The organism is Acidobacteriota bacterium (assembly GCA_020853395.1).
Taxonomy (GTDB): Bacteria; Acidobacteriota; Vicinamibacteria; order Vicinamibacterales; family SCN-69-37; genus JADYYY01.
Genome location: JADYYY010000013.1, coordinates 113577 through 170893 on the forward strand (window position 1 = coordinate 113577; position 57317 = coordinate 170893).

The 57317-nt window shown below is 68.6% G+C and carries 53 protein-coding genes (2 of these 53 cut by a window edge); 25 read left to right on the forward strand and 28 right to left on the reverse strand.

Annotated features, from left to right (window positions below):
• The 3 genes from xylB to IT184_13715 form a co-directional block, all read right to left on the reverse strand.
• Positions 1-370 carry the 5' end (the start) of a xylulokinase gene (gene xylB, locus IT184_13705; protein ID MCC7009857.1) on the reverse strand. 1127 nt of this gene lie to the left of the window's left edge, so the window shows 370 of its 1497 coding nt (coding positions 1-370); the start codon lies at positions 368-370; its stop codon lies off the left edge, out of view.
• A gap of 596 nt (positions 371-966) precedes the next feature.
• Positions 967-2622 (reverse strand): ABC transporter permease, encoded by a 1656-nt coding sequence (locus tag IT184_13710; GenBank protein MCC7009858.1) that lies wholly within the window; start codon positions 2620-2622, stop codon positions 967-969.
• Positions 2619-3560 carry an ABC transporter ATP-binding protein gene (locus IT184_13715; protein MCC7009859.1) on the reverse strand — a complete coding sequence of 314 codons (942 nt, stop codon included), beginning with the start codon at positions 3558-3560 and terminating at the stop codon, positions 2619-2621. The genes IT184_13710 and IT184_13715 overlap by 4 nt, the downstream gene beginning before the upstream one ends.
• 290 nt (positions 3561-3850) lie before the next feature.
• On the opposite strand from IT184_13715, the gene IT184_13720 reads away from it, so the two are divergent.
• Both IT184_13720 and IT184_13725 read left to right on the forward strand, forming a co-directional pair.
• The gene (locus IT184_13720) at positions 3851-4201 is read left to right on the forward strand and encodes a PadR family transcriptional regulator (GenBank protein MCC7009860.1); all 351 of its coding nucleotides are present in this window, start codon (positions 3851-3853) and stop codon (positions 4199-4201) included.
• Positions 4201-6879 (forward strand): ABC transporter permease, encoded by a 2679-nt coding sequence (locus tag IT184_13725; protein ID MCC7009861.1) that lies wholly within the window; start codon positions 4201-4203, stop codon positions 6877-6879. Before IT184_13720 ends, IT184_13725 begins: the two co-directional genes overlap by 1 nt.
• Positions 6880-6881: 2 nt before the next feature.
• On the opposite strand, the gene argG is transcribed toward IT184_13725, so the two are convergent.
• From argG to IT184_13740, 3 genes are all read right to left on the reverse strand, one after another.
• Positions 6882-8231, reverse strand: a complete 1350-nt coding sequence (argG, locus tag IT184_13730; GenBank protein ID MCC7009862.1) for an argininosuccinate synthase — start codon at positions 8229-8231, stop codon at positions 6882-6884.
• 77 nt (positions 8232-8308) lie between these two features.
• Positions 8309-8536 carry a hypothetical protein gene (locus IT184_13735; protein ID MCC7009863.1) on the reverse strand — a complete coding sequence of 76 codons (228 nt, stop codon included), beginning with the start codon at positions 8534-8536 and terminating at the stop codon, positions 8309-8311.
• A gap of 98 nt (positions 8537-8634) precedes the next feature.
• Entirely contained in the window at positions 8635-8958 is a 324-nt protein-coding gene (locus tag IT184_13740; GenBank protein MCC7009864.1) for an RNA-binding protein, read from the reverse strand.
• Positions 8959-9224: 266 nt separating this feature from the next.
• Here IT184_13740 and IT184_13745 point away from each other — a divergent pair, with 266 nt between their 5' ends.
• From IT184_13745 to IT184_13755, 3 genes are all read left to right on the forward strand, one after another.
• The gene (locus tag IT184_13745) at positions 9225-9467 is read left to right on the forward strand and encodes a hypothetical protein (GenBank protein MCC7009865.1); all 243 of its coding nucleotides are present in this window, start codon (positions 9225-9227) and stop codon (positions 9465-9467) included.
• Positions 9468-9543: 76 nt separating this feature from the next.
• Positions 9544-11049 (forward strand): radical SAM protein, encoded by a 1506-nt coding sequence (locus IT184_13750; GenBank protein ID MCC7009866.1) that lies wholly within the window; start codon positions 9544-9546, stop codon positions 11047-11049.
• A gap of 83 nt (positions 11050-11132) precedes the next feature.
• A complete protein-coding gene (locus IT184_13755) occupies positions 11133-12134 on the forward strand; it encodes a GDP-L-fucose synthase (protein MCC7009867.1) in 1002 nt (333 codons plus the stop codon).
• 74 nt (positions 12135-12208) lie between these two features.
• On the opposite strand, the gene IT184_13760 is transcribed toward IT184_13755, so the two are convergent.
• The 3 genes from IT184_13760 to IT184_13770 all read right to left on the reverse strand — a co-directional run bounded on the left by IT184_13760 (position 12209) and on the right by IT184_13770 (position 15402).
• A complete protein-coding gene (locus IT184_13760) occupies positions 12209-13351 on the reverse strand; it encodes a glycosyltransferase (protein MCC7009868.1) in 1143 nt (380 codons plus the stop codon).
• 63 nt (positions 13352-13414) lie between these two features.
• Positions 13415-14311 carry a glycosyltransferase gene (locus IT184_13765; GenBank protein MCC7009869.1) on the reverse strand — a complete coding sequence of 299 codons (897 nt, stop codon included), beginning with the start codon at positions 14309-14311 and terminating at the stop codon, positions 13415-13417.
• Positions 14312-14337: 26 nt separating this feature from the next.
• Positions 14338-15402 (reverse strand): hypothetical protein, encoded by a 1065-nt coding sequence (locus IT184_13770; GenBank protein MCC7009870.1) that lies wholly within the window; start codon positions 15400-15402, stop codon positions 14338-14340.
• 84 nt (positions 15403-15486) lie between these two features.
• Here IT184_13770 and IT184_13775 point away from each other — a divergent pair, with 84 nt between their 5' ends.
• Both IT184_13775 and IT184_13780 read left to right on the forward strand, forming a co-directional pair.
• Positions 15487-15885: a hypothetical protein gene (locus IT184_13775; GenBank protein ID MCC7009871.1), complete on the forward strand. Its 399-nt coding sequence runs from the start codon at positions 15487-15489 to the stop codon at positions 15883-15885.
• A gap of 55 nt (positions 15886-15940) precedes the next feature.
• Positions 15941-17830 (forward strand): malate synthase, encoded by a 1890-nt coding sequence (locus tag IT184_13780; protein ID MCC7009872.1) that lies wholly within the window; start codon positions 15941-15943, stop codon positions 17828-17830.
• A 54-nt stretch (positions 17831-17884) separates the two neighbouring features.
• On the opposite strand, the gene IT184_13785 is transcribed toward IT184_13780, so the two are convergent.
• Positions 17885-18259, reverse strand: coding sequence for an RNA-binding protein (locus tag IT184_13785; GenBank protein ID MCC7009873.1), 375 nt, complete (start codon positions 18257-18259; stop codon positions 17885-17887).
• Between the two features lie 324 nt (positions 18260-18583).
• On the opposite strand from IT184_13785, the gene IT184_13790 reads away from it, so the two are divergent.
• Genes IT184_13790 through panB form a run of 3 tightly spaced genes read left to right on the forward strand, consistent with a single transcriptional unit; the run spans position 18584 to position 20997 of the window.
• A complete protein-coding gene (locus IT184_13790) occupies positions 18584-19285 on the forward strand; it encodes a DUF2520 domain-containing protein (GenBank protein MCC7009874.1) in 702 nt (233 codons plus the stop codon).
• Entirely contained in the window at positions 19282-20091 is an 810-nt protein-coding gene (panC, locus tag IT184_13795; GenBank protein ID MCC7009875.1) for a pantoate--beta-alanine ligase, read from the forward strand. Before IT184_13790 ends, panC begins: the two co-directional genes overlap by 4 nt.
• 21 nt (positions 20092-20112) lie before the next feature.
• Complete coding sequence (gene panB / locus IT184_13800; protein ID MCC7009876.1) at positions 20113-20997, forward strand: 3-methyl-2-oxobutanoate hydroxymethyltransferase; 885 nt, start codon at positions 20113-20115, stop codon at positions 20995-20997.
• A 54-nt stretch (positions 20998-21051) separates the two neighbouring features.
• Here the strand turns inward: panB and IT184_13805 are convergent, their stop codons facing one another.
• Positions 21052-21999, reverse strand: coding sequence for a hypothetical protein (locus IT184_13805; protein ID MCC7009877.1), 948 nt, complete (start codon positions 21997-21999; stop codon positions 21052-21054).
• Positions 22000-22197: 198 nt separating this feature from the next.
• On the opposite strand from IT184_13805, the gene IT184_13810 reads away from it, so the two are divergent.
• The 3 genes from IT184_13810 (at position 22198) to IT184_13820 (ending at position 25146) form a co-directional block, all read left to right on the forward strand.
• Positions 22198-22938: a hypothetical protein gene (locus IT184_13810; GenBank protein ID MCC7009878.1), complete on the forward strand. Its 741-nt coding sequence runs from the start codon at positions 22198-22200 to the stop codon at positions 22936-22938.
• 63 nt (positions 22939-23001) lie between these two features.
• On the forward strand, positions 23002-24594 hold the full coding sequence (locus IT184_13815) for a hypothetical protein (protein ID MCC7009879.1): 1593 nt from the start codon (positions 23002-23004) through the stop codon (positions 24592-24594).
• Between the two features lie 36 nt (positions 24595-24630).
• Positions 24631-25146, forward strand: coding sequence for a peptidylprolyl isomerase (locus IT184_13820; protein ID MCC7009880.1), 516 nt, complete (start codon positions 24631-24633; stop codon positions 25144-25146).
• Here IT184_13820 and IT184_13825 read toward each other — a convergent pair.
• Positions 25143-26102 carry a hypothetical protein gene (locus IT184_13825; GenBank protein ID MCC7009881.1) on the reverse strand — a complete coding sequence of 320 codons (960 nt, stop codon included), beginning with the start codon at positions 26100-26102 and terminating at the stop codon, positions 25143-25145. The two genes, IT184_13820 and IT184_13825, sit on opposite strands and share 4 nt — an antisense overlap.
• Positions 26103-26208: 106 nt before the next feature.
• Between IT184_13825 and IT184_13830 the strand changes: the two genes are divergently transcribed.
• Positions 26209-27534, forward strand: a complete 1326-nt coding sequence (locus IT184_13830) for an MATE family efflux transporter (GenBank protein MCC7009882.1) — start codon at positions 26209-26211, stop codon at positions 27532-27534.
• Between the two features lie 17 nt (positions 27535-27551).
• On the opposite strand, the gene ispG is transcribed toward IT184_13830, so the two are convergent.
• From ispG to IT184_13855, 5 genes are all read right to left on the reverse strand, one after another.
• Entirely contained in the window at positions 27552-28796 is a 1245-nt protein-coding gene (gene ispG / locus IT184_13835) for a flavodoxin-dependent (E)-4-hydroxy-3-methylbut-2-enyl-diphosphate synthase (GenBank protein ID MCC7009883.1), read from the reverse strand.
• A gap of 75 nt (positions 28797-28871) precedes the next feature.
• Entirely contained in the window at positions 28872-31382 is a 2511-nt protein-coding gene (locus tag IT184_13840; protein ID MCC7009884.1) for a sigma-54-dependent Fis family transcriptional regulator, read from the reverse strand.
• A 248-nt stretch (positions 31383-31630) separates the two neighbouring features.
• On the reverse strand, positions 31631-31819 hold the full coding sequence (locus IT184_13845; GenBank protein ID MCC7009885.1) for a hypothetical protein: 189 nt from the start codon (positions 31817-31819) through the stop codon (positions 31631-31633).
• A 258-nt stretch (positions 31820-32077) separates the two neighbouring features.
• Complete coding sequence (locus IT184_13850) at positions 32078-33952, reverse strand: HD domain-containing protein (GenBank protein ID MCC7009886.1); 1875 nt, start codon at positions 33950-33952, stop codon at positions 32078-32080.
• A gap of 247 nt (positions 33953-34199) precedes the next feature.
• On the reverse strand, positions 34200-36287 hold the full coding sequence (locus tag IT184_13855) for a S8 family serine peptidase (GenBank protein MCC7009887.1): 2088 nt from the start codon (positions 36285-36287) through the stop codon (positions 34200-34202).
• A 384-nt stretch (positions 36288-36671) separates the two neighbouring features.
• Here IT184_13855 and IT184_13860 point away from each other — a divergent pair, with 384 nt between their 5' ends.
• The 7 genes from IT184_13860 to IT184_13890 all read left to right on the forward strand — a co-directional run bounded on the left by IT184_13860 (position 36672) and on the right by IT184_13890 (position 45995).
• Complete coding sequence (locus tag IT184_13860) at positions 36672-38102, forward strand: M48 family metalloprotease (protein MCC7009888.1); 1431 nt, start codon at positions 36672-36674, stop codon at positions 38100-38102.
• Positions 38099-38836, forward strand: coding sequence for a monofunctional biosynthetic peptidoglycan transglycosylase (mtgA, locus tag IT184_13865; protein ID MCC7009889.1), 738 nt, complete (start codon positions 38099-38101; stop codon positions 38834-38836). The genes IT184_13860 and mtgA overlap by 4 nt, the downstream gene beginning before the upstream one ends.
• A 94-nt stretch (positions 38837-38930) precedes the next feature.
• Complete coding sequence (locus IT184_13870) at positions 38931-39467, forward strand: HNH endonuclease (GenBank protein ID MCC7009890.1); 537 nt, start codon at positions 38931-38933, stop codon at positions 39465-39467.
• A 22-nt stretch (positions 39468-39489) separates the two neighbouring features.
• Positions 39490-40494, forward strand: coding sequence for a gluconolaconase (locus IT184_13875; protein MCC7009891.1), 1005 nt, complete (start codon positions 39490-39492; stop codon positions 40492-40494).
• A gap of 6 nt (positions 40495-40500) precedes the next feature.
• Positions 40501-41979 carry an amino acid permease gene (locus IT184_13880; protein ID MCC7009892.1) on the forward strand — a complete coding sequence of 493 codons (1479 nt, stop codon included), beginning with the start codon at positions 40501-40503 and terminating at the stop codon, positions 41977-41979.
• A gap of 59 nt (positions 41980-42038) precedes the next feature.
• A complete protein-coding gene (gene uvrA, locus IT184_13885; protein MCC7009893.1) occupies positions 42039-44879 on the forward strand; it encodes an excinuclease ABC subunit UvrA in 2841 nt (946 codons plus the stop codon).
• Positions 44880-45080: 201 nt separating this feature from the next.
• A complete protein-coding gene (locus tag IT184_13890; protein MCC7009894.1) occupies positions 45081-45995 on the forward strand; it encodes a UDP-3-O-acyl-N-acetylglucosamine deacetylase in 915 nt (304 codons plus the stop codon).
• 6 nt (positions 45996-46001) lie between these two features.
• Here IT184_13890 and IT184_13895 read toward each other — a convergent pair whose 3' ends face one another.
• Genes IT184_13895 through IT184_13905 form a run of 3 tightly spaced genes read right to left on the reverse strand, consistent with a single transcriptional unit; the run spans position 46002 to position 47261 of the window.
• On the reverse strand, positions 46002-46298 hold the full coding sequence (locus IT184_13895; GenBank protein ID MCC7009895.1) for a hypothetical protein: 297 nt from the start codon (positions 46296-46298) through the stop codon (positions 46002-46004).
• Position 46299: 1 nt separating this feature from the next.
• Positions 46300-46635: an STAS domain-containing protein gene (locus IT184_13900; GenBank protein ID MCC7009896.1), complete on the reverse strand. Its 336-nt coding sequence runs from the start codon at positions 46633-46635 to the stop codon at positions 46300-46302.
• A gap of 2 nt (positions 46636-46637) precedes the next feature.
• Positions 46638-47261, reverse strand: coding sequence for a sigma-70 family RNA polymerase sigma factor (locus IT184_13905; GenBank protein ID MCC7009897.1), 624 nt, complete (start codon positions 47259-47261; stop codon positions 46638-46640).
• A gap of 108 nt (positions 47262-47369) precedes the next feature.
• Between IT184_13905 and lysA the strand changes: the two genes are divergently transcribed.
• The gene (lysA, locus tag IT184_13910) at positions 47370-48614 is read left to right on the forward strand and encodes a diaminopimelate decarboxylase (protein ID MCC7009898.1); all 1245 of its coding nucleotides are present in this window, start codon (positions 47370-47372) and stop codon (positions 48612-48614) included.
• Complete coding sequence (gene tmk / locus IT184_13915) at positions 48614-49216, forward strand: dTMP kinase (GenBank protein MCC7009899.1); 603 nt, start codon at positions 48614-48616, stop codon at positions 49214-49216. Before lysA ends, tmk begins: the two co-directional genes overlap by 1 nt.
• Here the strand turns inward: tmk and IT184_13920 are convergent.
• The 8 genes from IT184_13920 to IT184_13955 form a co-directional block, all read right to left on the reverse strand.
• Entirely contained in the window at positions 49119-49670 is a 552-nt protein-coding gene (locus tag IT184_13920; GenBank protein ID MCC7009900.1) for a ComF family protein, read from the reverse strand. The genes tmk and IT184_13920 overlap by 98 nt on opposite strands.
• A 329-nt stretch (positions 49671-49999) precedes the next feature.
• Complete coding sequence (rsfS, locus tag IT184_13925) at positions 50000-50386, reverse strand: ribosome silencing factor (GenBank protein MCC7009901.1); 387 nt, start codon at positions 50384-50386, stop codon at positions 50000-50002.
• The gene (nadD, locus tag IT184_13930; protein ID MCC7009902.1) at positions 50383-51048 is read right to left on the reverse strand and encodes a nicotinate (nicotinamide) nucleotide adenylyltransferase; all 666 of its coding nucleotides are present in this window, start codon (positions 51046-51048) and stop codon (positions 50383-50385) included. Before nadD ends, rsfS begins: the two co-directional genes overlap by 4 nt.
• 3 nt (positions 51049-51051) lie before the next feature.
• Entirely contained in the window at positions 51052-52086 is a 1035-nt protein-coding gene (obgE, locus tag IT184_13935) for a GTPase ObgE (protein ID MCC7009903.1), read from the reverse strand.
• Between the two features lie 49 nt (positions 52087-52135).
• Positions 52136-52399 carry a 50S ribosomal protein L27 gene (gene rpmA / locus IT184_13940; protein MCC7009904.1) on the reverse strand — a complete coding sequence of 88 codons (264 nt, stop codon included), beginning with the start codon at positions 52397-52399 and terminating at the stop codon, positions 52136-52138.
• 30 nt (positions 52400-52429) lie between these two features.
• On the reverse strand, positions 52430-52744 hold the full coding sequence (gene rplU, locus IT184_13945) for a 50S ribosomal protein L21 (GenBank protein ID MCC7009905.1): 315 nt from the start codon (positions 52742-52744) through the stop codon (positions 52430-52432).
• 297 nt (positions 52745-53041) lie between these two features.
• The gene (locus IT184_13950) at positions 53042-53800 is read right to left on the reverse strand and encodes a hypothetical protein (protein ID MCC7009906.1); all 759 of its coding nucleotides are present in this window, start codon (positions 53798-53800) and stop codon (positions 53042-53044) included.
• On the reverse strand, positions 53769-54116 hold the full coding sequence (locus tag IT184_13955; protein MCC7009907.1) for a tetratricopeptide repeat protein: 348 nt from the start codon (positions 54114-54116) through the stop codon (positions 53769-53771). Before IT184_13955 ends, IT184_13950 begins: the two co-directional genes overlap by 32 nt.
• Before the next feature lie 310 nt (positions 54117-54426).
• Between IT184_13955 and dprA the strand changes: the two genes are divergently transcribed.
• Both dprA and topA read left to right on the forward strand, forming a co-directional pair.
• The gene (dprA, locus tag IT184_13960; protein MCC7009908.1) at positions 54427-55425 is read left to right on the forward strand and encodes a DNA-protecting protein DprA; all 999 of its coding nucleotides are present in this window, start codon (positions 54427-54429) and stop codon (positions 55423-55425) included.
• Positions 55426-55451: 26 nt separating this feature from the next.
• Positions 55452-57317, forward strand: partial view of a type I DNA topoisomerase gene (gene topA / locus IT184_13965; GenBank protein ID MCC7009909.1) — the 5' portion only. It continues 579 nt past the right edge of the window; only the first 1866 of its 2445 coding nucleotides appear in the window; its start codon is at positions 55452-55454; its stop codon lies off the right edge, out of view.

Consider the following 57317-nt stretch of genomic DNA (forward strand, 5'->3'; position numbering starts at 1 on the left):
TCAGCTCGAGGAGCCGCGCCGGCCCGATCTCGTCGTGGAGCCAGCGGCATTCGCCGGCCGTTCGCTGATCGCACCAGATGATGGCCGGGCGGATGACCTCACCGCGACCGTCGAGGAGCACGGCGCCGTGCATCTGTCCTGACAGGCCGATGCCGGCGATGTCCGATGCGCGCACGTTCGCCGCCGCCAGCACGTCCCTGAGAGCGCCGGCAGCCGCGTGCCACCAGTCTTCCGGATCCTGTTCGGCCCACGCGGGACCAGGCGACGTGAAGGGCGCGTGCGGCCTCGTGGCCGACGCGAGGATCGCGCCCTGCTGATCGACGAGCACGGCCCTCGAGCCGCCCGTGCCGACGTCCAGACCGAGGATCATGGCGACAATGTACAAAGGGCAAAGGGCAAAGGGCAAAGGGCAAAGGGCAAAGGGCAAAGGGCAAAGGGCAAAGGGCACAGGTCTGGAAGGAACTGACGCTGGCCAACTGTTCGCTCAGTTCGAGCAGCCTGCCGCGATGCAGACGCCTCGCCTCGAGTGTCCATGACAGACCAGCCATTCCGGTACGTCGCAGCTCCCGCTCGCAACAGAGGCGCTGCAGTGGGACGTCCTGCCGTCGTGCGCGGTAACAGAACATCGGTCGGGGAATCTCCATCCGACTCGTGCACGGCGACGCAGACGTTGCACGCGACGCGTGCGTTTCGAGACTCCCGAGGCGGGGATGGGCGCTGGACGGGCCGCGTCGCGTCGCGCGCAGGCGACGCCCGCGATGACGCGCTTCGTGCGAGGACCACACCGGGCTGTCCCGCGACAGGACCCGACTTCGCGGAGCCTTGGCGCGCACTCGACGTGCCCGCGACGCGCCAGCCAGTCGCGCACGCCGCACTGCCGCGAGATGAAGAAAACGAGATGAAGAAAACGATTGGCCAGCGTCAGTTCCTTCCTGACCTGTGCCCTTTGCCCTCTGCCCTTTGCCCTTATTTGATGTGTCCCGTGAGGCGGCCGAGGAGCTTCACGGCGTAGATTGCCGTGCGATTGCGGATCTCCTCGTCGTCGGGCGGCATCGCCTTGAGCTGCAGCGGCGCGACGTCCTCCGCCGTCAGCGTCGTCCCACCCTCGGGATGGAGCGCGATCCAGTAGAGCACCTTGATCAACTCGTCGCGTGGTGACGCGTCCAACAGTTGGCGAAACACGATCCGCGGCAGGTACGCCTCGAGCGCCGTCTGTGCGACGTCGTGCACGCCGAGCACGCCAAGCAGATTGCGAGCGCGTTGGACCGGATCGGGGACGAGACCGGGCGACCACGACAGCAGCGCGTCGTCGACGAGCGCGACCTGGTCCGCAACATCGGGATCGGGCTGCATGTCGCTCGTCGCGATGGGCGTGACGACGCTGCGATCGGAGGGCAGCCGATCGAAGGTGAGATCGCGATCGATGTCGGCGAGGGTGACCGCCTGCCAGGACGCCGGCACCGGTGGCGTTGGCGGCGCGGCAGCCGGCGTCGCGGGCAGCGGTTCAGCGGGAGTCGCGGGCGGAACACCAGCCCGCGCCGCGCCGCTTCGCGTCGCGGTTGCGGCCGGCGGGCTCGCGACGGCGGGTCGAGGAGGCGCCGTGGGAGCGTGCGTCGCGGACGGCTCGCGCCGCGCCGTGGTGGTCTGCGGCGCCGTGGCCTTGGGTGTCTCGGCCGGCGCGGCTGTCGTTGTCGTCGATGCGGTGGGCGTTTCTGGTTCGGCCGCCGGCTCGTTGCTCGCCGGCACCGAAGGAGAAGCCGGCGGGGCCGACGGGACCGTGGCAACCGCCGAGGCCACGCTCCGCGCTCGGCCGCGCGCCTCGGCGGCCAGGCCGACGCCGATCCAGGCGACGAGCGCGACGGCGAGCCAGCCCTTGCCCTGCAACGCTGCGAACCGCTGATCTCGATCCCAGCGGAAGAGCTTGCCGCCGGCGAGACACCCCGCGACTCCGATTGCGAGGAGCGCCGCGAGGTTGAACAGGCTTCCGGTAAGGCCGCTGCCGCTCACCGCCGCCTGGATCACCTCGACGGCGTAACGGCCCGGCAGGAACGCCGACACGTGTTCCGCCCAAGGAGGCAGGCTCGTGAGCGGCACCGCCACGCCGCCGATGATCAGCATCGGCAGGAACAGGCTCTGACCGAGCGCCTGCACGGCCGGGACGTTGTCGGCCATCGTCGCGATCACCAGCCCGAGCCCGAGAAACGCGAACGACACGAAGGTGAACGCCAGCCACAGATCGAGCGGGTGGCGCGGCCACGGCATGCCGAGGCCCATGGCGAGCACGAGCTGCAGCGCACCGGCCGTCAAGAGCAGGACGTAGCGGGCCAGCACTGTGCTCGCGACGACGGCGGCCGTCGGCACCGGCGTGAGACGATAGCGGCGCCACACGCCGCGCTCGCGCTCGCCGACGATCGTCGTCGGAAGGCCGAAGCACGCGCCGCCCAGCACCGTGATGGTCAGCAGTTCGCCCATGTGCCGGACGAGCGGCACCTGGTCGTACCGATAGAGCGTCCAGAACGCGATCAGGAAGATCGTCGGGAAGAGATAGCCGTAGACCATGGCCATCGTGTTCCGGAAGTAGAGCCGAAGGTGCAGGGCGAACTGGCGAGCCAGGGCGCTCATCGCTCGGCCGTCTCCGCCTGCGTGGCCGCGTGCGCCGAGGCGGTCACCTGCAGCAGGACGTCCTCGAGCGTGGCCTTCTCGGCGTGGAGCTCGACGATCTCGATTCCGGCGGCCGACAGGCGCGGCACGAGGTCGGCGAGCGCGCGCGTGACGTTCGCGGCCGCGAACGTCAGTCGGCCGTCACGCTGGTTCACGTCGTGCGCGCCGCCAATCGAGGTCAGCACGCCCCCTGGCACCGGCGACGTCGTCACGACCGTGACCGCCGTGGTGCCGGTGGAGCGGGCGATGAGATCGCCGGGCGTGCCGGTCGCGACGACGCGGCCGTGGTCGATGATGGCGATGCGATCGCAGAGGGCCTCGGCCTCCTCGATGTCGTGGGTCGTGAGCAGCACCGTGTGGCCGTCCGCTCTCATGCGGAGGATCTCGCCGCGCAGCTCCCGTCGAACCTCGACGTCCAGCCCGGCGGTCGGCTCGTCGAGGAACACGAGATCCGGGGCGTTGACGAAGGCGAGCGCGAGGGCCAGGCGCTGCCGCTGGCCGCCGGACAGGGTCGAGAAATAGGCGTCGGCTTTCGCGGTGAGGCCGAACCGTTCGAGCAATGCCGCCGGGTCGAGCCGGCGGCGGTAGAACGCACCGAACACGGCGAGCGCCTCGCGCGGCGTGATCTGATCCTGCAGCGCGACGGACTGGAGCGCCGCGCCGATCCGCTGCTTGATCTCCTGCGGCTGCCGGCGGGCGTCGATGCCGCACACCTCGATGAGGCCGCTGTCGGGCTGCCGCAGCCCGATGACGCACTCGATCGTCGTGGTCTTGCCCGCGCCGTTCGGGCCGAGGAGGCCGAAGATCTCGCCGTCGACGATCTCGAAGCTCACGCCGTCGGCCGCCCGCGTGGTGCCGTAGGCCTTCCGGAGATCGCGGACGAGCACGGTGGTCGCCATGGGTCGTGAGGCCTCCCTAAGATAGTCCGCCATCGTCGACGCCGCCAACCGCGGCGCGGGGCCGACCGGACGCGCTCACGCGGCCCCACTGGTCGTCCTCTTGACAATCTAGATGAGAGGGCCGTATCGTGGATTCTCCACTAGCCAATCTAGATGAGCGTGATGAGTTGGATGAGCTCGATGAGTCAGATGAGTCAGATGAGCTCGATGAGCTCGATGAGCTCGATGAGTCAGTTGAGTCAGTTGAGTCAGTTGAGTCAGTTGAGTCAGTCGAGAAGGAGCGCCTCGCCATGAGCCCGACCGAGAAGCCGAGCGCCCTGCTGCAGGGCACGCTCGACATGCTGATCCTGAAGACGCTCGCCCTCGAGCCGATGCACGGCTACGGCATCGGCGTCCGCATCACCCAGATCAGCCAACAGGCGTTCCAGGTGAATCCCGGGTCGCTGTTCCCGGCGTTCCGGCGGCTGGAGCGCGACGGGTTGATCAAGGGCGAGTGGCGGGCGACCGAGAACAACCGCCGCGCCAAGTGGTACGCGCTCACGCCGCGCGGCCGTGCGCGGCTGAAGGCGCAGACGCGCGACTGGCAGACGCAGGCCGCCGCCATCGCGATGATCCTCGGCGCCACGCCGGGAGACCTGTGATGACCACGCTCGTGCGCCGGTGGCTCGACGGCCTCGGGCGGCTCTTCAGGCCGCGGCGCGTGGACGACGATCTGGACCGCGAGCTCTCGGCGTACCTCGACGCCGCGATCGAGCAGAACGTGGCGAGCGGGATGACGGCCTCGGACGCCGTGCGGACCGCGCGCATCGAGATGGGCAGCCTAGCGGCGGTCAAGGACCACGTGCGCGACGTGAGCTGGGACGCCAGCCTCCGCGCGCTCGGGCGCGACATCCGCACCGCGGGCCGCTCGCTGCGCCGAACGCCCGGACTGACCGTGGTCGCGGTCCTGACGCTGATGCTGGGCATCGGCGCCAACACCGCGCTGTTCTCCATCTTCAACAGCCTTCTCATGAAGCCGTTGCCGGTGAAAGACCCGGAGCGCCTCGTCTACCTCTCCGAGGGCTCGTGGACCTATCCCATCTGGGAGCAGATCCGGCTGCGCGCGCCCGAGCTGTTCGAGGACGCCTTCGCCTGGTCGAACCAGACGTTCGATCTGGCGGACGGCGGTGAAGTCGAGCCCGTCGATGGCGCGTACGTGAGCGGGCGCACGTTCGCGGTCCTGGGCATCCACGCGGTCCGCGGGCGGTCGCTCGGCGAGGGCGACGACCAGCGGCGCGGCGCGCACAGCACCGTCGCGGTCATCAGCCACCGGCTGTGGCAGCAGCGCTACGGCGGCGCCGGCGACGTCATCGGCCGGACGATCACGCTGCAGCGGGTCCCGTTCACGATCGTCGGCGTGATGCCGGCAGGCTTCTTCGGACCCGAGGTGGGACGAGCGTGGAACATCGTGATTCCGTTCGGCGCCGAACCATTGATCACGGGCAATGAGTCCTCGCTCGACCGCCGTTCGACGTGGTGGCTCGACATCATGGTGCGCACCAAGCCAGGGCAGACGGTCGACACGGCCAACGCGCTCCTGCGAGGTGTCCAGCCCCAGATCCGTGAGTCGACGGCTCCTCCCCGGCAAGACGACTTCAGGGAGCTGTTCCTGCGTGAGCCCTTCACGCTTCTCCCCGCGGCCACCGGCCTATCGCCGCTGCGCGACCGCTTTCGCGTGCCGCTCATCGCGTTGGTCGGCGCCGTGGGGCTCGTCCTGCTCATCGGGTGCGCGAACCTTGCGCACCTGACGCTCGCGCGCGGCCTGTCGCGGCAGCGCGAGCTGAGCATTCGCTTGGCGCTCGGCGCCACCCGCGGGCGCCTCGTGCGCCTGCTCCTCGTGGAAAGCGCGCTGCTCGCGGCGGCCGGCACCGCGCTCGGCCTCGTGTTCGCTCAGTGGGCCGGCGGCCTGCTGATCGGGCAGTTCTCGACGTGGCGCGAGACCGTGTCGCTCGACTTGGCGGCGGACTGGCGTGTCCTGGTCTTCGCGACGGGACTGACGGTCTTGACCACCGTGCTCGCCGGTCTGGCGCCGGCGCTCGCCTCGACCCGCATCGGGATCAGCGACGTGTTGAAGGATGCCGCGCGGTCGGTGGCGGGCGATCCGCGGCACCGGCTGCGCAACTGGCTCGTCGTGCTCCAGATTGCCTTGTCGCTCGTCGTCATCGTCGGCGCGGGGCTCTTTCTGCGCACGTTCGTTGCGCTGGCCCGCGTGCCGCTCGGTTTCAGTCCGGACCCGCTGACGGTCATCGAGCTGAATCTGCAGCCCAGCCGCATCCCCGCCGATCAACGCGTATCGCTCATGGAGCGTTTTCGTGAGGCGGCCGTGCGTGTGCCGGGCGTGACGGTGGCGGCCGTCTCCTTGATGACGCCGCTCAGCGGCTCGGTCTGGACCAGCGGCGTCGGCGAGATGCAGGTTCCCGATCGCAGCAAGATGACCTGGAGGAACGGGATCTCGCCCGGATGGTTCGACGCTTACGGCATCCGTCTGCTTGCGGGCCGCGACTTCACCGGGTTCGATCGCCTCGGTCAGGAGCCGGTCGCCATCGTGAACCAGGCATTCGTGACCCGGTTCCTATCGGGCCAGCCCGCTGTCGGCCAGGTCGTCCGGTTGGGCGGACCTGGCGGCCGTACGTCGGCCTATACGGTCGTCGGGCTCGTGAGCGACGCGGTGTACCGCAATCCCCGGGATGGATTCGCGCCCACGATGTACGTGCCGGTCTCGCAGCAGGCGCGGATCGGGCCGACCGTGGCGCTGACGATTGCGGTCGCGTCGGGCGATCGTGCCGCCGTCGAGCGCGCCGTGAGCTCGGCGTTGCACGCCGTGGACCCGACGACGGCCTTCGCCGTGCGGCGATTCGATCAGCTTCGCCGGGCCACGGTCGTGCAGGAGCGGCTCGTCGCGCTGCTCTCCACCTTCTTCGGCGCGCTCGCGCTGCTCCTGGCCGGCATCGGCCTCTACGGCGTCGTGTCGCACGCGGTGGGCTCGCAGCGCACCGAGATCGGCGTGCGGATCGCGCTCGGAGCGAATCGTGCCGACATCGTCGTGATGGTGCTGAAGCGCGTGGCCAGCATCCTGACGGTGGGCGTCGTTGCCGGCGCCGCCATCAGCGTCTGGCTGTCGCGGTTCGTCGCCACCATGCTGTTCGAGATCCAGGCCCGCGATCTCTCGACGTTCGTGGGCGGCGCCGGCGTGCTCGTGGCGACCGCGCTCTTGGCCGCCTGGCTGCCCGCGCGCCGCGCGTCGCTCACCGACCCGGCGGTCGCGCTGCGCGAGGGCTGAGATCAGTCCGCCTTCTCTGGTTTGGCGGCGGCTGGAAGCAGCGGGATCGCCGACTCGCCCGGCTGGGCGAGCAGGCCGGCCTTCGTGTAGACCAGCAGCTTGTCCCTCGTGTCGGTGATGTCGAGGTTGCGCATCGTGAGCTGGCCGATGCGGTCCTGCGGCGAGAAGACCGACTCGCCCTTCTCCATCGTCAGCCGCTCCGGCTTGTACGTCAGGTTCGGGCTGGTCGTATCGAGAATCGAGTAGTCGTTGCCGCGCCGCAGCTCGAGCGTCACGTCGCCCGTGACGGCGCGCGCGACCCAGCGCTGCGCGGTCTCGCGCAGCATCATCGACTGCGGGTCGAACCAGCGGCCCTGGTAGAGCAGGCGGCCGAGGCGGCGGCCGTTCTCGCGGTACTGCTCGATCGTGTCCTCGTTGTGGATGCCGGTGACGAGGCGCTCGTACGCGATGAACAGCAGCGCCATGCCGGGCGCCTCGTAGATGCCGCGGCTCTTGGCCTCGATGATCCGGTTCTCGATCTGATCGCTCATGCCGAGGCCGTGGCGGCCGCCGATCGCGTTCGCGTCCAGCATCAGCGCGACGAGATCCGGATACGTCATGCCGTTCAGCGCGACGGGCCGGCCCTCCTCGAACGTGACCGTGACCGTCTCGGGCCTGATCCGGACCTCGTCCTTCCAGAACGCCACGCCCATGATCGGCTCGACGATCGTGATCCCCGCGTTCAGCCGCTCGAGGTCCTTGGCTTCGTGCGTCGCGCCGAGCAGGTTCGAATCGGTCGAGTACGCCTTCTCGACGCTCATCTTGTAGCCGAAGCCGGCCCGCTCCATGTACTCCGACATCTCCTTGCGGCCGCCCAGCTCGTCGATGAACGCTTGATCGAGCCAGGGCTTGTAGATGCGGAGGTTCGGGTTGGCGAGCAGACCGTAGCGATAGAACCGCTCGATGTCGTTGCCCTTGAAGGTGCTGCCGTCGCCCCAGACGTGCACGTCGTCTTCCTTCATCGCGACGACGAGCAGCGTGCCGGTGACGGCGCGGCCGATCGGCGTGGTGTTGAAGTAGGGCACGCCGGCCGTCGAGATGTGGAACGCCCCGCACTGGAGCGCCGCGAGGCCTTCAGAGACGAGCTGGGATCGGCAGTCGATCAGCCGTGCCAGTTCGGCGCCGTACTGGAGCGCCCGCCGCGGGATGTCGTCGTAGTCGGGCTCGTCGGGCTGGCCGAGGTTGGCGGTGTAGGCATAGGGGATGGCGCCCTTCTGCCGCATCCAGTGAATGGCGGCGCTCGTATCGAGGCCGCCGGAGAACGCGATGCCGACCTTCTGGCCGATCGGGAGGCTCTGGAGAATAGAGGACACGGCCCAACATCTTAGCCGGTCGGCGATCGATGCCGGGTGCCGTGTCGGTCAGCGGCCGGTGTCCGGCGCTGTCGACGTCAGGATCGCTTGGCGGCGGGCTCGGTCGCGGCCTTCTTCCGCCGGGTCTTCGCGGGCTTCACCGGCGCAGGCTCGTCGGTCTTCGACAGGGTGACTTTGTCGGTGATGAACCGGCGGCGGCCGTGGAGGTCGAACTCGATCACCGTGTAGCGCTCGTCGGACGACATCACCGTGCCGGCGCCGTAGTTCGGTTGCGTGACGCGGCTGTCCTTCGCGAATGGCTTCATTGCCCGCCTCCTGATGCGGCCGGTCGAGGCCGCCGAAAAAAGGAACCCGATGGGGCACGAGGCGTGCCCCATCGGGCTATTCTGTCAGGTTTCGAGGCTTACCAGCGGGGTTCCCGCCGGCGGCCGCCGCCACCGCCGCCGCCCGGCCGGGCGAACGGCCGGTCACCGCGCGGTTCCTGCGGACGGGCTTCGTTCACGGTGAGCCGGCGGCCCTCGAGCTGGCTCTCATTGAGCTGCTCGATTGCGGCGCGCGCTCCCTCGTCCGATCCCATTTCCACGAAGCCGAACCCGCGCGACTGGCCCGTGGCCTTGTCGCGGACGAGCCGGACGGACTCGACCGGCCCGTAGGCCGCGAAGGTCTGTTCGAGCGTCTGTTCCTGGGTCGAAAACGAGAGATTGCCAACGTAGAGTCTGCGATTCATCTTTCCCTCTGAGTCTCATCCGCGTGAGGCGGACGGGCTTCGCCGTGCGAAGCCCTGATTAGCCATGTGGACCGTTCCACGAACTGCTGCAAGTCTGAGAGAGAACGAGAACGCTCGGTCGGCTCTGGCGAGTCAGCGGCGGGCTAACGCGAGATCATCAGTATAGCCCGACGCCGCTCGGTACGCCAATTGGCCCGTTCATGCGCTACTATGAGGCACCTCGACCTCCCGGAGTACGGGCAGGAGCGGCAACCGGCGGAGGGTGAGTGCAGAAGTCCCGTCCAACGCAGAACAAGCGCGCCCGCGAACGGGCGCGCCAGGAAAAGCAGCAGCAGAAGGCGGCACGCCGCCTGGAAGCCAAGGCACGCAAAGCCGCTACGCCGGCTGCGCGCGGCGAGGAAGATCCCGACATCGCCGGGATCGTTCCGGGTCCTCAACCCTCGCCCTGGGGGGACGACGAGGAGAACGCTGCTGACACTGACGACGAACCTGACGGCAAGCCGTGGTGACGCCACTGCCCCCTGGCGTTCACGAGGTCCGAACTACAGCGGCAGACGATTGGGCCAGCCGGAGAGGTGTACGAACGTGCGAGTGCAACTGATCAATCCGAGTCATGTGTCGTTCGGCGTGGGCGTCATCACGCCGAGATGGCTCTTCGTGCTGGCCGCCGCGACGCCGGTACAGTACGGCGATCCGATCATCGTGGACGAGACGCTCGAGCAGATCGATCTCTCCACCATCAAGGCCGGCGACATCGTCGGGATCGGCATCCACACCGGCAACGCGCTGCGCGGCTACGAAGTGGGCAACGCGGCCAGAAACGCCGGGGCGACCGTCATCTACGGCGGCATTCACGCGACGCTGTTCCCCGAGGAGCCGCACGAGATCGGCGGTGCCCATGCCGTCGCCAAGGGCGACGGGGACGCGATCTGGGGACAGATCCTCGATGACGCCGCGCACGGCCGGCTGCAACGCATCTACGACGGCGGGCGGGTCGAAGGCGGGGAGTTCCTGAAGGCGCGGTGGGACCTCATGCCCGACGGCAGCTACATGTGGGCGTCCGTCCAGACGCTCCGCGGCTGCCCGAAGCACTGTTCCTTCTGCTCGGTGTGGCGCACGGACGGTCAGAAGCCGCGCCCGCGCACGACCGACGCGGTCGTCGAGGAGATCGTCGAGCTGCGCAAGCGCGGGTTCCGATTCATCGCGCTCGCCGACGACAACTTCTATCCGGTGCCGCTCGCCGATCTGAAGATGGCCGATCGGCGCGCCGACAAGACGCGGTTCAACGAGCTCACGCAGATCCGCAACGAGCGGTTCGAGCTGATGGAGCGCCTCGCCAAGCTGCCCGACGACACGGTGTTCTTCACGCAGATCACCATGGAGGCCTCGGAGGACCCCGATTTCCTCGACGCCATGCGGCGCGCGCACATCAAGGGCGCGCTCGTGGGCATCGAGTCGGTCACCGCGGAAGGCCTGAAGGACGTGTACAAGCCCTTCAACGCCCACGGCGACGAGCTCGTGGCGAGGCTCCGCATGTTCAAGCAGCACGGGCTGCACGTGCTCGGCTCGTTCATCTTCGGGCTGCCGAGCGATAGGCCGTCGACGTTCGACGCCACGGCCGCGCTCGCGCAGGCCGCCGACGTGACGTTCGCCCAGTTCGTGATGCTCACGCCGTTTCCCGGCACGCTGGACTTCGCCGCATGGGAGAAGAGCATGGCCGACGACGCGACGCGCATCGACGGCGTGCCGCTGACGCGCCATTGGCTCATTCCGCAGGCATCGCGTCCCAAGGTCTACACGCCGCACCCGGTGATGTCGGCCGATGAGATCCGGCAGCGGACACAGGGCGTGTGGGACAAGTTCTACAGCCTGCCGCAGATCTGGGAACGCTCGAAGTGCGTCAAGTCGCTCAAGGCGCGGTTGATGTTCCTGCTGATCTCGAAGCTCTACCGGCAGATGTACGCGAACACCGGCATCGCCACCGACAGCGCGCGCGTGACCCGCTCGGCCCAATGGGCACGCCTCATCGCGAAGCCGTGCCGCAAGCTGTTCGCCGGCCGGCCCATGCCGGACCTGCAGGTGCCGGCCTAGCGCCGGCTCCGGACACGCTGTCGGCGTGCGCCTCCCCGCGCGGGGCAGCGGCGCCGATCGCCGGCTCCCTGTGCCCTCGCGCGATGGCTGGCGACGTCCGGCACGGAGGCTGCGTGGATCTCGCTCAGAAGCGCATCGTCGTCACCGGCGGCGCCGGGTTCCTTGGATCGGCGGTCGTGCGCCGTCTCGTGGCCTCGGGCTGCGCGCCGGCCTCTGTCGTCGCGGTTCGCAAGGCCGAGCTCGATCTGGTGCACGAGGCCGATGTCGACCGGCTGTACCGCACGTACGCGCCCCAGGTCGTGATCCACCTGGCGGCCGTCGTCGGCGGCATCGGGGCGAACCGCCGCCATCCAGGTCGCTTCTACTACGAGAACATGATGATGGGCGCGTTGCTCATGGAGCACGCACGGCGCGCGGGCGTCGAGAAGTTCGTCGCGATCGGCACGATCTGCGCGTACCCGAAGTTCACGCCGGTGCCGTTCAGGGAAGAGGAGCTGTGGAACGGCTACCCGGAGGAGACGAACGCGCCCTACGGCATCGCGAAGAAGGCGCTGCTCGTGCAGGCGCAGGCGTACCGCGCCGAGTACGGTTTCAACGCCGTCTACCTGCTGCCGGTCAACCTCTATGGGCCGGGTGACAACTTCGATCCCGGCACCTCGCACGTGATCCCCGCGCTCATCAAGAAGTGCATGGATGCGATCGATCGCGGGGATCGGACCGTCGAGGTGTGGGGCACGGGCCGCGCCACGCGCGAGTTCCTGTACGTGGACGACGCGGCCGAGGGCATCGTGCTCGCGAGCGAACGCTTGGAAACGAGCGATCCGGTGAACCTCGGCGCCGGATTCGAGATCTCGATCCGCGATCTCGCGCAACTGATCGCCAGGCTGACCGGATTCAGCGGTGACCTGGTCTGGAACGCCTCGCAACCCGACGGTCAGCCGCGGCGTCTGCTCGACACGAGCCGCGCCGAAGCCTTGTTCGGCTTCCGCGCGCGCACGAGCTTCGAGGACGGTCTGGCACGGACCGTCGAGTGGTATCGCCAGCAGCGGAGGGCGGCGACCGTCACGGATGCCGCCGGCCGCTGATCGGTGAGGACGCGCGTCGACGCAGCCGGCAGCGGAGCGCGGCGACCGCTCCGAACGTCGCCGGCCGTTGACCGTCAGTGCACGGCGAGGCCGAGCAGCCGCCAGTGCCCCACCGATCCTGACAGGCTGAACGACAGGTCCCTGCCCGTGCGTTCGTCGACGAAGGCGCGATAGCCGTAGCCGCTGCCTGTCGGTCCGGGGCCGGGTACTGGCCGGATGCCGAGCGGCTCCACCGCAACCGGCCGCTCGTTCACCTTCATCGTCAGTTCGAGCGCTCGATCGACCACGACGACAGCCTCCTGTGGCGGCGAGGCCGCGTACCAGGGCAGCCGCACGGTGCAGCGGACGTGCACGCGGTTCGTGCCGCACTCGAGACCGGCAATGGTCGACCGCACGGACGGCCGGATCCGCTCTTCCATCGACTTCAACGCCTCGAGGCCCGATCGGAGCAGCGGGTGCGATCCGCGGCTGCGGATGTCCTGCCGCAGAAAGCCGAGCTGCGTGCGCCAGCGGGAACGCGCCGGCACGCCGTGGGCCTTCAGCAGCGCCGCAATCTCCTGCAGCCGTGCGTACCCACCGCTCATGGTCTTGGTGCCCGGGTGCACGCGCACGGCCGCGAGCGGTGCGTCCAGGAACCGGAAGCGGCAGCCCGCGCGGTGCAGCCGTATCCAGAAGTCCCAGTCCATCGTGAAGTGCAGGTGCGCGTTCAATCCGCCGACGCGCTCCATCGCGCTGCGCCGAACGAAGCACGCGGGCTGGCTGATCGAGCAGCCTCGAATCAGCTCGTCTGGGTCGGGGCTCCCGGCAGGGAAATAGCTCACGAACGCGCCAGCGGCCGACACGTGCACGGCGTGGCCGAAGACGACGTCGACCTGCGGATCGGCGACGAACGCGTCCGCGACGAGCGAGAGCGCGTCCGGGAAGTAGTAGTCGTCCGCGCAGAGCCAGGCCACGATCGGCTGGGTCGTGTGATTCCAGCCTTCCTGAATCGCCGCGGCCTGGCCATCGTCGCGGCGGTGGTAGCCGTAGGCCACCGGCACGGCAGCGGCGCGAACGACGCGCTGCACGCTGTCGTCAGGGGTGGCGTCGAGCACGGCGAGCTCGATCGGCACGCGCTGCGATCGAATGCTCGAGAGGGCGGTGTCGATGAACTCCGCCTGTTCGCGAGCGGGCAGCGCGATGCTGAAGCCGACCGGCACGGGGTGGGGTGTCTCCATCAGTCGATCACGGCGTTCCACGAACCGGACCGCGCTTCGGCGTATCGGCGCGCGCACGGGACGTCAGTATCTCAGCAGGCCAGCGCGATACAGACGATCGAGCACGACGTGGCGGCGGAGGTACCCGCGGATGGCCCTGTTGATCTCGAACCACTCGACCGCCTGCCCGTGAATCCGCTCCCGGATGCGTGCCATCTCGCGCGCGCCGATCGTCTCCATCCGGTCGGTCGTTTTCTGAGCGGCGTGAACGCGGAACGCGCCGAGGAAGCGCGGCACCCTGGCGAACCTGGCGCCGGCATCGCGCATCCTCACGAGCAAGTCCCAGTCCATCGCGAACTGGAAGCTGTCGTCGAAGCGGGCGCCGACGGCTTCCCAGGCGCGGCGCCGCCAGAACAGCGTCTCCTGCGGCACGTAGTCCGCCCACGACAGCACCGCGTCGTCGTGCCGCGGCAGCACCCAGCGGCCGATCTCGCGGTCGTGCTCGTCGATCAGGACGCGATGGCCGTAGACGGCATCGACCTCTGGATGCGTCTCGAAGAACGCGGCGACGTAGTCGAGCGCGCCCGGCAGGAGCAGATCGTCCGCGTTCAGGTAGGCCAGGATCTCGCCGGTGGCATGCCGGAAGCCGCGGTTCAGGGCATCGGCCTGGCCACGATCCGATTCGGAGGCGATCCGCGACAGCAGCGGCCGATGCCGTTCGACGATCCGGATCGTGTCGTCGGCCGACGCGCCGTCCTGGACGATGTACTCGAGCGCCGGATACTGCTGGTCGACGACGCTCCGGATGGTGCGTTCGATGAACGTGCTCGCGTTGAACGACGGCGTGACGATCGAGATCCTGGGCGCCGCGGACGCCGGCACGCGGCGGTGACGGTAGACGGCCGGATGCGTCAGGGGCTTGGGAGGGTGATGGACGAGCACGCCGAGCCTGGGGCGAAGAGCAGGGAACACCAGGGCCACCGGTCGGAATCGGCGCGCGATGTCGGTTAGAGAAAACGGGTCAGGACGATATCGAGCGTGCGCACGTTGCCGCCGGCCGCCCGCCACTGGACCAGAATCGGCGCCTGGAACGTGCCTTCCACGAGGGCGCCGCGGCCAGGCGTGGCGCTGTCGGAGACGAGCAGGTTCACCGCGCGCTTCTTGCGCATCAGGCGCGCGGCGGGCACTTCGAGCGCGCGCGCGACGATGTGCTCGAGGCGCGACGCGCTGAGCCCCAGCGCGTCGATCAGCCGATTGGCGGCGCGCACGAGGTCGTACTTGGCGTAGTCGATCGCCTTACCGGGCACGGCGCGCGGGTCGTTCCACGCGTGCTTGGCCTTCTCGGCCGCGAACTTCAGCGGGTTGCGCAGCACCTCGGCCAGGTCGTGCTGCATCAGGAGCGTTTCGTACTCGTTGATCGTCAGGCTTGCGTCGCGTTCCGCCGACGCCAGCGCCAGGCGAACGCGTCCCTTGTGCACGCCGTGCCGAGCGATGATCTCGCCGATCTGCTCGGTCAAGCCGAGCGACGGATCCTTCAGGTTCACTGCTTCGATCGGATGGCGCGACACCGGCACGCGGATCGACGTGCGGGCGACTTCGACCTCGCGGTCGTAGCCCACCAGGCGGGTGACGCGCCGGCGCGGCGTTCCGGCGAACCAGCCGTCGAGATCCACGAAGTACACCGGATGGCTGCCCCGCGTGCGGTACGAGACGCAGGCGTCGAGCCCTGCGGCCATGAACGCCAGGTGCGAATCGCCGTTGGTCGGTTCCACCCGGCGCTGCTCCGGCGCCAGCTCGGTGCGCAGCTCGAGGTTGTCGTGCTGATAGCCGGCGTTGGCGGGGAACACCGTCTGGAAGACGCCGAGATACGGCTCCAGGCCGGCTCGCCTGACGACGAGACGGTGCGCGAGGCTCTCGGGGAGGTACCCGGCAGTCGTGTGCGGCGAGACGTACAGACAGCGCGTGAATCGATCGAGGACGTCCCCGTGAACGGACGCAGCCAGCGCCCTGGCATCCAGGACATCGACCCGCGCGCGTGGTTGGATGTCCAGAGCGAGTTCCAGCGGCGCCATCAGCGCTCACATGGTACTACTGCGCGGGCCCGAAACAAACCGGCACGTGCTTCCGGCTAAGCTGGGGGGCCAGGAGGTGTCCTCATGTCGCGACGACACGTGCTCGCGGCGCTGGCGCTCGTCGGCGCCGGCGCGACCGGTTCGTCTTCCCAGACGCTGCCGCAGAACGTCCCGGGATATCCCACCGTTGCGCAGGTGCGCGTCGTCAACGCGGCCCGAGACGAGGCCGTGCCGGTCGTGCTGCGGACCGACGCCGAGCCGCTGCCGGTGGCGATCGCCGGCGTGCCGTCCGTGGCGCTCGTGCCGACGACGGTGATTCCGGTCCGGATCGGGCGTCAGCTCTGGGAATACCGACAAGTGACGGTCGGGGCCACCCAGGATGCCGCTGCCGTGCTGAACGCGGCGGGCGCTGACGGATGGGAAGCGATTGGCGGCACGGCCGGTGCCGCCGGCACCGTATGGACCCTCAAGCGTCCGCGTTGAGCCCGCGGTACGCTATACGTATCACGCCATGACATCACCGTCGTCGTCCACATCGATGTCGCTCGAGCTCCGTGACGGCATCGCCGCCGAGTACGGCGATCTCTTCACCCCCGCAGTGCGGCAGGCGTTGGCCGCGCTCTCGCGGTTCGAGGCCGAGCGGCGCGACGTCATGGCCAGGCGGCTGGAGCGCAGGGCGGCTCGCGCGCGCGACGGACGCCGGATCGCGTTCCTCGATCCGAGCGCCACGATTCCCCGCACGTCGATCACGGTGGAGGCGGCCCGGCGCGGCGACTTCCACGGCAGCGACATCCCGGCCGATCTCCAGCGGCAATGGATTCAGGGCACCGGACCCGCAACGCGGCCGCGCGCATCGCTCGAGGAGAGCCTGCGCAACGTCGCCTACGCGCTGCTGTCTGGCGCGGATGGCTGGATGTTCGACGGCGAGGATGCGCTCGGGCAGGTCGACACGATGTCGCTCGACAACCAGCGGAACTTGATGCTGGCGATTCACGACGATCCGCGTTTCCTGAACGTTGCCGAGCAGGTCGCCGTCGAGATGAACCGCTGGGCGGACGGGTTCTTCGGCCGCCGCATCATCGACGACTGGCGCGCAGAGTTGCGGTTCACGACGAAGCTGTTTCGCGCACGCGGGCTGCACCTCGACGACCGGCACGTGCGCTGCGCCGACGGTACCGGCTTCTCGGCCTCGATCGTCGACACGGTGCTCTACGTGGTGAACAACCACGACGCGCTGCGGGCCCGTGGCGCGACCGTCGCGATGTACCTGCCGAAGATCCAGACCGCCGAGGAGGCGGCGCTGTGGAACGACATGCTGTCGGCGCTCGAGACGCACCTGGAGATGCCGGTCGGCGCCGTCAAGGTCTACGTGCTCGTCGAGCAGGTCGAGGCGTGCTTTCAGTTGATGGAGATCAGGGCCGCCCTCGGCCGCCATTTCGTGGGATTCAACACGGGGCGCTGGGATTACATCAACAGCGTCTCTGACGCGATGGCCTGGGACGCCGCGTTCGTCAACCCGAACATCGACGCGATCACGATGACCTACGGCTACATGCGCCAGTACGAGGATCGCGTGCGCCGCGCGGTCAACACACCGGACCGCGATGGGCGCTTCGCGCTGTGGCAGGGCGGCATGGAGCCGAACATTCCGGTGGGCTCGGCCGCGGGCGTCGAGCACGGCATGAAGCGCGCGGTGGCCGGAGGTGAGCGCGAGCGCCGCGAGGGCGCGAGCGGCAAGTGGGTCGCGCACTGGAAGATGGTCCACATCGTGAGACCCGTCTGGGAACAGGCCGGCCAGGCCAACCAGCTCGGCCGCCAGTTCCCTCCGCTGACCTACACCGCGGAGGATGCCGGCGGGTTGTTCCTGCTCGAGCCCGCACCTCGCACCGTGCGCGGGGCGCGCGACCTGCTCAGCGTGGCGCTGCAGTACGGCAACGCGTTCCTGCGGGGCTTCCAGGCCGCTGCCTTGAAGCCCGCCGACTTCTTCGGCAACGACGACGTGCTCTACCTGATGGAAGACATGGCGACGGGGGAGATCCGCCTGAGCATCCTCTGGGAGTGGCTGCACAAGGGTGCCGCGCTCACCGAAGCCGACCCGGCCGCCGGCGTCGCCGCGGGCGACCGCTTCACGGAGGCGTTGTTCGCGCGGCTCCTCGAGGAGGAGCACGCCAAGCTCCTCGCGGCCGGCAGCCGGGACGTGCACGACGACTCGAAGCAGACGACGCTGCCGATCGCGCGCGAGATCGTGCGCGCGTACGTCGGCGAGCCCGTCAAGGCGCCGTGGTACGTCGACCTGCTGAACCTGAACCTGACGAACGAGGATCTCGGGGAGGCGCGCCGGAGAATCCGCCTCTACCTGGACGACTTCCGAGCGCGGGGAGTGCGGCTGACGGCCAACGTCGACTTCACGGCCGACCGGCAGAGATGAAAAGACCCACGCGCCGAGACTCGGCGCGTGGGTCGCTGGTCGAGATCGGGACGGTTACCAGCGCGGTTCGCGCCGGCGGCCACCACCCCCGCTGCCACCGCGGCCACCGCCGCCGCCTCCGAAGCCGCCTCCGCGGCCACCGCCGCCGCCACCGTTGAAGCCCCCGCGACCGCCACCGCCGGCTGGCGGACGTGCTTCATTGACCGCGAGCCGCCGGCCGTCGAGCTCGGTCTCGTTGAACCGCTCGATCGCGGCGCGAGCCCCTTCTTCCGACGACATCTCGACGAATCCGAATCCACGCGATCGCCCAGTCGCCTGATCGCGCATCACGCGCACCGACTCGACCTGTCCCGCCTGCGTGAACAGATCTTCCAGCGCGCGCTCCTCCGTGTTGAAGGACAGATTGCCGACGAACAACCTCCGATTCATGCACCCTCTTCTCGTCCGCACTCGCGGACGCGCCGCCTCGACGCGGCATACTGCAAATTAGCCCGGTGGCCCACCCACGATCTGCTGCTGGAACGAGAGAAGGATCGAGCGCTGCTCGGTGCTCCTGAACGATCCTGCGGACGGACTAAATTGGCTCCCCAGGATCGAGCATAGCGACTGCGCCAGGCCGAGGCAACGGGTTTTGCTCGCCGGGACGTGCGAGCCGACTCACGGTAATCTAGGCGGGACGCCACGGATGCCAGGTGGTCCCGCGGCCCAGGCGTGGTCACGCCGCGCGTTCGCGCCGTGGGTGGCGCACGTCCCGTGTGTTCTTGCGTGAGAGGTTTCGGGGAGGGCGCGGTGGTCCAGCCAGGGCGTGTGGAGGTGATCGGCCGCGGCCGCGTGGGCGCCGCGTTCGCGGCCCGGTTCACGGCGCTCGGCCGCCTGGCCGAGCGCGACCCGCCGGACGTGACGATCCTCTGCGTGCCGGACGCCGCCATCGCCGATGCGGCCGGCCGGGTGCCGGCCGGCCGGTGGGTGGGCCACGTGAGCGGCGCGACGCCGCTCGCGCGGCTCGCGCCGCACACGCGCCGTTTCAGCCTGCACCCAGTCCAGACGTTCACTCGCTCGCGCGGCGCCGAGCAGATGGACGGCGCATGGGCGGCGATATCCGGCGAGACGCTCGAGGCACTCGAGATCGCGCGGACGCTCGCGTCCATGCTCGGCCTGCGGTCGTTCGTGCTCGACGACGAGCGGCGCGCGATCTATCACGCCGGCGCGGCGATGGCCTCGAACTTCCTCGTCACGCTGCATCGCGCCGCCGTGCGCGCGTTCGAGGCGGCGGGCGCGCCGCCGGACGCGCTGACGCCTCTGATGCGCCGCACCATCGAGAACGGCTTCGAGCTCACCGGGCCGATTGCCCGCGGCGATCTCCAGACCGTCGAGGCTCATCTCGCGGCGATCCACCGCGAGCTGCCCGACCTCGAGCCGATGTATCGCGCCCTCACCGAGGCCACGCGGCCATGATCGTCGCTCGGACGATCGCGCATCTCGATCGAGTGCTGGGCCGGCCACGATCCTCACGCGGGTTCGTGCCGACCATGGGCGCGCTCCACGCCGGGCATCTGGCGCTCATCGAGGCGGCGCACGCCGACTGCGAGCAGGTCGTCGCCAGCATCTTCGTCAATCCGAAGCAGTTCGACGACCCCGGCGATCTCGCACGGTATCCGCGTCCCGAGGCCGACGATCTCGAGCAGTGCCGGGCCGCGGGCGTGGACGTGCTCTTCCTGCCGTCCGTGGACGAGATGTACCCGGCCGATCTGGCGACGTCGATCCACGTGGACGGGGCCGCGCTCGGCTTCGAGGGGGCCCATCGGCCGGGCCATTTCGACGGCGTGGCGCTCGTGTGCGTGAAGCTCTTCGGCCTCGTGCGGCCGACGGTCGCTTACTTCGGCCAGAAGGACGCGCAGCAGGTCGCCGTGCTGCGGCAGGTCTGTCGCGACCTGAACCTGACGCTGGATCTCGCGGTCGTGCCGACCCGGCGCGACGCGGACGGCCTGGCCCTGTCGTCGCGCAACGCGCGGCTCTCGGCCGACGAGCGCGGGCAGGCGTTGGCGCTGCCGCGGGCGCTCCGGGCCGGCCTCGACGCCCATCGGCGCGGCGAGGATCCGGTGGCAGCGGCGCGCGCCGCGCTGGGCACGGTGCCGATCGACTACGCCGGCATCGCGACGTTCGACGGCGACCCGACGCTCGTCGTGGCGGCCCGCGTCGGCACCACGAGGCTGATTGATAATGTACCGTTGGATCACCCGGCACGGGCCGGGCTCGAGTAGCCCTCTCTCAGGAGGAACGCCATGCCGGGCGAGTCCGCGCTGCCACCTGCGAAGCTGACGTTGCCCGCGATCGCCGACATGCGCGCGCGCGGCGATCGCCTGGTCATGGTGACCGCCTACGACATGCCCAGCGCGAAGCTCGCCGACGCGGCAGGCATCGACCTCGTGCTCGTCGGCGACTCGGCCGGCGACACGGTCCTCGGGTACCCCTCGACCGTGCCGGTCACCATGGACGAAATGCTGATCTTCACCCGCGCCGTCGCGCGCGGCGTGCACCGGGCGCTCGTCGTCGCCGACATGCCGTTCGGCTCCTACCAGGTCTCGGAGGACGTCGCGATCGCGAATGCGATTCGGCTCGTCAAGGAAGGCGGCGCCGACGCGGTCAAGCTCGAAGGCGCTGGGCGGACGCTCACGCGCATCAGCGGGATCGTGGACGCCGGCATCCCCGTCATGGGACACGTCGGCTTGACGCCGCAGTCGGCCGGCATGCTCGGCGGCTATCGCGCGCAGGGACGCACCGCCGCCGCCGCCACGCGCATCGTCGAGGAGGCGATGGCGCTCGAACGGGCTGGTTGCTTCGCCCTCGTGCTCGAGGCGATCCCGGCGGTCGTGGCGGAGCGGATTACCGAGCGCCTGCGCATTCCGACGATCGGGATCGGCGCCGGACCTTCGTGCAGCGGGCAGGTCCTCGTCTGGCACGACCTCGTCGGTCTGAGCACGCGACGCCCGTCGCCGAAGTTCGTGAAGCAGTACGCGGCCGTCGGAGAAGCGATCGGCGAGGCGCTGCGTGCCTACGCGAGCGACGTGCGCGCCGGCACGTTCCCCGAGGAGCGCCACACCTACTCGATGCCGGACGCGGAACGGGAGCGGTTCGACGCGCCCCCGCTCGCCAAGCCGAGGGGGTAGATCGTGCCGGCGGATTCGGCCGCCGGCACGTCGGGACGAAGCGTTCGACCGAGGCTAGCGGAGCGCGTTCGGAAGCGACACCGACAGCCTCGTGGCCACTTCCTTCACGGCCTTCTCGGTCGCCTCGCCGAGGATCGTCTCCCGGAAATCGCGGCTGTTCATGTCGATGGCGCCGAAGTTCCCCTTGAACGCGCCGCCGAGCAGGATGCCTTTGCGGCTCGACTTGGCTTCGGCCTTGGCGCTCGCCAGGATCTCGCTCGTGCTCGAGTCGATCGCCCGCACGGTGAGCGCCACGGTGGCGGTCGTGTTCTTGGCGCCGGCGCCGCCGAGGAAGCGGCCCGCGACCGAGCCGGCCGCGCCGCCCACGTTGCGTTCCTCGCTGCCGAACTTCGTGATGGAGCCGGTAATCAGCACCTTGGCGCCGAGCACCTTGCCGAGCTGAGCGACCTCGCGCGCGCTGGCGTCGGCGCGCGTGCTGTTCGCGAGATTCTGCTCGCTCAGCACCGACTCGATCCGCTTTCGCTCGAGCAGGCGGACCTCGCCGGTCTGCAGCAGCTCGTCGACGAGCATGTCCGAGACGCCCTTGCCGATGTTCCAGGTGCCGCTCCACCAGTGCTCGATGGCGCCGAACTCGAAGTCGAGCACGGCGGCCGTGGGCCGCGAACCGCGCGCTGCCGCCGTGTCGGCTGCCGGCGCGGCGGAGGGCGCCGCCGCCCGGGCCATCTCCTTGACGCGCGACTTCTCGATGAACCCGAGGCGATCGAAGCCCGAGTTGTCCTTCGGCAGCCTGACCTGGTACCAGTTGCCGCTCGAGGCCACGACGTCGAGCACGGCGCCGACCGGGACGGTCATGACCACCGCGCTGTCGGCCGCGGCAGAGAGGTAGACCTTCGTGTCGGCGGAGGTGACCTGCACGGAACCGGCCTGCGCGGCGAGGGTGGTCGGGCCGAGCGCGAGGCCGGCTGCCATGATCGCCATGACGAGCATCCGAATGAGTCGCATGAGCTGTACGCCTCCTGGGCGGACGAATGGTAACAAATACCGCCCTGGTTATCGGCAGCAATTCGCCCATTTCGCAGGGGCGTCGCCGCCAGCCGCCGTTGGCCCGGCAGGCATTTCGCAAGGCTGCACAGCGGACGCGGTGGGGCTTGCGCGACCGTCTACAATGACCGCAGGGCCACCGGGACCAGGGAGGGCGGAATGGGGCGCCGGCTTCGAACGGGGACGTGGTCGGGGATGATGGTCGTCGGTCTTGCCGTGTCGCCGCTCGCGCAGTCGGGCGTGCGCCAGGCGGGCGTCGCGCCGGCTGCCGTGGAGCTGGCCGCGCACCGGCCTCAGGAATTCGCGGGCACGTGGACGTACAACGCCGATCAGAGCGTCAACGCCGCGACCGGCCGGCCCGAGCGGAGCCCGCGCGGCGCCACGCAGCGGGCTGGCGTCACGGCGGCGCGTTCTCCGGTGCCGGTCACGGCCGGCGTGCCGTCGAGCGCGATGGGTCCCATTGGCGGCGAGCCGGCCGGCACCGTGCCGCCGGGCGCCTTCGGGTTCAACCGGCCGAGCGACGTCGGGCCGACGGTCGCGATGATTCAGGAGAACAGGAGCCTCACGCGCGATCTGCTCGAGATCCCGGAGATGCTGACGATCCGCGTCGATCCACAGACCGTGACGTTCGTCGACGATCTGCAGCGCGTCCGGACCTATCCGGTGAGCGGCGAGCGCCGCAAGTACCAGCTCGGCGCAGCGCGGTTCAACGCGGCGACCTTCTGGAGCGGATCCCGGCTCGAGAAGAAGATCGACGCAGCCGACGGCTTCAGGATGACGGAAACGTACTTCCTCGATGAAGCGGCGAGCCGGCTGTTCGTTCTGCTGCGGGTTGGGTCGTCGCGCAAGGGCGCGCCCATGATGGCGCTCAATCGCGTCTACGATCGGCAGAATCAGTAGCGCACGCCGCCTGCGCTCGAACTGGCGGCGGGCGCTCTGCCTCACTCCGCCCGCGCGCTCCCCATGCGGTTCGCACTCGTCCTCGTGCTGCTCGCCGGCACGTCCTGCGTGTCGGCGCCGGCTCGGCGTCCGGCCGCCGTGGGTTCGCTCACGGCCGCCGATCGCGCCAGGCTCGACGGCTGCTACGACTGTCTTCTCGACGCGAGGGATGGCTATCGTGCCGCCGCGATCGGCCCGAACGAGATCCGCGCTCGCCTCCGCGAGTTCGAAACGGAACTGCTCATCGCGCTCAGGGAGCGCGAGTTCGCGGTCGACAACGCCCCGGCGCTCGCCCGCGCGGCCGCCCTCGCGTCCAGCCTTCCGGCCGGTCTCGAGGCGGCGCGCTACATCGAGCTCGTGGCCGCCGTGCCGCACCGCGGCGCAGGATGGGCGAGGCGCGACGCTGCGTCCTTCCGCGCCGCGCACGCCGACATCTTGCGAGACGTTGCCGGCCATGCGGCATGGGTACGCGGCGGCGGCCTGATGCCGGCCGTCCGTGAGTACATCGCCCGGTCGATCGAGTGCGCGGCGCCGATGCCTGCGAGCCGGCCAGCCGACGTGGCTCCCCGCGTTCCGTCAGACGACCCGACGCCGCTGGCGCGCTACCGCGAGGCGACCTGCGGAGCCGTCGACGCGGCCACGCTCGGCGAGCTCCGCAGCCTCGTGCCGCGGTTCGTCGAGACGTCCTACTTCTTCGGGGAACTGGCGCTGAACGCCATCGCGCAGGCGAACGCGCTGAACCCGCATCAGCTCGTGATCGAAGCCGAGCGGCGGTTTCCCCAGTCGCCGCTCGTCCTCTTTCTCGCGGCGCGGCTGAAGCAGATCGTCGGCGACTGCACGGGCGCGCTGGCCGCATTCGATCGCCTGCTCGTGCTGGCGCCCTCGCACGAGGACGGCTGGCTCGGCCGCGTGATGTGCCTGACCGATCTGCTGCGGCACGCCGACGCCGTCGCGGCGGCGACGACGATGATCGACGCCAGCGTCGACAACGCCGACGAGGCGCAGTACTGGCGCGCGTGGAACCTGCACGTCGTGGGCGATCTCCTGCGCGCGCGAGCCGACATCGACTTCGTCCGCCAGCGCCGGCAGAACGCCGGCATCCTGTCGCTCGCCGGCGCGATCGAGCACGATCAGGAACAGCTCGATGCCGCGGAACGCGATCTGCGCGGCGCGCAGCGGATGGGCAGCGGCAAGGTCTGCCGGGCGTTCTGGTACCTGGGATCGGTGCTGCTGAAGACGCAGCGGCTGGCCGAAGCCGCCGCGACGTTCGACTCGGCGATGTCCTGCTACGACCAGGACGCGGCTACGCGCGAACGCCTCATCGCCACGACGCTGGCCGATCCGGCCGTGGACGCGGAGTTTCGGCGCCTGCAGACGGCGCGGTTGCGTGACGAAGTGCGCCTGCAGCGACATCAGCAGTACGCGTCGGCGTTCAACGTGGCGAGCATCCAGCTCGAACGCCGGGACCAGGCGCAGGCGGTCCGCTATCTCGAGATTGCCGCGCAGGACCCGCAGCTTCGGGCCGAGGTCGCCAGGCTCCGGCTCGAGATCGATCGGCGCTCGCTCGAGGCGCCGCCCCTCACCGGCACCGCACCGCAATCCGTGCCGGTTCGATGATCACGGCGGCGCGAGACGTCGTGAGAAGATAAGCGGATGGCCGTATACGCGCACTTCGAGACGACGCTGGGGAGTTTCACTGCTGAGCTGTTCGAGAGCCAGGCGCCGAAGACCGTCGGCGTGTTCGCCGGTCTGGCGGAAGGCAGCCTCGAGTGGACGCATCCCAAGACGGGGGAGCGGAAGAAGACGCCGTTCTACGACGGCCTGATCTTCCACCGCGTGATCGACGGCTTCGTCATCCAGGGCGGCGACCCGCTTGGCCAGGGCTACGGCGGGCCCGGCTTTCAGTTCCCCGACGAGTTCCATCCGGACCTGAAACACGATCGGGCCGGCATCCTGTCGATGGCGAACGCGGGACCGAACACCAACGGCAGCCAGTTCTTCGTGACGCTCGCGCCGACGCCGCACCTCGACCGGCGGCACTCCGTCTTCGGCGTGGTGACGAGCGGGCTCGACGTCGTGCAGTCGATCGGCAAGACGCCGACCGACCGCAACGACAGGCCCACGACGCCCGTCGTCATCACGAAGATGACGATCGAGCGGACGAGCTAGTTCTTCAGCTTCAGACCGGCTGGCAGCGCGACGTCTTCGGCGCTGGCGCTCGACGCCAGCGTCAACGTCTCGTGCGTGGTCGTCAGCGTGGTCGTCCGCTGCTGCGTCTGGCCGCGCGCGATCCGGCGTGCGAGCATGCCGCCCAGCCCGCCGCCCGGCTTCGGCGCGGCGGCCATCTGCTCCTGGCTCTTCACGTTCTCGAGCACCATCGTGCTCGCGAGCGGCGTCCCCTGGAGCTTTCGGCTCTCCTCGGCCAGCCGCTGCATCATGGTGCCGAAGCCCGGCAGCATCGCGGACACCGCGTTCATCTGCTGCGGGTCCATGCCGCTGAAGAGCCCGCCGTAGACGGCCTTCACGAACTTGAGGTTGAACTCGGCGAGCTCCTGCAGGGCGGGCACGCGCGGCGCGAGCCAGATCGTGTCGGTCAGCACCATGCCGCCGCTCTCGTCGAGCGTCTTGCCCTTGCCGCGCATCGTGATGGTGAGCACGGTCTCCTTCGCCTCGTGCCCGGCGATCGTCTTCGACTGGCCGCTCTGCTTGACGTCGACGTCGAACTCCATCGCGTCGGCGAGGTCCTGCATCGCCTGCTTCTGTTCCGGCGTCATCTCCTGCTGCCGCTTGGCCATCTCGGCCCGCGCCTTCTCCATCTGCTCGCGCATCTGGGCGAAGGTCGCCACGGTGTACTCCTTCTTCTTCAGATCCACCATGTAGATCTTCTCTTCGGCCAGGTCGACGATCTGCCCGTTCGTGTCGCTCATCCGCGACATCCTGTTGCCCTTGACCGCCACCGTGGCGGGCGCCTCGTTCGCGCCGCCCGCCATGCGGCTGACCATCGAACCGAGGAAGCCCTCGAGCTTGAACGTCGATTTCTCCGTCGTCTTCACGTCCGCGCGCACGAGCGGGCCCGCGATGACGACGCAAGCGAGAGCAGCGGATACGAACAGCGCACGTCTCATAGGGAGGCCTCCACGACCAAATCGCTCCAGTATTCTACCCGTCTATGTCTCGGCCGATCGGTCTTCGGTCTCCAGCAACGCGGCGGTCCGGTGCGGGCCCGCGCGGATGACCGTCAGACGCGAGATCCGCGCCACGTTCAGCCTCGCATGGCCGGTCGTCCTGGCGGAGATCGGCTGGGTCCTGATGGGGATCGTGGACACGATGATGGTCGGGCCGCTCGGGCCGGCGGCGATCGGAGCCGTCGGCATGGGATCGACGCTCTTCTTCGCCGTCATCGTGTTCGGCATGGGCCTGTTCTACGCGATGGACACGTACGTGGCGCAGAGCTTCGGCGCGGGACGCCTCGACGAGTGCCATCGGTGGCTGTCCGCCGGGCTGCAGCTCGCGGCCGTGCTGTCCGTCGTGCTGATGGCCCTGGGGTTCGCGGGCGTCGTGCTGCTGCCGGCGACCGGCATCCATCCGGACGTGCTCGCGGTGCTGCAGCCGTACCTCGCGCGGCTCCTCTGGTCCACGCCGCCGCTGCTCGTCTTCACGGTGGTGCGGCGCTACCTCCAGGCGATGAACGTCGTGCGTCCGATCGCCATCGGCATCGTCGCCGCCAACGTCGTGAACGTCGTGGGCAACTGGGCTTTCGTGTACGGCCACGCCGGCCTGCCCGCTTTCGGGGCGATCGGGTCCGCCTACGCGACGCTGGCGGCTCGCGTGACGATGGCGATCTACCTGTGGTGGATCTTGTTGTGGCACGAACGCGAGCGGCCGGCCGGTTTGCACGACGTGCGCTGGGCGTGGGACATCTCGCGCATGCGGCGTCTGGTGCGGCTCGGTCTTCCGGCCGCCGTCCAGGTCACGCTCGAAGTGGGTGTGTTCGCCGTGGCGGCGGCGCTGGCCGGCCGCATCTCCCCGATTGCGCTGGCGGCGAACCAGATCGTGCTCAACATCGCGAGCTTCTTCTTCATGATCCCGCTGGGACTCAGCTCGGCCGCCGCGGTCCGGGTCGGGCAGGCCGTCGGCCGCCGGGATCGGCCCGGAGTACGTCGAGCCGGGTGGAGCGCGCTCGGGCTGACCGCCGCGTCGGCGATGGTCGTCGCGGCGCTCTTCGTGACGGCGCCGGCCGCGCTCCTGTCGCCGTTCACGTCGGATCCCGGCGTCTCGAGCGTCGGAGCCACGATCCTGCTGCTCTGCGCCGTCTTCCAGCCATTCGACGGCGTGCAGGCCGTGGCGACCGGCGCCCTTCGCGGTCTTGGCGACACGCGCACGCCGATGTGGACGAACCTCGTGGGCCACTGGGGCATCGGCCTGCCGACGGCCTACGCCCTCTGCTTCGTCGCCGGCTGGGGCATCGTCGGTCTCTGGGCCGGCCTCTCGCTCAGCCTGGTCCTCATCGGCGCGATGCTGCTCGCGATCTGGCACCGGCGCAGCGCGGCGTGGTGACGCGCGTCCGGCGCGTGCTATGCGTTCGTCGTGACGGTCGAGGGGTACGTGCGATCGACGTACTCGTCGATGAGGTGCTGGAACGCCCGCGCCAGCTCGTCGTACGTGCCGCGCAGCGTCGTCGCGTGTCTGCCGTCGATGTAGACCGGACAATGGGGCGCCTCGCCGGTGCCGGGCAGCGAGATGCCGATGTTCGCCGCCTTCGATTCGCCGGGGCCGTTGACGACACACCCCATGACCGCGACGGTCATGGACTCGACGCCGGGCCGCGTCTGCTTCCAGATCGGCATCATCGAGCGCACGTAGTCCTGGACGCGTTCGGCCAGCTCCTGGAACGTCGTCGAGGTCGTGCGGCCGCAGCCAGGACACGCCGTGATCGACGGCGCGAAGCTGCGCAGGCTCAGCGCCTGCAGGATCTCGCATGCGGCGTACACCTCGTCGCGGCGGTCACCGCCGGGCCGCGGGGTGAGCGACACGCGGATCGTGTCGCCGATCCCGTCGTTCAGCAGGATCGCGAGCGCGGAGGCCGACCACGTCAGGCCCTTGATGCCCATGCCGGCCTCCGTGAGGCCGAGGTGCAGCGGCTGTTCGGTCTTCTTCGCGAGCGTCCGGTACACCGCGATCAGGTCGCGCGGCCGTGAGAGCTTGCAGGAGATGATGATCTGGTTCTTCGTGAGGCCGCACTCGAGCGCCAGCTCGGTCGACTGCAGCGCGGAGATCACCATGCACTCGTTGATGATCTCCTCGGAGGTCCGTCCGAGGCCGCCCGCCGTGTTCTCCTGCATCTTCGCGACGACGAGATCCTGATCCAGCGAGCCGCCGTTGACGCCGATGCGTACCGGCTTCTGGTGCTCGACCGCCACCCTGCAAATCGTCGAGAACTGCTCGTCGCGCCGCCGGCCGGTGCCGACGTTGCCCGGATTGATGCGGTACTTGTCGAGCGCGTCGGCGGCCTGTGGAAACCGCGTGAGCAGCAGGTGCCCGTTGTAGTGGAAGTCGCCGATGAGCGGCACCTCGCAGCCCGCGTCGAGCATGCGCCGTTTGATCTCCGGGACGGCCGCCGCGGCTTCCGGCGTGTTGACGGTGATCCGCACCATCTCGGATCCGGCCTCGGCCAGCTCGACGCACTGGCGGGCGGTCGCGGCGGCATCGGCCGTCTCGGTCATCGTCATGCTCTGGACGACGACGGGCGCGCCGCCGCCGACGAGAACGCGGCCGACGGGCACGGGCACGGTGCGGTGGAGGCGGACTGGCGCACGCATCCATCAGATCATGACACGGCGCCCCCGCGGGCCCAACCGGGCGACCCTGGAGCGGCCATGCGGCTGCGAGGGCGATCAGGTTTCAGCAGTCCGGGGGAGCAGTCCCTGACGGCGGCGCTTCAGGAAGAGGCCCTTCCGCGAGAGGCCCAGCAACTGCGCGGCGTCCGAGACCCGACCGCCAGACGCCGCGAGCGCATGCTCGATGAAGCGCTGCTCCAGTTCGTCGATGGCCTGCGTGAGCGGCTGGTTCAGCCGGATGGCGACGGTCGGTCCCGTCGCCGTCCGATCGAGGGTCGGACGCTCGTGCCACCGGGTGAGGATGGCGGGCGACAGCTCGGCGCAGCTGATGGCATCGCCGTCGCCGGCCATCGCGACGACGCGCCGAAGTTCGTTGGCGAGCTCGCGGATGTTGCCGGGCCAGTCGTACAGGAGAAGGGCGGCCACGAAGTCGTCGGTCAGGCGCAGGTTGCGGCGCCCGTTCTCGCGAGCGAACCGCGCGAGGAAGAGCGAGGCCAGGGCAGGGATTTCGTCCTTGCGCTCGCGCAGCGGGGGCAGCGCGAGTTTCGCGGCACCGATGCGGTAGTACAGGTCTGCTCGGAACCGGCCCGCCTCGACGAGCTGCTGCAGGTCGGCATTCGTCGCCGCAACGACCCGGACGGACACGCGCACTGGGCGCGGCTCGCCCACCGGGTGGATTTCGCCGCTTTCGAGGAAGCGGAGCAGCTTGGGCTGCACGGCCGGATCGAGATCGCCGATCTCGTCGAGGAAGAGCGTGCCGCGTTCGGCGGCGCGAATGACGCCCGTGGACGCGTCGGTGGCGCCGGTGAAGGCGCCGCGGCGGTGGCCGAAGAGCTGGCTCTCGACGAGCTCGCGCGGAATGGCCGGGGCGTTGAAGGGCACGAACGGCCCCTGTTTGACGCGACTCGCCTGATGAATGAGGCGCGCGAGGATCTCCTTGCCCGTGCCCGTTTCGCCCGTGATGAGGATCGGGAGGTCGGCCGATGCGAGCCGCGTGGCGACCTTCAACAGTTCGAGCATCCGCGGCGATCGGAAGACGACGTCCTCACCGTCGTGCAGGGGTTGACGCGGCCAGAGATTCTGATCGTCGTCCTCGTTCTCGACGTCCGTCGTTTGGTTGATCGCGGCGCGTACGATGTCGCCGACGCTCTTCATCAAGGACAGATCATCGAGCGAGACGATCTGCCGCATTCGGATAGTCAGGCGTCGGTCGGAGCCACGCAGTTGCAGGATGTACGTGGCGTTGCTGGTGCTGTCCCAGACGGCCGACGGCTCGGCCTGGAAGTCGCAGCCGGACTCGCTCGACAGATCGACGCGGTCGCCGAGCCCGCTGCTCTGGAGGAGCGTCATCACGCGATGGGCGAGCAGATCGACCGAGTGGCCGGCGCCGAGGATTATCGCGGCGTCGCTGAGCAGCAGCGCGCTATCGGTGACGTCGAGCGCCCGAGGCGACCTCGTCGATCGGGCCCGGCCCGACGCGGCCAGTTCCGCCCGGTCTCGGCCGATCCAGGCCTCGTGGAAACGGTGGCCGATGGCGCGGCAGGCCGCGAGAGCACGGTCGAAGTGGACGGCGCCTTTGTTCTGCTCGCCGCGGAGTGTCAGCGTGAGGCCTTTGGTGGCCTCGAGGACGATCAGCGGATCGACGGCGCTTCGCGGACAGACGCGCATCGCCAGGGCGACGGTCTCATCGGCCTCGTCGTGCCGACCCAGGCGCGCCAGGGCTCGAGCCCTGGCCGAGAGGAGAGCGGTGCGGATGGGCTTGTACTGCCGTCGTGAGACCTCGCCATCGGCTGCCTCCGCGATCAGAACGACCGCGTCCCAGTCCTGCAACCGCTCGTGGTACGCGCAGCGCGTGATCTGATGAGCGAGGTCGTACCAGGAGCGGGCAGGGAGCGCCTGTCGCGGCTCCAATTCCGCAATCGTTTCGATGAAATTGCAGCACTTCGCCAATTGATCGTCAAAGAGTGCGACTTGAGCCAGAGTGTCGAGTCCACTCAACTGATTCAAGAGAAGGCCCTCGCTGATGCCGATTCCCTCGGCGACCAACTCGCCAGCCCGCGCAGACTGGCCCATGTAGAGTGCCATTGAGCCCAGATTGATCAGGCAGCCAGATTTCGCGACGGAGAGCGCGGCGGCTTCGGCAATTCGCAAGCCTGCTCGTCCAGCCTTTCCAGCGCGTCCAAAGTTTCCCGCATAAGTCTCTAGCCCACATTCAACGAGCTCGACCGAACTTCGGAGTGTGGCTTGATCCGTGCCGGAAAGAAGTCTTCTACCAAGCTCGAGATGACGATGTGAATTGACATAGTGGCCTCGCATCGCTTCTAGCCTGGCGACGACGAAGTGGAGACCACCAAGCGATGAAGCGTCGGCAATCGAAGCCGCCAACTGACGAACCTTCGAGAGCAGTGGCAGGCTCTCTTCAGGCGATTGGAACTGAGACTCTCGACTGAACAGCGCTAGCGCGGCGAAGAACCTCTGACTCGCAGATGCGGTCTTGTCAGCAGACTCAAATGCCGATCGCAGAGAGGTCAGTGCTCCGACGACGTCTCCAAGCTCATACGACGCCATGCCCTGTGCCAACAGTAGACGTACTCTCGCGATGAGGGGCAATGAGTCGACGGCAATGCTAGCGAAGCTATCAAGGACTCCTTGCGTGTCAGCCGATCGGAGCAATGCCTCGGCGTTTGTGACCTCTTCTGGAAGTGAGTCAAACGCCTGGTTGGACTTCTGTGATTTGCTGCTCGCCTGCTCTCGTCCCATGTGTCGCCCACCTGGACCTACGGAGGCGCGCACGATACCAGAAATCTCCGGCTGTGTCAGTGAAGTCGAAGTCGCCGAGCTGCTTCACTGCGGGCAGTCGGCTGGAGCGCCTCGTGGCCTGTATGCTGGTCATTGCGCAACTGAATCTGTGCGGTGAGCAGCTGCTCCGTCCCGTCGGGCGCGGTGACCGTGCCGCCATCGACGCCGTGCAGAATCCCGTCCAGGGCTTCCAACGGATCCGGCATGCGGAGGTCAGCAGCTCTGGTGAAGGCGGTCCGTCGAGACGGTGCGGGGGCCTTCATCGGCACCGTCCACGAGCTTCGGTTGCTGTAGTTGAACAGGCTCTCGATGTACTTGCAGTCCGCCAGGCGCTGCGCGTGCCGCCAGAAGCACGCGCCGGAACAGGCCCCATCTCCGGCAGCAACGCTCGGGCGGGGCGTAACAAACGTAGATCCGCCGCGGTCGCCGTGTCACTCACGCCGTTCGAAGACGATGAAGTCGTGCTAATGAAGGAGCGAGCGGCCGGCTGTGCCGGTTGGCAGAAGTTGATCGTGCCCGAATCGGTTCGCGCTCGGCAGAGTAATCGACGCGGCGAAAAGCGTGGCCGCGCTCTCCATTATGCGCCGGTGATCCTTCTCGAAGGGATCCGAGCCGAACGCCCCGATTACCGCGAGCGTTCTTCTATCAATCACGGGCACGGCCGCAGCATAACGCAGCGGAATTGGTAGCGATCGCGCGATTGGGCCAAACTCAAGGCTCGCATCGGAGTTGAGCACGACCTGCGAGTGAGCGAATACCCAGCCGGACACCCGTTCGCCTACCGGAACAACAAGGCCCTCGAAGACGGAAGTCGCGACACCAGACTGCGCGGCGACCTTCAACTCGTTCCGGTCAGTGATTGGAACGTAGAGGGCGAAGCTCGCTGCCGGAATCACCCGACGAAGATGTCTCAACAGGACATCCGCTGCTGATTCGAAGCTCGTGCATCGCGGGAGATCCCGCCGCAGTTCGTTGAACTCCCGTTCCTCCGCCGTTGTAGCGGCGATGACCTCCAATTGCGCTGGGGCAATGGTTCGTGCGGCGCTATCTCGGTCATGAATCGTCGCCAGTCGCTGGTCTGCGATATCGGCTTGTTCGAGCCGATCCAAGATCTTTAGGAAATTGTCAACGACCCAAGGGTCATAGGCGCTTCCACGCTTGTCCTTCAGTTCCTGCTCGGCTTGTTGTCGGGTCATCCGCGGCCTATATGGCCGATCCGAAGTCAGAGCGTCGTAGCAATCCACGACGGCCAAGATTCTGGCGCCGAATGGGATCTCCTGTCCTTTCAGCCCCTTCGGGTACCCCGTACCATCCCAGCGCTCGTGATGGTGGCGCACGATTGGCTCGACCGGGTAAGGGAATTCGATCGATTTCAAGATATCTGCGCCGACATCGGCATGTACTTTCATGCGCTCGAACTCTGCCGCCGTCAGTGGGCCTGGTTTGTTGAGGATGTACTCTGGGACAGCTAGCTTGCCGGTGTCGTGTAGAAGGGCCGCTGCTCTCAGAGCGTCCAGTTCCTTCTGTGACTTGACGCCAAGCGCTTCAGCGAGGGCCATAGTGAATCGTTGGACCCTCCGGATGTGGCCGTGCGTCACTTGGTCCTTGGCGTCAATCGCCAGCGCCATTGCCTCAACGGTCGATAGGAACACTCTGTTCAGTTCGTGAACTTTGTCCCGCTCAGTCTCTACGTGCTTCAGCGACCATCGATAGGTGAAGTAGATGACCAGTAGCAGGGGAAGAATGACCCCAATGAAAGTCGGGTCCACCGCACTGCCGTTCACGACCAGAAATGCCGCAATCGAAGCGCCGGCGGCAAAGTTCACAGACAACTCTGTAAAACTCGTCCACCATACTCGATGGGGCGCCGTTCTCTGCTCAGATGCGATGGCGAAGGTGATCAGCCAACTATTCAGCAAGAAATAGAGCAAGGTGAAGGTCCCGAGCACGAGCGCGAGGTGAGCATCGAGCCTAACGTTCGTGAGCGGCTGATCGATTCCGGCGATCCACGCCGCACACCAAATTGAAAATGGGGCGGCGGCCAAATTGAAGAGAACCTGCTCCCACCGCAAGTTGCCGCGTCGGGCGTGCTTTACGCAAAGGGCGAGCGCGTCCAGCACACAGAGCAAGACGCCAACCGCCGGACCGCAAAGGAGAGTGCCGGCAAAGACGAACGTTTCTGAAATCGATATCGTCGCGGAGACCGACGGGAGCTTGACAGACAACCAGCCGCTTACAAATGTGAATGCGGCAAGTGGAATCCAGTGTTCGGAGGGTACTGGCTGTCCCGTCAGGACGTCGAGGATGCTGGCTGCAATTGTCAGGGTTCCGATCGCCACGACGGCAAAGACATAGATCCGCGTCCGTCGAGACAGCGGTGGGCGTGACGTAGTTGCCATAGACGGCAAATCTGTCTATCGGCCTAAACGAGTTGCCTGTTTAGCTCCAGGCGATGATTCTGCTCTTCTGCATGGCTGTACCTCGCGACTGCGATAGAGCCAATTCCGTGCCATGTCATTCGCCCGGGCCATCAGCCGCTGTTGGTCCACCTAGGCCTAGAGCGATGACAAAACCGACGTTGTTCGCCTACTGGCCTGAAATGACAGTGTTGGCGTCGAGGACCCCGGCTCGATGGCCCCAGATGATGGCATTCGGGTCGACGGCGGCGGTGCGATGCCCCCAGATGATCGCGTTGGGATCAACGGCGGTGCTGCGATGCCCCCAAATGATGGCGTTCGGATCGACGGCGGCACTGCGATGGCCCCAGATGATGGCGTTGGGATCAACGGCGGCCGTGCGGTGCCCCCAGATGATGGCATTGGGATCAACGGCGGTGCTGCGATGCCCCCAGATGATGGCGTTCGGATCGACGGCGGCGCTGCGATGGCCCCAGATGATGGCGTTCGAGTCGACGGCCGCGCTCCGATGCCCCCAGATGATGGCGTTCGGGTCGACGGCCACGCTGCGATGGCCCCAGATAATCGCATTGGGATCAACGGCGGTGCTGCGATGCCCCCAAATGATGGCGTTCGGATCGACGGCGGTGCTGCGATGCCCCCAGATAATCGCATTGGGATCAACGGCGGCGGTGCGGTGCCCCCAAATGATGGCGTTCGAGTCAACGGCCGCGCTCTGATGGCCCCAGATGATCGCATCCCCGCCCACCGCTCCGTGCCACAACGCGGTGTTGCCGAGCATCGTGATGTCTGCGCGCGCGAGCGTCGCCGACACGGTCTTGTCGAAGAAGGCCAGGCCGCCGGCGGCCACCGGCCCGCCGCCGATCACGACCGACGTCGGCATCGTCGACAGATCGCCGCCCGACGCGAGCGCGGCCGCGAGCACGACGTTCAGGCTGCCCGCGCCCTGCTCGATGAGCCCGGCATTGGGAAGCTGCTCCGCCGTCACCTGCAGCACGAACTTCGCCTGCGCCGGCGTCAAGTCCGGACGCGCCTGCAGCACTTGCGCAACGGCGCCCGTGACGACCGCCGTCGCCATGCTCGACCCCGACAGCGTGAGATACGTCCCGCCCGACGCCCCGATCACCTGCCGCTCCGGTAGCAGGTTCCAGAGATGACTGCCGTACGCGCCCGCCGCGACGACGGCGTTGCCCGGCGCGACGAGGTCCGGCTTGATGCGCCAGCTCGACGGATCCTCCGGATCGCCGACCGGACCACGCGAGCTGTACGTCGCCACGGTGTCGTCGGCGCGGCCGACCGTCGCGTGCGTGTTCAACGCGCCGACCGTGATGGCGCCCGGCGTATCGCCAGGCGACACGACCATGCCGACAACGGCGGTGCCGTCCGCCGACTTGCCGAGATTGCCGGCCGATGCGACGACGATGAGGCCGGCGGCCACGGCGCGCTCGACCGCGCGGGCCAGCGGATCGACGTCATAAGCCTGCGTCGCTTCGTGCCCGAGCGACAGGTTCAGGACGCGCAGCTTGTAGCGGTCCTTGTGCTTGATCGCCCACTCGATCGCCAGGATCACGTCCGAGACGTAGCCCGTCCCGTCCGCCGCCAGCACCCGAAGGCTGACGAGCTCGGCCCCCGGCGCCATCCCGATGTACGCCGTGCCCTCGTCGCCGCGGCTGCCTTTCCCGCCGCCGGCAATGATGCCGGCCACGTGCGTGCCGTGCCCGTAGCCGTCGGCCTCGCCCGAGCCGTCGTTGACGAAGTCCACGCGGAGGCGAACCCGGTTCTCGACGTCGGGATGTTGGGCAATGCCCGAGTCGACGACCGCCACGCCAACGCCAGCGCCGGTCAGCCCGCTGAAATTGCCGCCGCTCCGGCCCGCCCACAGTTGGTTGGCGCCGGTGGCCTGCGTCGTCACGCTCATCGTGCTCGTGACCACGTCGTCGGCCGTCAGCGCCGAGACGTTCCCGTCGCCCGCGACGGCCCCGAGCTGCGCCCCGGTCCCCGACACGAGCGCGCCCATCTCCAGCCGCTTCAGCACCCGCACGCCGTATCGGGACGCGATGCGGTCCACCTCGTCCTGTGGGCCCTCGACGAGGACACGCAGCCGCTCGGATCCTCGGAGGCCCTCCTCGAGCCCCTTCGACAGCTTCGCTCGCCGCTGCTGCGCATCGGCGACTTGGGGCTGCAGGAACACGAACGACAGGCCGAGAAACAGACAAAGGCCGGAAACGGGGAGCGATCGGGAGGGAAGCCGCTTCATGTCAGACGTCCGCCTCGTGTGAGCGCCTACCTGCTGACAAGTTCGTAAGGTTGGGCACAGATATGTAAGGCACTTCCCATGCCACGGGCTTCGATGACACTATTGGCGTAATCCCGGTTACATTTTCGCCCTCAGCAGCCGAATTCCGCGAGAACGCGCACGAATTCGTGTGTGCGATTACGGTACTGTCGTAGAGCAGGGGAGTACCGCCGCCGATCGCTCCGCGACCGACCACCGCGTGGCGACTCGCCGCCACACTTTCACGTTTCTACACGTCGTTTCGCACGAAACCGCCATTCGACGCCCGGCCAAGATCCTCGTTCGCGCTTACGGCATTGTTATTGGAGGGTGTGGGACAGCGTTACCCTGGAGACGAGGTGAGCCATGAAAGCGGGTCGGGTGCTCGTGTTGCTGCTCGTCGCCGCCGGATGCGCGACCAACCCGGCGACCGGCAAGCGGCAGATCATGCTGATGTCCGAGCAGCAGGAAATCGGGATCGGCCGCGAGAACGACGCCGCCGTTCGGAAGCAGATGGGCGTGTACAAGGATGACGAGCTGCAGCGCTACGTGGCGAGCGTCGGCATGCGCCTGGCTCAGGCTGCCCATCGTCCGGCGCTGCCCTGGACCTTCACCGTCGTCGACGAGCCGGCCGTCAACGCGTTCGCGCTGCCGGGCGGCTTCATCTACCTCACCCGAGGCATCCTGCCGTTCCTGAAGAACGAGGCCGAGCTCGCCGCCGTGCTCGGCCACGAGATCGGGCACGTCGACGCCCGCCATTCCGCGCAGCAATACTCGAGTCAGACGCTGGCGGGCGGGGGGCTGGCGCTGCTCGGCATCCTCGTGCCTGAAACGCGCCCCGCTCAGGGATTGGCCAGCCTCGGGTTGCAGACCCTCTTCCTGAAGTTCAGCCGCGAGGACGAGCTCGAAGCAGACGGGCTCGGCGTCGGCTACACGGCGAGGAGCGGATGGGATCCGCACGGCATGCCCGGGCTGCTCGGCACGCTCGCGCGGCTCGACGAGGCGACGGGCACGAGCCGCGGCGTGCCCAATTGGGCGCTGACCCACCCGCCCGCAGCGGACCGCGTCACGAAGGTGCAGGAAGCCGTCGCGAGCGCGCCGGCGGGAGAGCGGGCGGTGAACCCGGCGGCGCTCGAGCGGCGGCTCGACGGGCTGGTGTTCGGCGACAGCCGCGAAAAAGGGATCGTCCGGGGCAACGAGTTCGTGCACCCCCTCCTGCAGTTCGCCGTCCGATTCCCCGACGGCTGGACGATTCAGAACAGCGACGAGCAAGTGGTGGCGCAGAGGCCCGAAGCCTCCAACGTCGCGATGTTGCTGGAGCTGGCGCAGGGCAGCTCGGGGAACCTGCAGCAGTACGCGCCCGCGATGATGGCCGAGGCCGGCTGGCAGCAGCTCAGCGGCGGACGGACGCAGATCAACGGCCTCGATGCGTACGTGGGGACGTATCAGGGCGCCGTCAACAACACCAGGGCCGGCCTGCGCGCCGCTCACGTCCGGGCCGGCAATCAGGTCTACGTGGTCGCCGGCCTGGCGCCGGCATCGCAATTCTCCGGCGCGCAACAGACGTTCGACACCGCGATCCACACGTTCCGCACGTTGTCGCGCCAGGAAGCGGATCGCATCCAGCCGAATCGGATCGACTTCTACGAGGTGCGCGGCGGCGAGACCTGGGATTCGATCGCGCGCGGTCCGGGTGACTCCATCGTCAAACCGTCGACGCTGGCCATCATGAACGGCCGCGATCCCGGCACCCCGCCGAGAGCAGGGGAACGCGTGCGGATCGTCGTCCGCGGATGAGGAGACCGCGTTTCGATCGGACGCCGTGGAAATCGATCGGGCTCGTCATCCTCACATCCGGCGGCGCCGCGTTCGCCTGCCTGACGTACCTCTGGATCCAGCTTCCTGACGTCCGTACGCTGCGCAACGCAAACCCCACGTCCACGGCGTTCATGCGCCTGCGCGAGGCCGAAGCCGGCCGGAGCAAGGGACGCACGCCACAGCCGGCGTTCCGCTGGGTCCCGTACCGCCAGATCGCTCCTGCGCTCGCGCGCGCCGTGGTGGTCGCCGAAGATGGCCGGTTCTGGTCTCACGACGGCGTGGATTTCGACGAGCTGCGCATCGCCGTGGAGGATGCGTGGGCCCGCGGCGCCGAGCTGCGGGGCGCGTCCACCATCACGCAGCAGCTCGCCAAGAACCTGTATCTCTCACCCTCGCGACACCCTCTTCGCAAGGCCGCGGAGCTGATGATCGCCCGGCGGCTGGAAGCTGAGCTGTCAAAAACACGCATCCTCGAGATCTACCTGAACGTCATCGAATGGGGCGATGGCATCTGGGGGGCGGAGGCGGCATCCCGCGCCTACTTCGGCGTGCCGGCGGCCGCCCTCACGGTCGAGCAGGCAGCGCTGCTGGCCGCGGCCATCATCAACCCGCGCATCTACAGCCCGGCCCACCCGAACGCCAGGCTGCGGCGGCGGCAGCAGACCGTGCTCGCCAGGATGGGGGCGGGAGTCGAGCGCACGCCGGTGCCGTGAAGCCTGATGGCCCTAACTCGCTGATAGGTATCGTTTTAGGCGTGGCCAATCCTTGACAAGCTTTCGGCGATGTAGCAAGAATGTCGTCGGGACCATGGAACAGACGCTCTTGCTCAACGCCACGTATGAGCCATTGCGCGTCGTGCACTGGCAGAAGGCGATCACCTTGTGGTCACAGGGCAAGGTCGAGATCGTCGCCGTGTACGATCGCGAGGTCCGTTCCGTCTCGTTCAGCATCAAGCTCCCCTCGGTCATCAGGCTGCTTCGCCGCATTCGCATCCGCAAGACCGTCGAGTACGTCCCGTTTTCGCGCGCCAACATCTATGCGCGCGACAACCATGCGTGCCAGTACTGCGGCGGGCGGTTTCCGACGTCGGACCTGACGTTCGATCACGTCACGCCCGTCGCGCAAGGCGGCCGGAAGGATTGGGAGAACATCGTCACCTGCTGCGTGTCGTGCAACAGACGAAAGGGCGGCCGGACGCCCGAGCAGGCCGGCATGGTCCTCGTGCGCCCCGCACGTCGTCCCGATCGCGCGCCGGCCGTGCGGATCACCTTCGGGCTGAGGAACGCACCGGAGAGCTGGCGGGACTACGTTTACTGGAACGTCGAGCTCGACGACGAATCCTGATCGGAAGCATGTGACGTCCTCCGTGCACCCAGACTGGGCCGTTCCGGGGAGCCGCGTCGTTCTCGAGGGCGCGGGGTTTCCCCTGCCGGAGGACGGCCCGCCCGAGGTGCGGATCGGCGGCCGCGAGGCGCACGTCGTCATGGCCTCGTCCCGGCGCCTGCGGATCGTCGTGCCGCAGCAGGCAGACCCCGGGATCAACCGCATCCAGGTCGAGGGGCATTCGGACGAGCCGGAGGGCACCGTGCTCGTCGCGCGCGTGCTCGCGGCCGGCATCCACCAGGTCGACAGCCCCGCGTTCGACGGCTTGGGGCGCCTGTACGTCACGCAGAGCGGCGGGCCGGGCGCGACGACGTCCGTGCCGCTGTATCGCGTGAGCCGCGACGGCACGCGAGAGGCCGTGCCGGTGGAAATCGCCAACCCGACGTCGCTGGCGCATGGTCCTGACGGCGCGATGTACGTGTCGAGCCGGTTCGAGCGCGTCGTGTATCGGCTGACGACGGATGACCGGGTCGAGGTGTACGCCTCGGACCTCGGCGTGCCGACCGGCCTTGCGTTCGCGCGCGACGGCTCGCTGTTCGTCGGCGATCGATCCGGATCGGTGCTGCGGATCGGGCCGACGCGGCAAGTCGACACGTTTGCGACGTTGCCCTCGAGCGTCGCGGCTTTTCATCTCGCGTTCGGACCGGACGACTGCCTGTACGTCGCGGCGCCGACGCTGGCGTCGCGCGACGTGGTGTACCGCCTCACGCCCGATGCGCAGGTGCAGGTCGCGTGCAGCGGATTCGGCCGCCCGCAAGGTCTCGCGTTCGATCGGACCGGCGCGCTCTACGTCGTCGACGCCGTCGCGGGCGCATCGGGGCTCTATCGGGTGAACGTCCAGACGCCGCGGCCGGAGCCCGCGCTCGTGCTCTCCGCGCCGGGTCTCGTGGGGGTGGCGTTCGATCCGGAGGGCGGCGTGGCGCTCGCCTCCAACGACACCCTCTGGCGGCTCGACGCGGACGTCCGTCCGTACTTCCCGCCCGGCTGAGCCTCGATGCGGTTGTTCCGCGTCAAGCCGGTGGAGGCGACCGCTCGCGGCGGGCCCCAGTCGCTCGAGCCCGTCCTCGGCGCGGGCGATTTGATCCTGCTCGCGATCGGCGCCGTGATCGGCGCGGGCATCTTCTCGTCGATCGGCACGGCGGCCGCTGGCGAGGTGCTGCCGAACGGGCAGGTCGTGCGATACGGCGCCGGGCCGGCGCTCGTGCTCTCGTTCGTGCTGCTCGGCATCGTTTGCGGCCTGGCGGCGCTCTGCTACGCGGAGCTCGCCGCGATGATCCCGCAGGCCGGCAGCGCCTACACCTACACCTACGCGACGCTCGGCGAGCTGGTCGCGTGGATCGTGGGTTGGGACCTCATCCTCGAATACGCCGTCGGCAACATCGCGGTCGCGATCGCGTGGAGCGGGTACTTCACGTCGCTGCTCGGCGCCACCGGCATCGAGCTCCCCGCGTGGCTCACCCACGGCTACCGCACGGCGCTGCTCAGCGGCGATCCCGCGGTGCACGCGTTGATCGACACGGCGCCGCGGATCGCCGGAGTACCGGTCCTCCTCAACGTGCCGGCGGCGGTGATCGTGATCGCGATCACGGCGCTGCTGTACGTCGGGGTGCGTGAGAGCGCCCGCGCCAACGCCGTCATGGTCGTCGTCAAGCTCGGCGTGCTCGCCCTGTTCGTCGTCCTGGGCGCGTGGCACGTCGATCCGGCGAACTACCGGCCGTTCGCGCCGAACGGGTGGACCGGCATCCATCAGGGGGCGGCGATCGTGTTCTTCGCGTACATCGGCTTCGACGCGATCTCGACGGCGGCCGAGGAGACCCGGAATCCTCAGCGCAACCTGCCGATCGGGATTCTCGGTGGCCTCGCCGTGTGCACGGCGATCTACGTCGTCGTCGGGATCGTCGCGACGGGGCTCGTGCCGGCGAGCCAACTGCGCGCGTCGGATCCGCTCGCGCGGGCGCTCGAGCTGGCCGGCCTGCCGACGGCGGGTGCCATCGTGGCGGCCGGCGCGGTCGTGTCGCTCACGGCGGTGCTGCTCGTGTTTCAGTACGGCCAGCCGCGGATCCTGTTCGCGATGGCCCGCGACGGCCTGCTGCCTGCGTGGGCGTCGCGCGTGCACCCGCGGTTCCGGACGCCGCACGTCACCACGCTCTTGACGGGCGTCGTGGTGGCGTTGGGGAGCCTCGTTGCGGATGAGAACGAGATCTACGATCTGACGAACATCGGCACGCTCACCGCCTTCGCGATCGTGTGCGGCGGCGTGCTCGTGTTGCGCGTGCGGCGGCCGGACCTGGCGCGGCCGTTCCGGGTGCCGTTCGTCTGGCCGGTGGCCCTGGCGGGCGCGGCGGCGTGCCTCTACGTCATGAAGGGGCTTCCGCCGACCGCCTGGATCCGATTTGGGATCTGGCTCGCCGTGGGCCTCGTCGTGTACTTCGCCTACGGCGCGCGACGCAGCCGCCTGGCGGCGGCCGAATGAAGGTGCCGCCCGCTGATAAGATGGAAGTTTTGGGCTGCCCCGGCGGCCCGGGCTGATCGATGGCGCAAGGCTGGATTGCGGTTCGTGGCGCGCGCGTGCACAACCTGCGGAACGTGGACGTGGATTTGCCGCGCGACCGCCTGGTGGTCGTGACCGGTCTGTCCGGATCCGGCAAGTCCTCGCTGGCCTTCGACACGATCTACGCCGAGGGGCAGCGCCGCTACGTCGAGTCGCTCTCCGCGTACGCGCGCCAGTTCCTCGAGCAGATGGAGAAGCCGGACGTCGATCTGATCGACGGCCTGTCGCCCGCCATCTCGATCGAGCAGAAGACCACCGCGTCGAATCCGCGGTCGACGGTCGGCACCGTCACCGAGATCTACGACTACCTGCGGCTGCTCTTCGCCCACATCGGGGTGCCGCATTGCCCGGTGTGCGATCGCGAGATCAGCTCGCAGTCGCTCGAACGCATCATGGACATGGTGATGCTGTATCCGGCGGACGAGCGCATCAACGTGCTCGCGCCGGTCGTGCGTGGCCGCAAGGGCGAGTTCAAGCGCGAGCTCGCCGCGCTGCGCGCGCGTGGCTTCACGCGGGCGCGCATCGACGGCCGCTTCGTCGGCCTGGACGAAGAGATCGCGCTCGATCGCCGGCGCAACCACACGATCGAGGTGCTCGTGGATCGGCTGATCGTGCGCTCGGGGATCGAGCGGCGCCTGGCGGACTCGATCGAGCTCGCGCTCAAGCTCGCCGACGACATCGTCGTGATCAACACGCTCGACGGCGGCGATCGGCTGTTCTCCAGGCGGATGGCCTGCCCGGACTGCGGCGTCAGCATCCCCGAGATGACGCCGCGCGCCTTCTCGTTCAACTCGCCGCACGGCGCGTGTCCGGAGTGCCAGGGCCTCGGCGAGGTCTTCGACTTCGATCCAGCGCGCGTCGTCGACGAGTCGCGGCCGCTGGCGGGCGGCGCGGTGCTGCCGTGGGCGGCTGGCGACGCGCGATCCATCGACGAGATGCTCGCGGGCCTGCGGGAGACGTTCGGCATCGATCCGCAGGTGCCGTTCGGCAGGCTGCCGCGCAGGCAGCGTGAGATCCTGCTGTTCGGCGCGCCTGGACGCAAGCCCGCGCCGCGCGCGCGCAAGGGGCGTGCGTCGGATCCGTTCGGCGCGGACTTCGAGGGCGTGATTCCAAACCTGCGCCGGCGGTTCGAGACGGGCACCTGGGCCGAACAGGAGACGCTCGAGCGCTATCGCGGCCTGCAGCGCTGCCCGGTCTGTCACGGGGATCGATTGAAGCCCGAGAGCCGGGCGGTGCGCGTGAAGGGCCGCCGGATCGCAGACTACGTCCACCTGCCGATCGCCGATGCGCGCCCGCTCTTGGACACGATGGAGCTGACGGAGCGGGAGCTCCTGATCGCCGGGCGCGTGCTGAAGGAGATCCGAGACCGGCTGCGCTTCCTGGTGGACGTCGGCGTCGGCTATCTGTCGCTCGGCCGCGCCACGGTCACGCTGTCGGGCGGCGAAGGGCAGCGGATCCGGCTCGCGACCCAGATCGGATCGCAGTTGACCGGCGTCTTGTACGTGCTGGACGAACCGTCGATCGGGCTGCACCAGCGCGACAACCGCCGGCTGCTCGCGGCGCTCGGCAAGCTCCGCAACCTCGGCAACACCGTGCTCGTCGTCGAACACGACGAGGAGACGATCCGGACGGCCGATTACGTCGTGGATCTCGGGCCCGGCGCCGGAGAACACGGCGGCCACGTGATGTTCCAGGGGCCTCCGCAAGACCTGCTCGCGGCGCCGGGAGCGTCGTTGACCGGACAGTACCTGCGCGGCGAGCGGCGCATCGAGGTGCCGGTCGTCCGGCGATCCGCCGGACGCGGCGCGCTCGTGGTGCGCGGGGGCCGCGCGAACAACCTGAAGCAGGTGGACGTCGCGTTCCCGCTCGGCGCCTTCATCGCCGTCACCGGTGTGAGCGGATCCGGAAAGTCCACGCTCGTGAACGAGATTCTCTATCGGGCCCTCGCGCGCACGCTGTATCGCGCCGCCGACGAGCCCGGCGCGCACGGCGGCATCGACGGCATCGACCTCGTCGACAAGGTCATCCAGATCGATCAATCGCCGATCGGCCGGACGCCGCGCTCGAACCCCGCCACCTACACCGGGCTGTTCACGTTCATCCGCGATCTGTTCGCGATGCTTCCGGATGCCCGCGCCCGTGGCTACAAGCCTGGACGGTTCTCGTTCAACGTGAAGGGCGGCCGCTGCGAGACCTGCCAGGGCGACGGCGTCATCGCGATCGAGATGCACTTCCTGCCGGACGTGTACGTGACCTGCGAGGAGTGCAAGGGACGCCGATACAACCGCGAGACGCTCGACATCAAGTACCGCGGGAAGTCGATCGCCGAGATGCTCGATCTCACCGTCGACCAGGCGTTGCCGCTCATCGAGAACTTCCCGCCCATGGCGCTGAAGCTCCGGACGCTCCAGGACGTGGGCCTCGGCTACATCAAGCTGGGGCAGTCGGCAACGACGCTGTCGGGTGGAGAGGCGCAGCGCGTGAAGCTCGCCCGCGAGCTCGCCCGCCGGGGCACCGGACGCACGCTGTACATCCTCGACGAGCCGACCACCGGCCTGCACTTCGAGGACGTCCGCCGCCTGCTCGACGTGCTGAACAAGCTCGTCGATCAGGGCAACACGGTCGTCGTCATCGAACACAATCTCGACGTGATCAAGTGTGCGGATTGGGTCATCGATCTGGGTCCGGAAGGCGGCGAGCAGGGCGGCCGCGTGGTGGCCGAGGGCCCGCCGGAAGCAGTCGCTCAGCACCCGGCGTCGGCGACCGGCCGCTTCCTTGCGGCGGCGCTGGGCGGAAGCACGGCATCGGAAGCGGCGGTTTGATGACGTCTGTGGCTAGTCTGACACGGTGCAGCGATGGTTCACTGTGGCAACTCTGACACGAATATGACGCGCGGCCATGGCGTCTCGAAAACCGGCTGATATCTAACTTGACTGGGCTGAGTCGCTTACGAGAATATCTCCCCGGCCGGTCGTGCTTGGCAGTCAGCTTGCTTAGGGAGCCTCGGCAGCGAACGAATGTCCATTTCGTCTCAGCGCACACTCCGTAGAGCGGTTCCTTGTGCCGGTATCGGGCTCCATTCCGGCCAGAAGGTGACGCTCACGCTCAAACCCGCTCCCGCGGACCACGGCATTCGGTTCAGACGGACAGATCTCGGCGGCATCGAAATCCCGGCCCGCGTCTCGCACCTCGGCGGCGGTCAGCAGCTCCAGACGGGGCTGGTGGCCGGCAAAGCATCGGTGGAGACGATCGAACATCTGCTCGCCGCGCTGAGGAGCCTCGGGATCGACAATGCGGTCGTCGAGTTGAACCGCTTCGAAGTGCCGATCATGGATGGCAGTTCGGCGCCCTGGGTCTATCTCATCCAGGACGCCGGCGTGCGCGAGCTCAACGCGCCTCGCCAGACGATCCACGTGCTGCGGCCGGTTGAGGTCGAGCACGGCGACAAGCGGATCGCCCTCTATCCCGGCGAAGGGTTCAAGGTCACGTACACGATCAGCTTCGATCACCCGCTGCTCAGGCATCAGCAGAAGACGGTCGAGCTCGACGAGCAGGTGTTCATCGACGAAATCGCGCCCGCGAGGACGTTCGGCTTCCTGAAGGAAGTCGAGATGCTGCGGCAGCGCGGCATGGCGCTCGGCGGGTCGCTCGAGAACGCGATCGTGCTCGGCGAGACGGGCGTGCTGAACCCGCTGCGCTTCGAGGACGAGTTCGTGCGCCACAAGATCCTCGACGTGATTGGCGACCTGGCGCTCGTCGGGTATCCGATTCAAGGGCACCTGGTCGTGCACCGCGGCGGGCACGCGCTGCACACCGCTTTCGCGTCCGAGCTGCTCCGCCGCCAGGAAGCCTGGCGCTTCGTCCAGGATCCCGCGCTCGCGCCCGCCGACACGGTCGCCGATCTCCGCGTGCCGGCGCGCCGCCCGCTCGCCCACTGACGCCGGTCAGGACCGGCCGCCGCCGTCCTCCTCTCGCGCCGCCAGGCCGGCCCTTCGCAGGATCGCCAGCATCCGCTCGTTCTCGAACCGGTTGAAGCTCATGAACAGGCTTTCCTTCAGGTAGATCCGCAGTTCCTCGTCCGTCATCTGGGCGACGAGGTGCTGGAACTCGCGGTCGATCTCCTCGAACCCGTAGTCGAGCTCCCGCCGCCGCGCGAGCTCGCGCGAGATCGTCTCGATGATCGCGAGCACGTCGCCGTCGAGCTCGATCGGCGTGCCCGCGGCCGTGGTGATCGTGCGCATGCTAGCCTCCGAAACTGGCGACCGCCGCCGCGAGATCGCCGTGCACTTCGAGGAAGTTGTGCGCGCCCGTCATCGTGAGCATCGTCTCGACGCGCTTCTGCACGCCCGACAGCTTCAGCGCTCCGCCAGCCGACGACGCCTGGCGATAGAGATCCATCAGGCAGCCGATGGCGGCGCTGTCCAGGTAGCTGACGGCGCCGAGGTCGAGCAGCAGGTGTTTCTCGCCGCGGCCGATGAGATCGGTAACCGCGGCCGCGAAGTCCGCCAGCATCGGGTACGTCAGCCGCGGCTCGTCGACCTTCAGCACCGCCACGGTGCCGAGCCGAGTGGTCGTCATCTTCATAGGGATCCTCCACGGGACTTCGGGCTGCCGCCGCCACCCCGTTCTGCGAGTCGTGTGAGCTGTCGGGCCAGCTCGAGCCGGCCGCGGTTGATGCGCGACTTCACCGTGCCTTCGGGCAGGCGCAGCTTGTCGGCGATCTCCTGATACGAGAACTCCTGGAGGTCGCGAAGCACGACGGCTTCACGGAGCAACGGCGGAAGCTCGGCCAACGCGAGCCGGATCCGCTGCTTCAGGTCCTGCTGTTCCAGCAGCCCGTGAGGGCCGCGTTCGGCGGACGCGGGCGAGAGATCCGCGGCGTCGACGTCGCGGGCGACCGTCTCTCGCTCCTTGCGGACGCTCCGGTAATGATCGATGCAGAGATTCCGGCTGACGCTCACGAGCCAGGTCTGGAAGTTGGCGCGGCGGTCGAACGTGCGCAGCGCCTTGAAGATCTTGAGGAAGACGTCCTGCGTGAGGTCCTCCGCCTCGTCGTGCCGCCCCACGAACCGGTACGCGATGTTGAACACCTTGCGCCAGTTCTGACGGACGATCCGATCCCAGGCGGCCTGGTCTCCCGCGAGGCAGCGTTCGATCAACTCGTCCGTGGTCAGGGTCGAGACGACGGGCTGATCACTGGACATGGATGGGAAATTCCGGGAGCGTGCCGCGGATCATAGCAAACCGGCTCGCGTCGCACACGGACCACGGCGCCAAATGCCGGCGCCTCGCCGGAGTACAATCCCGGACCTGTGGCGGGATTCACTCGTGTCGATGGCGTCCTGACGTGTGACGGCGTCAGTCTCGCGGAGGTCGCTCGTCAGGCCGGCACTCCGGTCCACGTGTACAGCGCGGCGCTGATCGACGAGCGGTTCGGCTCGCTCGATCGGGCGTTCGACGCCGTTCCCCACAGGCTGCACTACGCGATCAAAGCGAACGCCACGCTCGAAGTCGTGCGCCGTCTGCGTGCGCTCGGCGCGGGCGCCGACGCCAACTCGGGCGGCGAGATCGAGGTCGCGTTGCGCGCCGGCTTCGCTCCCGCCGACATCGTGTTCACGGGCGTGGGAAAGACGACGCGCGAGCTCGAGCGCGCCGTGGCGCTCGGCGTTCGCGCGATCAATGCCGAGTCGCCCGGCGAGGTCGCACGCATCGCCGCGATCGCGGCCGCGCAGGGCCGCGACGCGCGCATCGCCGTCCGGCTGAACCCGGACGTGCACGCGGGCAGCCATCCGCACATCTCCACCGGGGCGCGCGCCAACAAGTTCGGCGTGTCGCTCGACGCCGCGCGCGACATGATCCAGCAGATCGCCGCCCGGCCCGGCCTTCGGCTGGTCGGCCTGCACGTGCACGTCGGATCGCAGGTCACGGCGGCGGCGCCGCTGGCAAAGGCAGCCGAGATCGCGGCCTCGCTGGCCTGTGAGCTGAGCGGCCGTGGCATCACCCTCGATCACCTCGATCTCGGCGGCGGGCTCGGCATTCCGTACCAGCCGGGTCAGCCGGTGCTCTCGCCGGCCGAGTACGCCGCCGCAATCCTGCCGGCAGTCCGGCGGTCAGGCCTGTTCCTGTTGCTCGAGCCGGGCCGATGGATCGTCGGGCCGAGCGGCGTGCTCGTGACCGAAGTGGTCGATCTCAAGCCGGGCCCGGACGAGGGATGGTTCGTGATCGTCGATGCCGGGATGACGGATCTGATCCGCCCGGCCCTGTACGGCGCGTGGCACGGCATCGAACCCGTGATGGCCGACGGGCGGCCGCTCATCAAGGCCGACATCGTCGGCCCCGTGTGCGAGACGAGCGACGCATTCGGCATCGCGCGCGAGCTGCCGCGGCCCGAGGTCGGCGACCTGCTGGTGATTCGCGATACGGGCGCCTACGGGGCGGTGATGGCCTCGAACTACAACCGGCGGCCGACGGCCGCCGAGGTGTTCGTCGAGGATGGCGGATGCCGCGTCGTTCGCCGCCGCCAGACCATCGACGATCTCTTGCAGTGGGACGTGTGATGCTCATCGCCTTCGAGGGTCTCGACCAGAGCGGCAAGGAAACGCAGGCGCGCGGGCTCGGCGCCAGGCTGGCCGCCGCCGGCCACGGCGTGCAGCCCGTGTCGTTTCCCGATTACGAGACTGCGCTCGGCCGCGAGATCCGCCGTGCGCTGGCCGGCGAGTGCAGCTACGGACCCGAGGTGATGCAACTGCTCTACGTCGCGAACCGGTTCGAGTACAAGCCGCGGCTGGACGCCTGGCTCGCGGCTGGCGACGTCGTGATCTGCGATCGCTATCGCGCGTCGAGCGTGGCGTACGGCGAAGCGCAGGGCCTCGACGTCGGCTGGCTGAACGACATCCAGCGACACTTGCCGATCCCTGACGTGACCGTCCTGCTCGACATCGCGCCCGACACGGCGGTTCGCCGCAAGTCGGCCGGCCGCGATCGGTACGAGCGAGACCTCGCGCTGCTCGGCCGCGTGCGTCAGAGCTATCGGCGCCAGGCCGAGGCCGCTGATTGGGTCGTCATCGATGGCGAGTGCTCGAAGGAGGACGTGGCGGCAGCCGTGGCCGAGGCCGTGCTGCCACGGCTCGCGCGGCGGTCAGCGCCCGGACGCTTCTGACACCCGCCGCCAGCAGGATCTCGGCGCACGCCTCGATCGTCGCGCCGGTCGTCATCACGTCGTCGATCAGCACGACGGTCGCTCCGGCGAGCGATCGGCCGCCTCGATGGAGCACCGGCGCGCGCACGATCGCGAAGGCCCGGCGCACGCCCGCGTGGCGATCCGATCGCGAGCGACCGGCCTGCGGCCGGCCGTAGCGCCGGCGGCGAAGCACGGGCCACACGGGCGCGCCGAGACACCGGGCCAGGTCGTCGGCTTGGTTGAAGCCCCTCGCCAGCGCGCGGCGTGGATGCAGCGGCACGGGCACCAGCCCGTGCGCGCCTTCGAGCACCTCCTCGCCGGCGGCGCGCATCAATCGCGCGAGATCGCGCGCGAGCGTGCGGCGGCCGGCGTACTTGAACGCGTGCACGATGTCGCGCATCGGCCCGTCGTAGATGGCGGCGCTACGCGCCATCCCGCATGCCGGGCGCTCGACGTCGCAGCGCGCGCACCGCTCGCCGGAATGGCCTGGCGCACTGGGCTCGCCGCAGCACTCGCAATATGGCGGCGTGATGCGCGCCACGCCGCTCCAGCATCGGGAGCACACCGGGGTGTCGAGCGGCTCGAGCAGCGGACCCCGGCAGGCGGCACACCGCGGGTCGAGCAAAGCGCGGACGAGCGCGTTCAACGCAGCCAGCGCCATTGCGGCCGCTCCGTGCAAGCGGCCTGCCCGCCGGCAGGTCGAGCGCGTCGCGCGCGTCCCCCGTCAGGGTACGCAGAACCTGCACGCCTGGAGCGCCGGGACTATGCGGGAATTTCGATGCGCTGGGCGTCGGCCCACAGCCGCTCGAGGCCGTAGAACTCGCGCGTCGCGGGCGCGAAGACGTGCACGACGAAGTCGAAGTAGTCCATCAGCACCCAGTCGGCCGTCTTCAACCCTTCGACCAGCGCCGGCTTGCTGCCCTTCTTCGCGACCGCCGTTTCGATCGCTTCCGCGATCGCTTGGACCTGACGGCTGTTCGTGCCCGTGCAGATCACGAAGAAGTCGGTGAACGCCGACGCCTGCCGGAGATCGAGCAGGACGACGTCATGGGCCTTCTTGTCTTGCGCGGCAGCGATGGCCGCTTTCACTTGGGCGGGCAGGGTGGACGCAATCGAGCGCTTGCGGGGCCGTGGAGCGGGTGTGGTCATGCAGTTCCCTGGAATGTCAGCGGCGAACCGGCTTTCGCGAGATACAGATCGTGGCGGACGATGTGCGAGGCGACGGCTGGCGGCACCAGATCGCCCACGGGCTGGCCGGCCGCACGCGCCCGCCGCACGTCGGTGGACGACACCGGAGACGTGTCCGCATCCACCAACAAGATACCCGCTCGAGGCGGAATCTCGCAGGGGCACGCGCGCATCCTGGACGCCAGCGCCGGCAGAAGAGCCGAGAGCGACGTCGCGCGCATCCCACGGCGCGAGACGGCCACGAAATGCGTCCGATCGAGCACCCGCGGGTAGTCGTGCCAGGCTTCGATGTCGCGGAAGGCATCGGTGCCGAGAATGAAGAAGGCAGACGTCAGGTCGACCCCGCGCGACTCCAGCCGCGTCAGCGTATCGGCGGTGTAGGACGGCCCCGTCGCTTCGATCTCGATGTCGCAGGCGAGCAACCCTTCCTGATCCTGGACGGCGAGGCACACCATCGCGAAGCGGTGCGCCGCCGAGGCCTGCGGCGGCGTGCGATGCGGCGGCACTCTCGAGGGAATCATCCAGACGACGTCGAGCGCCAGTTGCCGGCGTGCGGCGTGCGCGACGTCGAGGTGGCCGCGATGGATCGGATCGAACGTTCCGCCGAAGAGCCCCAGCCTCATGGCTCAGGCGGCATCCTGGCGCGCGACGGCACGCCACATCGCCTCGGTCAGCTCCGGCAGGCCCTGCCCGGTGACGGCCGAAACCGGGTACAGCGCCAGTCCAAGACGCTCGACGAACGTCTGGAGCCGTGCGAGCCGGTCGGGATCGTCGAGCGCGTCGATCTTGTTCGCGGCGACGATCTGGGGCTTTTCGGCGAGCGCGATGGCCAGCGGTTCGCCCGCGCCCACGAACCGCTCGAGCTCCCGGCGGATCACGCGCACATCCTCCACGGGATCCCGGCCCGACTCGGACGAGACGTCGACGACGTGGACGAGCACCTTCGTGCGCTCGAGGTGCGCGAGGAACTTCGTGCCGAGGCCGTGCCCTTCGTGGGCGCCCTCGATCAGGCCGGGCACGTCGGCGACGACGAACGAGCGATCGTCGCTGAGCTGGACCACGCCGAGGTTGGGCGTGAGCGTGGTGAACGGGTAGTCGGCGATCTTCGGCTTCGCCGCGGAGATACGCGAGATCAGCGTGCTCTTGCCCGTGTTGGGGAAGCCGACGAGCCCGACGTCGGCCACGAGCTTGAGCCGCAGGCGCAACCGGCGCGCCTCGCCGGGCTCGCCCGGCTCGGTGTGGCGCGGCGCGCGATTCGTCGACGTCGCGAACGCCGCGTTGCCGCGCCCGCCGCGGCCGCCCCGGGCGACGAGCACGCGTTCGCCCGTCTTCTGCAGATCGGCGATCGGGATCAAACCCTCGGGGCCCGTCTCGTACACGACCGTGCCTGGCGGAACTTCGAGCTCGAGGTCGTCGCCATCCGCGCCGGTGCAGTTGGAGCCCTGCCCGTGCCGGCCGCGCGGCGCCTTGAACTCAGGATGGAACCGGTACGTGACGAGCGTGTTGTGATGGGGGCTGGCGACGAGGTGGATCGAACCGCCGCGTCCGCCGTCTCCGCCGTTGGGGCCGCCGCGAGGCACCTTCATCTCGCGGCGGAAGCTCATGCAGCCGTTGCCGCCGTCGCCGGCCTGGACGACGATGTCGACTTCATCGACGAACATGGGTGGCGTCGCGGCCGATCACGCGGCCGCAGCGGCCGCGACGGGGCGATCAGGCCTTCTCAATCGGCTCGATGCTGATCACGCGGCCGTGCGCGCCGTGATCGGAGAACTTCACCCGGCCGGCGATCTTCGCGAACAGCGTGTCGTCCTTGCCGCGCCCGACGTTCAGCCCGGGACGAAAGCGGCGACCACGCTGCCGCACGAGGATGGACCCGCCGGTGACGACGTTGCCGTCGAAGCGCTTGACGCCCAGGCGCTGGGAGTTGCTGTCCCGGCCGTTGCGCGAACTGCCTTGCCCTTTCTTGTGTGCCATGACTGGAACTCGCGCGGCGCTCGGCCGCGATCAAACGTTGATCGACTTCACGCGCACGCGCGTGAGCAGGGTGCGGTGACCCTGCGTCTTGCGATACTGCTTCCGGCGCTTCATCTTGAACACGCGGATCTTCTTGCCCTTCGACTGGGCTTCGACGACCCCGGTGACCGATGCGCCGGTCACGTAGGGTGTGCCGGTCATCACGTCGCCCGCATCGGTCTCGACGAGCAGCACCCGATCGAACGTGATCTCCGCGCCGGGTTCGGCCTCGAGCCGGTCCACGACGACCAGGATGCCTGGCTCCACCTTCTCCTGCCGACCGCCAGCTTCAACGATTGCGAACATGTCAGAAGACTCCACCGAGCGGCCGGAGCTGCGCCCTGGCGCCAGCACTCGCCCGTATTGAACCTACAAGACTAGCATTTGGGCAGGGCAAAGGGCAAAGGGCAGAGGGCAAAGGAAAGAGGGAAAAGGGAACAGGGGACAGGGGCGGGCAGCGGGGACAGGGGCAGACAGCGGGGACAGGGCGGGCAGCGGGGACAGGGGCGGACAGAGGGGACAGGGGGGCGGACAGAGAAAACAGGGGGCGGGCAGCGGGAAGAGGGGCGGGCTAGACGGAAGAAGAGCAGGGCCGCGCGGTGCCTACTTCAGGAGCGTCCGCGTGCCTTTGATCTTCTGCGAGCTCAAGGTGTTGAGGAACGACGGCAGCAGCTTGTCCATCATCTCGAAGTAGGACGACAGCGCCGGCGTGTTCTGACCGGAGGCGTAGAGCGCTTCCTCGTGATAGGTCTCCGAGTACAGCTCCTTGCCGGTGCGTCCGTCGATGAACACGAACTTCGGCGTGAGCGCGTAGCCCTTGAGGTCGCTGTACTCCATCACCGACCGATAGGATTCCTGCCCCGACTGCGGATCGACGAACGCCTGCGGCTTCGTGACCATCCCGCTCTTGGAGACTTCCGCGAAGAGCACCGAGCCCGTGACGATGAGCGGGCCGTCGTAGTCGGCGGCGACCTGCTTCCAGAAACCCTCGTCCGAGAAGATCTGCTCGTAGTCCTTGATCTCGGCGTCGTTGAGGACCTTCGGTTCGGCGCTCGGCCGGGCCGCGGGCGTGCCGCGGCGCCGATCGACCTCTTCGACGAGCGACAGCACGTCGGCGTCGATGACGCGAAGGTCCTGCTTGTTCCGCAGTTGACTCCGCAGCAGCCGCGCGGTCTCGGTGTTCGGATCGATCGCGCGCGCGCCGCCGCTGAGGAAGCCGGCGACCAGCACGCGCTGGAACTTCGACACGTCGATCTTCGCCTGCACCGGAATCTCGACCGGCACGTCGTAGAACTTCAGGCAGCCGGACGCCGCCAGGCCGCAGACGAGGCTACTTATCGCGACGACGGTTCTGGCGGTCATAGATCTCGCGGAACAGGTCGTAGTTGGATCGGACGAACGTATTGCCGGGATCGAGCTCCAGCGCCTTCTCGTACGCCTTCCGCGCGTCGTCGAATCGACCGAGCTGCTCGCGGCCGATGCCCAGGTTGTTCCAGGCTGCCGCGTAGCTCGGATCGAGCTCCACGGCCTGCTCCCATCGCGTCGTGGCTTCACGCCACAGGCCGCGCTGCGCGACGGCGATACCGAAGTCCACCTGCGCCTGCGCCTCCGATCGCTTGTCGGCGGCGGCCGGCGCGGCGAGCGCGAGAAGCACCACGGGAATCAACCAGAACCGCATGGACTCGCTCCCACCCCACTATAACCCGTCGCCCGCGCGGGTTGCCGGGCGCCGGCGTAGAAAAATCTGCGACGGAATTCCGCCGGTGGCATTGCACATTTCGTCAATCCCCGCACCTAAGACGGCGAACGGGCGGGGATGGACTGGCATGTCGGCTGCAGGACCCGCGCCCGTGACTTCGCCGGCGACCATCCCGCCAGCCGCCCGGGCGTTCGTCGAGGCGTCGCTGCTCCGCCTGGGAGCCGACACCGTTGGGCCGCGGGTCTTTCAGGCATCGCTGTGGCCCAACGTCCGAGGGCAGGACCCGCCCGTGGAGCTGCTGGAGCGGTTGGCCGCGCTCATCGGCATTCCGGCCAGCGAGCGCCCGGCCAGAATCGGCGCGGCGCGCCGCGAGGCGGCCGAAGCGCTGGCCCGCACGGCGTCGTTGGGCCTGACGCTCCTCGCGCGCACCGACGGACGATACCCGGCGCTCCTGTCGGAAGTCGTGGATCCGCCGCTCGCGCTGTGGGCCGACGGAGACGTCTCGCTCCTTGGCCGGCCGTCGGTCGCGATTGTCGGGTCCCGCCGTGCCTCCACGATCGGCCTGGAGATCGCACGGCGGTTGGCTGCCGGCCTGGCCGAGGCCGGGCTCGTGGTCGTCAGCGGCATGGCGCTCGGCATCGACGGCGCCGCGCACCGTGCGGCGCTGGAGGCGGGCGGGCCCACCATCGCGGTACTGGGTAGCGGCGCCGACACGCCCTACCCTCGACAGCATGCCGACTTGAAGCACGCCATTGCCCGTCACGGCGTGGTCGTGACGGAATTTCCCCCGGGCACACGCCCGTTCGCCAGCCATTTCCCGCTGCGGAACCGGATCATCAGCGGCCTGTCTTTGGCAACGGTCGTCGTCGAGGCGTCGGAGCGGAGCGGGTCGCTGATCACCGCGAGAGGAGCGCTCGAGCAGGGGCGGGAGGTCTTGGCGGTCCCGGGAAATGCCCTGTCCGGAAGCTACCGGGGAGCCCATGCGCTCATAAAGGATGGCGCCGGACTGGTCGAGACTGTGGAGGACGTCCTCGCGGCCATCGGCTGGGCGGCTTCCGAAACGTCGGGCCGGAAGCCGGTATCCAACTTATTGACAGATGGACAGTTATCGGTTGACATGCCCGTCGGTCAGCCCATGACCGCAGACGAGCTGGCCCTGCGGACGGGCCGGCCGGTGGCCGAGTGGCTGGCCGAGCTCGGGGTGCTCGAGCTCGAAGGTCAGGTGGTCAGGACGACGGGCGGTCTGTTCGTCAGGCTTGACGGACCTGCTACCAATAGGAAGAGATAAGGGACGGAAAGGAACGGTTGAGGTTCATGGCGAAGGCCGTCGTGATCGTCGAGTCGCCGGCGAAGGCGAAGACGATTAACAAATATCTCGGGCGAGATTTCAAGGTCATCGCGTCGATGGGGCACGTCCGTGACCTGCCCAAGAGCAGGCTGGGTGTCGACGTCGACGGCGGGTTCCAGCCGGAGTACGTCGTCCTTCCCGATCGGCAGAAGGTGCTCAAGGAGCTGAAGGACGCGACCAAGGCCGCCGAGCAGGTCTACGTCGCGACCGACCCGGATCGGGAGGGTGAGGCGATCGGCTGGCACCTGGCCGAGGAGCTCGGGGCACCCAGGCAGAAGGTCCAGCGCCTGATGTTCAACGAGATCACGAAGAAAGCCATCCTGGACGCCATCAAGCATCCAGGTGAAATCGACATGAAGATGGTCGATGCCCAGCAGGCCCGCCGGGTGCTCGATCGTCTGGTCGGCTACAAGATCAGCCCGATCCTCTGGGACAAGGTCCGCCGGGGGCTGAGCGCGGGCCGCGTGCAGTCGGTGGCGCTGAAGCTCGTCTGCGACCGCGAGCGCGAGATCGAAGCGTTCGTGCCGGAGGAGTACTGGCACATCACTGCGCGGCTGGCGGGCCCGGAGCCGCCGGAGTTCGACGCACGGCTCATGCGGAGGGGCGATCAGCCCATCAGAATCGGCCGCGAGGCCGAGGCGAGCGCCGTCCTCGACGACTTGAAGCGCGCGACGTTCGTGGTCTCGTCCATCGCGACGAAGGAACGCCGCCGGCACGCCGTGCCGCCGTTCATCACGAGCAAGCTGCAGCAGGCGTCCAGGTTTCCGGTCAAGAAGACCATGATGGTCGCGCAGCAGTTGTACGAGGGCATCCAGCTTCCGAACGAAGATGCACCCGTCGGACTGATCACCTACATGCGCACCGACTCGGTGCGGGTGGCCGACCAGGCATTGGAGGAGGCGCGCGAGTACATCGGCAGGGCCTACGGCGCCCCTTACGTGCCCGAGCAGGCCAATCGGTACCGCCTCAAGGCCACGGCCCAGGACGCGCACGAGGCGATCCGGCCGACGTCCATGGCCCATCACCCGGATGTCGTGCGGCCGCACCTCACCGCCGACCAGTACTACCTCTATCGGCTCATCTGGAATCGCTTCGTCGCCTCGCAGATGACGCCGGCGCTCTTCGACGACACGACCGTGGACATCACGGCGGGCGAGTACCTGTTCCGCGCCAAGGGATCGGTGCCGAAGTTCGCCGGGTGGCTCGCCGTCTATCAGGGCACGGAGGCCGACGAGAGCGAGCGGACGGAGCGTCCCGCGCCCGGCGCCCAGCCGGCCGAGGCCGAGGACGAGTCGCCGGCGAGCGGTGTGCTGCCCGTGCTCTCGGAGGGGCAATCCCTGGACGTGCGGGCGATCACGCCCGAGCAGAAGTTCACGCAGCCGCCGCCGCGGTACAACGAGGGGTCGCTCGTCAAGGCGCTCGAGGAGAACGGCATCGGCCGGCCCAGCACCTACGCCTCGATCATCGGCGTGCTGCAGGCGCGCGATTACGTCAACAAGGTGGAAGGGCGCTTCCGGCCGACCGTCCTCGGCCGTCGTCTCGTCGATCGGCTCCTGCACCCGGCGTTCGACGACATCCTCGACGTGGAGTACACGGCCAGGATGGAAGACCGGCTCGACGACATCGAGAAAGGCAAGGCCGATTACGGCGAGACGCTGTCGGCCTTCTACAAGAGCTTCGTGAAGGACCTCCGCCGCGCCGAAGCGGAGATGCCCAACTTCAAGGAAGGGCAGCCGACGGGCCTCGCCTGCGACAAGTGCGGACAGGGCGAGATGCTCGAGAAAGCCGGCAAGTTCGGCATCTTCCTCGCCTGCAGCCGCTATCCAGACTGC

Bases quoted from the DNA above. Each gene is read 5' to 3' on its own strand.
- IT184_13740 (MCC7009864.1), bottom strand. From the start codon at position 8,958: ATGAATCGCAGACTCTACGTTGGCAATCTCTCGTTTTCGACCCAGGAA.
- IT184_13950 (MCC7009906.1), bottom strand. From the start codon at position 53,800: ATGACCGCCAGAACCGTCGTCGCGATAAGTAGCCTCGTCTGCGGCCTG.
- IT184_13830 (MCC7009882.1), top strand. From the start codon at position 26,209: ATGACCGTCAGACGCGAGATCCGCGCCACGTTCAGCCTCGCATGGCCG.
- IT184_13770 (MCC7009870.1), bottom strand. From the start codon at position 15,402: ATGGCGCCGCTGGAACTCGCTCTGGACATCCAACCACGCGCGCGGGTC.
- IT184_13760 (MCC7009868.1), bottom strand. From the start codon at position 13,351: ATGGAGACACCCCACCCCGTGCCGGTCGGCTTCAGCATCGCGCTGCCC.
- IT184_13815 (MCC7009879.1), top strand. From the start codon at position 23,002: ATGCGGTTCGCACTCGTCCTCGTGCTGCTCGCCGGCACGTCCTGCGTG.
- IT184_13955 (MCC7009907.1), bottom strand. From the start codon at position 54,116: ATGCGGTTCTGGTTGATTCCCGTGGTGCTTCTCGCGCTCGCCGCGCCG.
- IT184_13810 (MCC7009878.1), top strand. From the start codon at position 22,198: ATGGGGCGCCGGCTTCGAACGGGGACGTGGTCGGGGATGATGGTCGTC.
- IT184_13725 (MCC7009861.1), top strand. From the start codon at position 4,201: ATGACCACGCTCGTGCGCCGGTGGCTCGACGGCCTCGGGCGGCTCTTC.
- IT184_13775 (MCC7009871.1), top strand. From the start codon at position 15,487: ATGTCGCGACGACACGTGCTCGCGGCGCTGGCGCTCGTCGGCGCCGGC.
- IT184_13900 (MCC7009896.1), bottom strand. From the start codon at position 46,635: ATGACGACCACTCGGCTCGGCACCGTGGCGGTGCTGAAGGTCGACGAG.
- uvrA (MCC7009893.1), top strand. From the start codon at position 42,039: ATGGCGCAAGGCTGGATTGCGGTTCGTGGCGCGCGCGTGCACAACCTG.
- obgE (MCC7009903.1), bottom strand. From the start codon at position 52,086: ATGTTCGTCGATGAAGTCGACATCGTCGTCCAGGCCGGCGACGGCGGC.
- IT184_13785 (MCC7009873.1), bottom strand. From the start codon at position 18,259: ATGAATCGGAGGTTGTTCGTCGGCAATCTGTCCTTCAACACGGAGGAG.
- IT184_13720 (MCC7009860.1), top strand. From the start codon at position 3,851: ATGAGCCCGACCGAGAAGCCGAGCGCCCTGCTGCAGGGCACGCTCGAC.
- rplU (MCC7009905.1), bottom strand. From the start codon at position 52,744: ATGTTCGCAATCGTTGAAGCTGGCGGTCGGCAGGAGAAGGTGGAGCCA.
- IT184_13840 (MCC7009884.1), bottom strand. From the start codon at position 31,382: ATGGCGTCGTATGAGCTTGGAGACGTCGTCGGAGCACTGACCTCTCTG.
- IT184_13715 (MCC7009859.1), bottom strand. From the start codon at position 3,560: ATGGCGACCACCGTGCTCGTCCGCGATCTCCGGAAGGCCTACGGCACC.
- nadD (MCC7009902.1), bottom strand. From the start codon at position 51,048: ATGAGGCTGGGGCTCTTCGGCGGAACGTTCGATCCGATCCATCGCGGC.
- tmk (MCC7009899.1), top strand. From the start codon at position 48,614: ATGCTCATCGCCTTCGAGGGTCTCGACCAGAGCGGCAAGGAAACGCAG.
- IT184_13710 (MCC7009858.1), bottom strand. From the start codon at position 2,622: ATGAGCGCCCTGGCTCGCCAGTTCGCCCTGCACCTTCGGCTCTACTTC.
- IT184_13920 (MCC7009900.1), bottom strand. From the start codon at position 49,670: ATGGCGCGTAGCGCCGCCATCTACGACGGGCCGATGCGCGACATCGTG.
- IT184_13780 (MCC7009872.1), top strand. From the start codon at position 15,941: ATGTCGCTCGAGCTCCGTGACGGCATCGCCGCCGAGTACGGCGATCTC.
- IT184_13860 (MCC7009888.1), top strand. From the start codon at position 36,672: ATGAAAGCGGGTCGGGTGCTCGTGTTGCTGCTCGTCGCCGCCGGATGC.
- IT184_13905 (MCC7009897.1), bottom strand. From the start codon at position 47,261: ATGTCCAGTGATCAGCCCGTCGTCTCGACCCTGACCACGGACGAGTTG.
- rsfS (MCC7009901.1), bottom strand. From the start codon at position 50,386: ATGACCACACCCGCTCCACGGCCCCGCAAGCGCTCGATTGCGTCCACC.
- IT184_13870 (MCC7009890.1), top strand. From the start codon at position 38,931: ATGGAACAGACGCTCTTGCTCAACGCCACGTATGAGCCATTGCGCGTC.
- IT184_13825 (MCC7009881.1), bottom strand. From the start codon at position 26,102: ATGAGACGTGCGCTGTTCGTATCCGCTGCTCTCGCTTGCGTCGTCATC.
- IT184_13845 (MCC7009885.1), bottom strand. From the start codon at position 31,819: ATGCCGGATCCGTTGGAAGCCCTGGACGGGATTCTGCACGGCGTCGAT.
- IT184_13735 (MCC7009863.1), bottom strand. From the start codon at position 8,536: ATGAAGCCATTCGCGAAGGACAGCCGCGTCACGCAACCGAACTACGGC.
- IT184_13895 (MCC7009895.1), bottom strand. From the start codon at position 46,298: ATGCGCACGATCACCACGGCCGCGGGCACGCCGATCGAGCTCGACGGC.
- ispG (MCC7009883.1), bottom strand. From the start codon at position 28,796: ATGCGTGCGCCAGTCCGCCTCCACCGCACCGTGCCCGTGCCCGTCGGC.
- IT184_13755 (MCC7009867.1), top strand. From the start codon at position 11,133: ATGGCTGGCGACGTCCGGCACGGAGGCTGCGTGGATCTCGCTCAGAAG.
- IT184_13820 (MCC7009880.1), top strand. From the start codon at position 24,631: ATGGCCGTATACGCGCACTTCGAGACGACGCTGGGGAGTTTCACTGCT.
- IT184_13880 (MCC7009892.1), top strand. From the start codon at position 40,501: ATGCGGTTGTTCCGCGTCAAGCCGGTGGAGGCGACCGCTCGCGGCGGG.
- panC (MCC7009875.1), top strand. From the start codon at position 19,282: ATGATCGTCGCTCGGACGATCGCGCATCTCGATCGAGTGCTGGGCCGG.
- rpmA (MCC7009904.1), bottom strand. From the start codon at position 52,399: ATGGCACACAAGAAAGGGCAAGGCAGTTCGCGCAACGGCCGGGACAGC.
- panB (MCC7009876.1), top strand. From the start codon at position 20,113: ATGCCGGGCGAGTCCGCGCTGCCACCTGCGAAGCTGACGTTGCCCGCG.
- IT184_13805 (MCC7009877.1), bottom strand. From the start codon at position 21,999: ATGCGACTCATTCGGATGCTCGTCATGGCGATCATGGCAGCCGGCCTC.
- IT184_13855 (MCC7009887.1), bottom strand. From the start codon at position 36,287: ATGAAGCGGCTTCCCTCCCGATCGCTCCCCGTTTCCGGCCTTTGTCTG.
- mtgA (MCC7009889.1), top strand. From the start codon at position 38,099: ATGAGGAGACCGCGTTTCGATCGGACGCCGTGGAAATCGATCGGGCTC.